Below are 57671 nucleotides of genomic sequence, written 5' to 3' on the forward strand. Positions count from 1 at the left end.
TGCTCGGCCAGCCGGTCCAGCACCACGGGCGTCGGCGCGCCGGTGAGCGCGGGCAGCACGACGTTCTCGGCGACGTCCGCCAGGTCGTCCGCCGCCAGCCGCGGCAGCCAGCAGCGGTCCGCGGTGCCCAGCGCCGCGACGAAGTACGTGCCGTAGAGCTTCGACGGCACGGGCTCGGCCTGGTGCCACGCGGTGCGCAGCACCTCCGACCAGCCGGCCACGTCCGTCGGACCGCCGATGTCCTGCACGGCGTCCGCGACCCGTTCCCAGGCTTGCCGGGGCACGCACCCGCGCATCCGGTCCACGGCCAGCCGCACGGCCGCGAGCAGCAGGTCCTCGGCCGCCGGCGCGGCGGGCAGCCCGAACGCCGCCTCCAGCAGCACCGCGAACGCGTCCAGCTCGGCGGCGGTGAGGCGCGGCTCGGCCCGTGCCGCGAGCTCCAGCGCGGCGGGCGTCGCGTCGCGCTCCCACAGCCGGGCCAGCGCCGCCGCGTACCGGGTGCCCTCGACGCCCGGCGGCCGGTCGTCGGTCAGGTCGAGCACGGTGAAGTCGCCGTAGGTCGGCAGCCGCACGTCCGGCGTCGTGCAGCTCACCAGCGCGCCCGACTCCTCCGGCCGCGCCGTGTACGTGGTGAACGAGACGCGCAGCCCCAGCGGGTGCGGCAGCGACCGGCAGGTGGCGGCGAGCCACCGCGCGGCCGACCGGTCGTCCGGCACCACCAGCACCAGCCGCTCCCGACCCGACACCAGCGCCCGCTGCGTCGCGCCGAGCACCGCTTCCAGCGCGGCGGTCGCGCCCCGGCCGCCCAGGAACCGGCGCGTGCTCGGCAGGTCGGTCTCGTCGCCGGGCGCGAGGGAGGTCACCTCGGGCAGGGTCGTCCCCCCGGACCTGGTGTGCGCCCACGCCCGGCTGCGCCACAGGTCGATCGGCAGCACGGCGCCGAGTTCGACCTCCACGTCGTCGAACACCAGGGCGTGGGCGAAGTAGTTGCCCATCCGGCCGGTGAAGTCCGCACCCGCGTACCTGCTCTGGAACAGCGTCGCCGCGCGCCCGGACGCCAGGTAGCCGAACGTGACGGGGAACCCGCTCAGGTCGGCGTCGCCCAACCGCCCGACCAGGCCGGGGCCCGGTTCGTAGGCGCTGGCGCGGACCGCCAGCTCGACCAGCCGGCGCGGTGTGCCCGGGGTCATCGCGCTGACCTGGAAGCCCTGGATGCCCTCCAGGCCGTCCTCGCAGGAGGTGTAGTGCAGTTGGCGGACGGCCATCACTTCCTCCTCGTCCGGATCGCCCCGAACCGGGCCAGCAACCACAACATCGGGTCCTCCAGGCGGTAGGGGTGCACCCCGGCGGGTGACAGGCGGGTGCCGCTGACCGGGGCCGCGCCGAGCGCGGACAGGCCGAAGTACCGGTAGGTCCGGAACGCGTTGGCGACCGTGCGGTCGAACGCCGGGTCGTACCAGCGGTCGAGCCAGCCGCGGACCTCCTCGTGGACGTCCCGGCCGTCCGCCTCGTCGTAGCCGCCGTCGTGCCGGGACGGTTGGCGCAACGGCGATTCCGGGCCGAACGTGTCGCGCAGCAGGTCGACCTTGGTGAGCGCGACCGCGAGCGGCGTGCGCAGCCGCTCGCCGGCCGTGCCGCGGCGGCGTTCGCGGAGCAGTTCGCCGAGCCGGTTCACGACGTGGAGCTGCTCGGTGAACCCGGTCTTCGCGGTGGCGCCCACCAGCTCGCGAACCTTGGGCATCTGCACCGGGTCGAGCAGGAGGACGATGCCCTCGGCCGCGTCGAGGTAGCCGATGAGCTGGTCCATCGCCCGCGCGTGCGCCACGTCCTCGCCCGCGGTGTCGTAGAAGACCGTGACCACCGGCGCGACGCGCGCGGGTCCGATGAGCCGTTCCCGCCGGAAGCGGAGGCTGAACATCAGCGGCTCCGGGGTGGACCGCTGCGCCGACGGCGTCTGGTGCACCGGGCGGCCCTCCTCGAACAGCGGCGTGGCGAAGTCGCGCGCGTAGCGCACCCGCGACGCCTCGCCGAGCAGGTCGAGCTACATGCCGGGGAACCGGGCGCTGACGTCGCCGCGCTGGAACTCGTGCACCAGCACGCCGACCCACGTGCTCTTGCCCGAGTCCGACGACCCGATCACGGCGATGGTGCGCCCGCCGCTGTCGAGGTACTCGCGCAGCAGGTCGCGGCCGCAGCCGGGGCACGCCCGACGGCCCTGCGGCAGGTTGCCGTGCGGGCAGCGGCCGTTCTTCAGGTCGCGCTCGCGGAACCGGGTCGCCCGGTCCGCGCAGCGCTCGCCGCAGCTCAGGCGGAGGTCGGCGCGGCGGTGCTTCGTCCAGCAGTAGGGGCAGGTCGCGGTCGCCATCAGGCTCCTCGCACGATGAGGTGGTCCGGTCGCAGCGGGACGAGGACGACGTGCTCGTCCAGGGAGAACGCCCGCAGGTGCACCGGGCGGCGCAGGTGGCGCGGCACCTCGAACGGCCGCCCGGCGGTCGACTCGCCGCCGGGCACGCGCAGCAGGACCTCGCCGTCGCCCGCGTCCATCGGCCGGATGCCCGACTTGGCCACCACGACCACGCCGGGCGTCACGTCGTCCTCGACGGCGAGGGCCCGGTGGCGCGACAGGAGCCCGACGCGCCGCACCGAGTAGCGCGCGGTGCGCGTCGCCGTCTCCCGGCGCACGGTGAGCGGGCCGAAGACCGGCGCGCCGTCGGCGGTCCGGGCGGTGCACACGCCGAACCAGTGGGCGCCCGCGGGCACCGTGACCGACACGCCGCGGTTGTCGTAGCCCACCCTGGTGATGTCCATTGTGGACGCTTCCGGGTCGGTCGGCCCGGTGGGCGCGGTGGACGCGCGCCACACCACGCGCGCCGCCGTCGCGCCCGGCGGCCACTCCCAGGTGACGCGCACCGTCGCGCCCAGCCGCTCCAGCCGCAGCGCGGTCACCGGGCCCTGCCGGGGGTCCACCGCGAACGGCGTGCCGATCGCGGCCAGCTCGCCGAGCACGGTCACGGGCACGAGGACGCGCCGCCTGCCCGGTTCGGCGGTCCGGCCGCGCAGCACGCCGCGGCCGGCGAGCACGTCGCCCGCCACCGGTGCGCCGAGCCGGCGCGCCTGCCGCGCCGACACCACCGCGGGCGCGGGCGGGTCCTCGCCGTCGCGCAGCTCCAGCAGCTCCACCTCGCCGCGCGGCGGGGGCGTCCACCGCGCCACCAGCTCGTCGTGGTCGACCTCGGCGACGAGGTCGACCACCCCGACCGGCACCTCCTGGCAGCTCGCGGACGCCACGACGCCCTCGCTGAGCGCGGTGCCGCCGCCGGGCAGGCGGTAGCGCGCCCGTACCCGGTAGCGGTAGGTCTCGCCGGGGCGCACGTCGTGGTCGACGAACGCGGTCGGGCGCGCCTCGCCGACCGGCGCGCCGGACCGGGTGACCACAGCGCCGTCCGCGCCGTCCGGCAACCGCCACCGGCCCGACACCGAGTCCGCCGCGCCGCGCACCGCCAGGTCCAGCACCTCGCCCAGGACGGTCACGGGCGCGGTGCGCGCCGCCCGCGCCGACGGGTTGCCGTCCCGCAGCGCGTGCACCTCGTACACCAGGGGCGTCCCGTTCGGCGGGTCCGGGTCGACCAGCTCGCCGGCCGCCGTGTCCGCCGCCAGCACGGTGCCGTCGCGGCTGACCCGGTACGCGACGCGGCCCGCCGTGGCGGCGCTCGGCGCCCACGTCACGACGACCCGCCCCGCGCGCACCACGGCCGTCGCGGACGGCGGCGCGGGCGGGCGGCACCGCTCCAGCGCGACGTCGACCCGCTCGTCGGCCAGCTCCTCGCGGACCCGGTGGTAACCGGCCACCGCCGCCTCGACGTCGGTCCGCTCCAGCTCGCGGCACCGGTCCAGCTCGGCGTCCAGCTCGGCCAGCCGCCGCGCCAGCCCGTCCCGCCGGCGCGACCACTCGTCGGGCAGCGCGGGCTGCTGGTCGAGCACCGCCAGCGCGGCCCGCAGCCGCAGGTCCAGCACCGCCCGCTGGTAGTTCGCCTGCCAGTCGGGTTCCGGCGCGGCGGTGGTGAACCGGCGGTCGCACCACGCCGCGTACGCCACCGCGTCCGGATCCCCGCCGACGCCCAGGGCGCGCAACCGGTCCGCCGCCGCGCGCGCCGCCGCGACGGTCTCGGCGTACCCGTAGGCCGCGCGGTCCAGCAGGTGGCCCACCACCTCGTGGCGCAGCACGTCGGCCAGCTCGCCGCTCTCCAGCCACCCCTGCACGAGCCGCAGCAGGGTGGTCTCGGCGGCGCTGTCGGACGAGCGCGACACGCGCAGCTCCTCCCGCCGCGCCGCGAGGCGCGGCCCGGTCGTGCCGAGGCCGCCCAGACCGGACAGGTAGTCCCACAGGGAGTCGTGCCGCAGCCGCGCCAGCACGCCCAGCACCTCCGCCCACCGGCCCGGTTCGGCCGGGCGCGGCAGGTCCACCGGCGTGCGCTCGCCGCCGCCGTTGCGCCGCAGGGCGGCCAAGACCGCGCTGCGCGGCACCTTCAGCGCGCGGGCCTGCGCGGCGACCTCGGCCGGCGGCAGGCCCGGCGCGTCGCGCACCCTCTCCCGCAGCGCGTCGGCCAGCTCGCGCGCCCGCCGCTCCACCAGCGCGCGGTGCGCGGCGCGCGAGGCGGGGTCGAGCAGGGTCCGGGCGGCGTCCTCGTGCTGCCCGCGCAGGATCTCCGCGGCCCGGCGGAACGCCCGGTACCGCTGCCGCGTGAACTGCCTGCCGACCTCGGCCAGCGCGGCCTCCACGGTCGCGCGGTCGGCCACGTCGTGGGGTAACAGGTAGACGCGGAACAGGTCCTCGTCCGGGCGCCAGCCGTCCTGCACCGGCTTGAGCACCTCGTCGACGAACCGGGCCGCGTCGAACTCCCAGCCGGTCACCGCCGCAGCGCGGGCAGCGGTGCCCGCTTGACCTCTTCCGGCACCAGGCCGCTGATCTTCGCCGCCAGCTCGATCCGCTCGCCGTTCGCGGCGGCGGCCGTGATGTGCAGGATGCCGTCCGCCCCCAGGTTGAACGAGACCTCCAGCGGCTGCCCGGCCGGACCCGGCGGCAGTTCCGTGAGCGTGCCCTTGACCAGCTCCAGGTTGTCCGCCAACTCGGCGCTCAGCACGTCGGTGGTCGACTCGTACACCGCGATGTCGACCGCGCGCTGCCCGTCGTGGACGGTGCGGAAGGTGTCCCGCGGCCGGGCCGGGATCTCGTCGTTCGGCTTGATCAGCCAGCTCACCACCAGGTCGCTGTCGGGGTCGTCGCTGTCGCGCAGGACGGCGATGCCGTAGCCCTTGGACGTGACGTCGACGATCCTGGGCAGCGCCGCGCCGCCCGGCAGGCCGCGGGCCGCCACCGGTTCGCCGTCGGTCTCCGCGACGCTGTGGGCCGCGAACAGCGCCGCGCCCCTGGCCACGATCTGGTCCGGGTCGGCGAGCTGCGGCGTCGGCAGGTCGGGGAACCCGGCGGCCAGCCGCTCCTTCACCGCGGGCGAGTGCGACATGCCGCCCACCAGCAGGAAGTCGTCGACGCGTTCGACGCCCTTGGCCCGCGCGTGCCCGAGCACGTCCCGCGTGAAGTCGAGGGTCCGGCCGATCAGGTCGGCCGTCGCCTCCTCGTACTCCGCGCGGGTGACCGTGATCTTGGCGCGCCGCCCGTCGGCGATCACCGTGCCGCTGTAGGCGTCCCGGCGGCTGAGCGCCTTCTTGGCCTCCTCGGCCAGCAGCTCGATGGAGCCCGCCGCGTCGAGGTCCGTGCGCGGGTCGGCGTCGGGGTGCTGCTCGGCGAACTTCGCGCACACCAGGTCGACGAGCCGGGCGTCCCAGTCCGCGCCGCCGAGCCGGTGGTCGCCGCCGGTGGCCACGACCCGGATCTCCGCCGACGACACCCTGATGACGGTGACGTCGAACGTGCCGCCGCCGAGGTCGTAGACGAGCACGGACCGCTCGCCGCCCGCCGACACGAGCCCGTACGCGATGGCCGCCGCGGTCGGCTCGTTGATGATGTTCAGGACCGCCAGGCCCGCCATCTCGCCCGCGTCGCGGGTGGCCTGGCGCTCGGCGGCGCCGAAGTACGCGGGCACCGTGATCACGGCGTCGGCGAGCGGGCCGGACGCGGGCACCTCGACGCCGAGCACGGCGAGCGCGTCCTCGACGACCTGGCGCAGGATGATCGCGGACACCTGCTGCGGGTACAGCTCGCGGTCCTCGACGTCGACCGTGTACCCCTCCTCGCCCATGTGGCGCTTGACGAGGGAGACGACCCGGCCGGGCTCGTTGCGCAGCTCGTTCTTGGCGAACTTGCCGACCGTGGCGTTGCCGCTGTGCTCGAAGAACACCACCGACGGGGTGGTGAGGTCGCCCTCCTGGTTGGGCAGCACCGACACCCGGTGGTTCTCGTCGAGCGAGGCGACGCAGGAGTAGGTCGTGCCCAGGTCGATGCCGAGGACGGGGCGACGGGTCATGGGTGGCGGTCCTTCTCGGTGCGCGGCGGGGAGGGGAGCGTGCGGAGGCGGGCGCCGCGGTCCCACCGGTGCGGACCGGGGCGCGCGATGGCTGCGTAATGGTTACCACAACCGGGCGTCGGTCGTTCGTCTTTTCCCGTTCGGATACCGCAAAGGTCCGCAGAAATGCGGGTATGCGACCGGTTGTGCCCATTCACCCGTCATTCCGGCGGTCGTGCTCCGGTCGCGCGGACGGCGCGGCGCCAGTCCGCACCCGGTGTTATGGCGAAGTGGGAGTAGGAGCGGGGGAGCGGGGTCGCTACCGTCCGCCCTGACGACGCGACAGAGCCGCGCCCGGCCCCCTGCCACGGCCCGCGCCGCTCGCGAAAAGAGGTCCCTGTGAGTCGAACACGCACCGCGCGCCTGGTGGTCGCGGCCCTCGTCCTGGTCCTCGGGCCGGGCACCGCCGCCGCCGCGACGCCCGGCCCAGCCCCCGCCGCCGCCGAGCCCTACTGCTACGAGGAGCCGTCGCAGCCACGCGCCGACGTCAGCGACCTCAAGGCGGGCTTCACCTCGGCCAACTGGATGCAGACGCTCCAGGCCATGTACAAGCGGCGGTGGCCCAGTGGGGAGGCGTTGGCCGTCGCCCAGGCCCGCGACCCGTACTGGAACCAGTTCGTGAACAAGAACAGCTTCGAGGCGTTCGCCGAGTCCATGATGGTCGCCATCCACGAGGAGACCCACATGTGGGACCTCGACGGCTCGCGGACGCGCTGGAACGTGCACACCGCCGCCTGGATCGACGCGTCCCGCCAGGTCCTCCAGATCCCGCTGCACGACGGGTTCGCCCGCAAGGAGATCCTGCCGCTGATCAAGGACCGGTACTCCGACTCGATGGACGGCATCTACCTCCGCGACCGCACCCAGGGCGAGTACCACCTCCAGGGCGTCCTGGCGGAGCTGAACGCCGGCCTCACGGGACTCCCGGCCGCGACGGTGGTGCAGGAGTACATCAAGGGCGTGGGCGCGAGCAACGCCCGCGACATCGCCGCCACCAACCTGCGCTACCTGCTGCTGTACCTGCGCGTGGCCAAGGACCGCCACGCCGCCTACTGGGCGAAGATCAAGAACGAGCCCAAGCTGCGCGACCTGGTGCTGACCCAGTTCCTGCGCACGGCGTACTGGCTGGAGAAGTCCGCGCCGTACACGGGCAAGCTCGGCAGCGCCAACGCGGACAAGATCACCGCGACCAACTACGCGCCGGAGAACATCGCCATCCTGGAGGAGTTCACCGGGCGGAAGGTGCGCTTGGACAACCAGAAGAACTGCACCGCCTGACCGCCGGGCGCGGTCGGCTCGGTCCCGGCTCGGGAGGGGCTTTCCCTCCCGAGCCGTCGCGCGCGGGACCTCCCCGTGCCCCCGCGCCCCCGGGGCCTTCACGTGCCCCGCCCGGGGCCTCCACACCTCGTTCACACGTCGTTGACACGTCTTCCGGCGATGGCTTAGCGTCGATTCCACCTGCCGAGGGGGCAGCGGACGAGAGGGCCGGAAATGGTTCTGGTGGGCTGCTCCTCCTGATGCCCCGGTGACCAAGTACCCGTTTCCGGTGGGTTCTCCCGGTCGGCGCGGCGCGGTTCTCCCGGTCGCGTTCGGCGGCTTCTTCCCGGTTCTTCCGAATGACGGGCGCGCGTGGTGGTGCGCGCCGAGGGGCGTGATGGGGTTGCTCGTGGTGGGCCCGGTGGTGCGGCGCGGTGTCGCGGGGGGTGTGGGCGGTGGTTGACCCGAAGGTGTTGGAAGCCCAGCAGTGGGTGAACAAGAACTACGGATCGGTGCCGGGTTACCAGCGGTGCGCGGAGGACGGGCGGACCGGGTGGGGCGTGATGTACTCGCTCACCCGCGCGCTCCAGCACGAACTGGGCATCACCGCCCTGTCCGACTCGTTCGGCCCGACGACGCTGGCCAGGCTCGGCGAGCGCGGTCCGATCGGACCCGGCTACCCCCACCAGAGGATCGTGCAGATCGCCAAGCACGGCTTGTTCTGCAAGGGCTACTGGGCGGGTGACGCGGCGAGCGGCGTGTACGAGGGCATCACCTCCGACGCCGTCCGCGACCTCAAGGCCGACATCGGGTTCGCGTCCGACGGGCGGCTCACGCCGAAGGTGTTCAAGGCGCTGCTGAACATGGACGCCTACACCCTACAGTCCGGCGGCCGGCCGGAGGTCCGCGACATCCAGCGCTGGCTCAACGCCTCCTACCTGGACAAGTCGACGTTCTTCGTCATCCCCTGCGACGGCCACTACTCGCGCGACGTGCAGGTGGCGCTGATGCGCGCGATCCAGTACCAGATCGGCATCCCCGAGGACCAGGCCACCGGCAACTTCGGGCCGGGCACGCAGGACGGCCTGCGCCGCAACACCGCCCGGCCCGGCTCGCCGGCCGGGTGGGTGCGCCTGTTCAGCGCCGCGTGCGTGTTCAACGGCCCCGCCGACGGGGTCTCCGCCGGGTTCACGTCCACCTGGGACGCCGCGCTCGGCGCGTTCGTGGCCGCGTTCCAGGGTTTCTCCCTGCTGGCGCGGACCGGTGTCGGCGACTACGCCACCTGGGCGCAGCTGCTGGTGTCCAGCGGCGACCCGGACCGGCCGGCGGGCGCGTGCGACACCCGGTTCCACATCAGCGTCGCGCGGGCGCGGGCGCTGAAGGCCGCCGGCTACCACGTCGTCGGCCGCTACCTCGACGAGGACCCGTGGGGCACGCTCGACAAGGAGATCCAGCCGGGCGAGCTGGAGGCGATCTTCGCGGGCGGCCTGCGGGTGTTCCCCATCTCGCAGTACGCGTCCGACGCGGTCGGCGACTTCACCTGGTCCAAGGGCTACGACCACGCGCTGCGCGCCCACGACCGCGCCGTCGGCTACGGCTTCAACCGGGGCACGGTCATCTACTTCGCCGTCGACTACGACGCCACGGGCGAGCAGATCACCAGCAACATCGTCCCGTACTTCCAGGGCGTGCAGGCCGGGCTCGCCACGCGCGGCAAGCGGTACGTCGCCGGCGTCTACGCGTCCCGCAACGTGTGCACGCGGGTCAGCGACGAGGCGTTCGCCCGCTTCTCGTTCGTCTCCGGCATGTCGTGGGGCTTCTCCGGCAACCTGGGCTTCCCGCTGCCCGCGAACTGGTCGTTCAACCAGATCAAGGAGTTCTCGTTCGACGCGGGCGGCGGCGACCGGTTCGACCTGGACCGCGACGTGCACCGCGGCAACGACCCCGGCGTGGGGCGGGAGAACGTCGGCGGCGAGGACTCGCCCGTGGACGCCTTCCTGCGCTACATCGACGGCCTGTACGCCACCGCGGTCGCGTACGGCGGCGACGCGAACCTCCGCGTCCTGGAGTACCTGCGCCACCCCACCTACACCGGCGTCTGGTCCGGCTGGGAAATGCTCATCGGCGACGTCGACCAGGCGTGGATCGAGTACGCGCGGGCGCACGCGCCGGCCAAGGTCGAGAGCTACCAGGACCCGACCTACGGCATCACCGTCCACGTCGACCACCTCGCGGCCACCGCGAACGCCGTCTACCTCAAGGGCGACGGCGGGCGCGGGGACTTCGGCGGCTGGGCCGGCGACCTGGCCACGTTCTACGGCGAGTGGCGCTCGCACGGCGAGGAGTACGCCTCCGGGTACGCGTTCTGCGCCGACCGCCTGGCGAAGATCAACCAGCTCTCGTCGTTCCCGCTCAACGACCTCGTCGAGGACGCGGACGGCTACCTGATCGGCCGCGCGGCGCGCGGCGGCGCCCGGATCGACCAGGCCATCCGCGCCCACCTCACCGACGGGCACCGGACCAGGTTCCGGCGGTTCCACGCCGACCGCTACGGCGGCACCGCGCGCGGCGCGCGCGACGCCGCCTGGACCGCGCTGGTCGGGACCACGGGCGACGCGCAGCTCGCGGGGCTCACCGAGGCCGCGATCCGCAAGACCGGCGGCGCCTGCCTGCTGCCCGGCCAACTGCCCGCCGACAAGCTCGAACCCTTCCTACAGGGCTACGCCGAGACCGTCGACCGGATGTCGCGCGGCTGAGGAGCGCCCCCGGCGGCGTGCGCGAGGAAGGGACGGCTTGGGCAGCCCGCGTGCTCGGCGGTGGACCGTCGCGGCGGCGTGCGCGCCGCCGGCGGCGCTCCTGGTCTACGCCTGGGGCGCGATCCACATGTACGCGCCGGACATCCGGGAGGCGTGCGCCCTCGACCACGGCGGGTGGGACCGCGCCTACGGGCAGGTGTCCTACTTCCCGTTGTCCCGCAAGTGCAACGCCTACACCGACATGGTGCCCCCCTACGTCACACCGACCGTCGTCGTGCTGCTGGCGGCGACCGCGCTGTTCACCTGCCTCGCCGTCGCCGCCCGCCACGACCACGCCACCCGACACCGCAAGGAGCGCTGAGCATGAACGAACCCACCGCGGCCGCGGACCGGTTGGGCCGCCGCCGGTTCCTGTCCATCACCGGCGGTCTCGTGGCCGCCGCGTCCGTCGGGCTCGCCGCGCCCGGCGCGGCGTCGGCCGCGCCGGGCGGGCACCCGACCGCGCCGGTGGCGGGCCGTCCCGTGCAGGCGCGCCCGGACCGGGTCGCCACCTACCAGATCGAGGGGTCGGACGCGTCGGTGGCGCTGCCGGCGGGCCCGGCCGCCGCGGTGCTGCTGCACGTCGCGCGCCGCTTCCACTACGAGATCGGCACGCTGAGGGCGGGTGACGTCACCGGGTACGCCACCGGGCCGTCGGCGGGCGACCCGTTCGAGGCGGTCTACCGCGCAGGCACCGCGCTCGCGATCCGGCCGTCGATGTACCCGGCGGGTGCGACCGGCGGCCTGTTCCCGCACGAGGTGGCGATCGTGCGCGACGTGCTCGCCGAGTGCGAGGGCGTCGTGCGGTGGGGCGGCGACCACCCGAAGACGCCGAAGGAGGGCCACTTCCAGCTCGACGTGCCGCCGCGCGACCCGGCGCTGGAGCGGGTGGCGCGGAAGCTCGGCGGGCAGGGGGCGGGCGCGCCGGCCGACCCGTTCACGCCGGACCGTCGGCGGGCGGCGGAACGGCTGGCGGAGCGGCAGGTCGCCGGCCGCTGAGCCACCCGCACCGCTGGGACGTCCCGGTGCACACCCGCCCTGCCGAACCGCCCCGCCGGGATGAGCGACGCCTCGTCGAGCGGTCCGCCCGGTCGGTGGTCGCCGGCCGGGCGGGGCGGTCAGTCGGCGGTCAGGCCCGCCTCGTGGGCGAGGATCGCGGCCTGCACGCGGTTCTCCAGGTCGAGGCGGGTGAGGATGGTGCTCACGTGGCCCTTCACCGTGCCCTCGACCAGGTTCAGGCGGGCGGCGATCCGGGCGTTGGACAGCCCCGCGGCCACCAGCGCCAGCACCTCCCGCTCGCGCGGCGTGAGCAGGTCGGTCCTGGCTCGCGCGGTGGCCGTGCGGGTCAGGTCGCCCGCCCGCAGGCCCGCGATCACGCGCGCCGCCACCTTCGGCGACAGGTAGGCGCCGCCGTCGGCGACCGCGTGCACGCCCGCCAGCAGCTCGCGCGGGTCGCCCGACTTGAGCAGGAAGCCCCGCGCGCCGCCGTCCAGGGCCTTCGCCAGGTACTCGTCGTCGCCGAACGTGGTCAGGATCGCCACCGCCACCGACGGGGCCGCCGCGGTGATGCCCGCCGTCGCGGTCAGGCCGTCCACGCGCGGCATCCGGACGTCCAGCAGCGCCACGTCCGGCCGGTGCGCGATGGCCAGGTCCACCGCCTCCCGCCCGTCGGCGGCCTCGGCCACCACCTCGACCCGCGGGTCGGTCGCGAGGATGGCCCGCACCCCCGCCCGGATCATGGCCTCGTCGTCCGCGAGCAGTACCCGGATCACGCTTCCCCCGTGTGCGGCAGGGTGGCGACGACCTCGAAGCCGTCGGCACCGCGGTGTGCCTCGAACGTGCCGCCCACCAGCCGCACGCGTTCCCTCAGCCCGGCCAGGCCCAGCCGCCCGCCCGCGCCCCGGCGTGCGGTCGGCGGCACGGCGTTGGTCGCGCTGACCGTCACCGTCGTCCCCGTGTTCACCACGCGGATGCGCACCGGCTCGCCGGGCGCGTGCTTGGTGGCGTTGGTCAGCGCCTCCCGCACCACGTGGTGCGCGGTCCGCTCGGTGAGGTGCGGCAGGGCCGTCGGGCCGGTCCACTCCAGCGTGGCGGGCACCCCCGCCCGCACCGCGCCGGCCACCACGTCCGCGACGCCCTCGGTGGCCGGGTGCAGCGGCGAAGACTCGCCGTCCCGCAGGATCGCGACGAGGTCGGCGAGGCGCTCGGTCGCGGACGCGGCGGCGGCGCGCAGGTCCGCCACCGCCGCCCGGTGGTGCTCCGCCAGGTCGGGCGCCAGCTCCAGGGCACCCGCGCGCAGCGCCAGCAGGCTCAGCTCGTGCCCGAGCGTGTCGTGCATGTCGTGCGCGATCCGCGCGCGCTCCCGGAAGTGGACGTGCCCGGCCGCCGCCGCCGCCAGGTCGGCGTGCTGCCGGACCGAGCGGCCGACGAGCCAGGGCAGCGCGACGGCCGTGGTCAGGAGGACCAGGCCGGTGGCCCACTCGTACGCACCGACCAGGCTCAGCGGGACGGTCGCCGCCACGCCCGCCCCGATCGCCGCGAGGGCGGGCGCGGTGCGGGGCGCGCGGCGGCCGGCGAGGAAGGCGGCCACGCCGAGGGCGGCGCCGACGGCCGCGCTCCACGGCGGCAGGACGCCGCCGCCCACGGCAGGCGAGAGCACCTGGGCGGCGACGGCGCACCCGCCCAGGGCCACCTGCGGGAACGGCCCGAGCAGCGCCGTGACCGCCACGGGCGCGAGCACGGCTCCCGCGTAGGCCCAGCCCGTCGGCTCGCCGGACAGGGCGACCAGCGTCACCAGCGCCACCTGGACGGCCGCGGCCCACGGCGGGATGCGCGCCCACGCGGGGATGCGCGCCCACGCGGCGGCCCTGGCACTCGTCACGGCCACGGACGTTACCCCCGCGCCGGGTTCGCCCCGTGCAGCCGGACCAGCGCGAGGGCGCGGACGGCCAGCACGACCAGGTTCACGACGCTCGCCACGGCCAGCCAGACCACCAGCGCGGGCGAGAAGTAGGCCAACTGGTGGCCCGCGATGTCCCGGCCGCCGAACACCGCGGCGGTCAGCTCGGGCAGCGTGAGCAGCACCACCGCCGGGACGAGCCGGCGGACCAGGGACAGCGCCTGCCACCGCCACGGCCGGCGCGGCGCCCACCGCGCGGTGCGCCGCACGGCGCGGATGCCCAGCGCGATGCTCAGCAGCGTCAGCGCGGCGAGGACCGGGTCGACGGGCAGGCGCGAGTGGGTGGTCGGCGTGCCGCCCTCCAGCAGGGTGGCCAGCCCGTCCTCCAGGTTCCCGGTGCCCTCGTTGTCCAGGGCGAACCCGCTGTTGGTCAGGACCGCGACGCCGTAGCCGGACGGCAGCAGCGCCTGGCCCGCCGCGTGGGTGAACCAGATGCCGTTGTGCCGCACCCGCCCGCCGTAGGTGTCCCAACCCATCCCGTACGTCCACCGCGGGTCGGACGAGGTGTGCATGGCCTCGACGCCCTCGGCCGAGACCAGTCGCGTGCCGTCGGCGGTCCGGCCGCCGTTGGCCTGCACGACCAGCCACCGCGCCATGTCCTCGGCCGTGGTGACCACGTCGTCGGACCCGGCCACGAACCGCTCGGGCTCGGCCACCGCGATCGACGCGCCGTAGGCGTGGACGTGGCCCTCGGCCACCTCGCGGGGCAGGTCGCGCGGCGTGAGCGTGATGGCGGTGGTCGACGTCATGCCGGCCGGCTCGAACACGTGCCGCCGCAGGTAGTCGGCGTAGGGCTCGCCGCTGACCACCTCCACCACGCGGGCCGCGAGGTGGAAGTTGGTGTTCGAGTAGCGGTGCCGGGTCCCGGGGTCCGTGGCGAGCGTCGCCCGGTTGGCGCGGGTGACGGCGTCCGCGAGGGAGCGCGGCTGCGGCAGGCTCTTCTCCGGCAGCGTGCCGTCGGTGATGCCGGAGGTCTGGCCGAGCAGGTGGCGGACCGTGATGGCCGCGCCGCGCGGGTCCTCCAGGCGGAAGTCGGGCACGTACCGGTGCACCGGCTCGTCCAGCGCGACCTTGCCCGCCTCCACGAGCTGCATCACGGCCAGCGCGGTGAACGACTTGCTCACCGACGCCACCGGCATCGGCGTCCGCGCCGTCATCTCCGCGCCGGACGAGGTGCGGCCGTAGCCGGCGACGTGCACCACCCGGTCGCCCTTGGTGATCGCGACCGTGACACCGGGGTAGTCGGCGTCCTCGGCGTACTCGGTGACGTACCGGTCGATCGCGGCGCGGTCCGGCTCGTCCGCGCTCGCCGTGCCCGGTGTCGTGACGGCCGCCACCGCCACCGCAGCCGCCACCAACAGCCCCTTGCCCATCCTCACAACGCACTCCCCGGTCGTCTTGGTCCGACGCCGGTGAACGCTAGGAATCCCGCCGGCGCGGCACACGACCCGAAGGGCAGGGCGCCGCCCTGACTTTCGTCAGGGCACGCGGTAGGCGACCGGGCGGTCGCCGGCTCGGTGAGCCGACGACCGCCCGGTCGGTGTCGCGGTGGGTCAGGCGATCAACAGGCGCCCAGGTCCTCCCACACCGCCCAGGAGTTCGGGTGGCCCGGCTCCGCGCCCGTGGAGTACCACTTGGACCGCCACTTGTGGTCGGCGTGCGAGACCTCGTCGTTCGGCACGTAGGCCGTGGACGCGTCCCAGGCGGGCACGCCGCCGCAGCCGCCACCGCCGTCACCGGTCACCGTCAGGGTGTAGGTGGCGGTGTGGTTGGTGTCCGTGCCGGTGCCCGTCACCGTGATGGTGTAGGTGCCCTCGGGCGTGGTGGCCGAGGTGGCGATGGTCAGCGCCGACGACTCGCCGGACTCCACCGACAGCGGGGTGAAGGTGGCCGTCGCGCCCTCCGGCAGACCGGACGCCGCGAAGTGCACCTTGTGCGGCGAACCCGCGGTGGTCCGGGTGTTCACCGTGGTCTTCGCCTCGCTGCCGGCCGTGACGCTGCCGCTCTCCGGGCTCAGCGTGAGCGCGAAGTCGTTCGCCGGCGGCTCGCCGCCGACCCGCAGCGTGTAGGTCGCCGAGCGCGCCACGTCGCCGCCGGTGCCCGTGACGGACACCGAGTAGGTGCCGGCGGGCGTCGTCGCGGACGTGGCGAGGCTCAGCTTGGCCGACTCGCCCGCCGCGATGGTGGCCGGCGTGAACGTGGCCGTCGTGCCCGCGGGCAGGCCCGACGCGCTGAGCACGACCTTCTGCGACTCGCCCGCGGTGACCTTGGTGCCGACGGTCGTGCTGACCGCGCCGCCCGCGTTCGTGTCGCCGTTGTTCGGGTCGAGGGCGATGGCGAAGTCGTTCTGGCCCGCGCCGCTCACCGTGAGGTTGTAGGTCACGGTGTGCGTGGCGGAGCCGACGCCCTGGATGGTGATCGGGTAGGAGCCCGACGCGACGCCGGCGCCGACCGACAGGGTCAGCGTGGCCGACTGGCCCGAGGTCACCGAGGCCGGTGCGAACTGCGCGGTCACCCCGGTCGGCAGGCTGGGCGCGGAGAGCGCCACCGCGTGCGCGTTGCCCGACACCGTGGTGGTGGCGACCGTCGTGGTGACCGTGCTGCCCGGCCGGGCGACGCCCGACGTGGGCCGCAGCTCCAGGCTGAAGTCGTTGGCCGGGGTCGGGGTGCAGGTCGGCTCGGCCGACTGCGCCGGCACGCTGATCGCCTGCCACGCCGCCTTCACCGCGTTGTACTGCGCGCAGGTCGGGTCGAGGTTCTTGGCCGCCGTCAGGGTCGCGACGCGGTACTTGAAGTGCGTCATGCCCGACGTCTTGAGCAGCATCGCGTTGTAGAACACGCGGCCCGCGGCCTGGATGCCGATGCCGCGCACGGTGGAGCCGTCACAGGTCGGGCTGTTCGCCGAGCCCTCCGCGAGCAGGTAGAACCAGTGGTTCAGCGGACCGGCCGCGGCGTGCACCTCGGTGCCGGGGATGGCGCTGGACCAGCAGTTCGGGTGCCCGCCGACCGCCTGCGGGTTGGCCATGTTGCGGATCGGGCCCTGCCCGACCAGGTTGACCTCCTCGCCGACCGTGTAGTCCGGCGTGTCGTGCGGCGCGGGCTCGTTGGCGTACGCCTCGGTCAGCGCGCCCATGATGTCGCCGGTGGCCTCGCCGAGACCGGCTTCGCGGCCCGCGCCACCCGGGGTGTACTGGTCGATGGCGTGGCCGTGCTCGTGGCCGACGACGTCCATCGACGCGATCCACTGGCGTGCGTTGTTGCGGCCGATCTCGATGTGCTGGCCGGTCCAGTAGGCGTTGACCTTGTCCAGGCCGACCTTGACCGTGACGCCGCGGCCGTTGCCGTCGATGCCGTTGCGGCCCAGCCAGTTCTTCAGCATGTCCCACTGCTTCTGGGTCGACCACAGGACGTCGGCGCAGCCGGTCTCCTTGCTGGTGGCCTGACCGTTGCCGAAGGAGTTGGACGGCTTGCTGAACGGCTGGTTGGTCGCGTAGTCGACGCAGCGCAGGCCGGGCCTGGTGTCGTCGACCGTGCTGTTGTTGCTGGTGTCGATCTTGAGCGGGTTCGGGCCGTTCCACTCGCTGGTGCCGGAGCCCGCGCGCACGTCGTCGACGGTGTCCTCGACCGTGCCGTTCTGCGCGTTCACGTAGACGTGCAGGCGGCTGGGCGCGTCGTCGCGCTGCCCGGTGACGACGACCTCGTACACGAGCTTGCCGTGGCCGTCGGCGAGCACGGACAGGGTGCCGCCCTCGACCGCGTCCACCTTGGACAGCTGCGCGCGGGCGATGGACTTCGCCCGGTCCACGCTGATCCGGGCCCTGGTGTCGACCGCGAGGCCGCCCTCGTTGGCCGCGACGGTCTCCAGGACCTTGCCCGCCGCGTCGGTGGCGACGACCGCGTCGCCGCCGATGACCGGCAGGCCCTTGTAGGTTCTGTCGTAGGACACGTAGAACAGGTCCTTGCGACCGGGCACGCCGCCGGTGTAGACGGCCTTGCGCTGGAACTGTTCGTCCGGGCCCTTGGCCAGGGCGTCCAGGCCGGACGCCGCGGCGCGGTCGGCCGCTTCCGCGGCCAGGGTGGCCGGACCGGCCGGCGCGGCCGGTGCCGCTTGCGCGACGCTCGCCGCGGCCTGGACCGACAACGCGGCCAGGCACGCGGCCAGGTAGACGCCGATACTGCGTTTCATGCCAGCTCCTCAGGCACGCAGGGAATACCGAGGACAAGGACTGCAAATGTCCTGGTCACGAAGTGACGACCTCGTTGGAACAGTCCCTGTGTAACGCGCATGGCGTAACCCATCGAGGATTAACCGTTGCCAGAACGGGTATGTTGATCTGATTGGGCCAACGTCATATGACCAGGTGGCGGCCTGGTCATATCATCGGGCCGATGGCCTTGCCCTATGCCCCCGAATGGTCCCACGAGGGATTTTCGGTTCGATTCGTCATGGCCGGCGGTGACCGTTTCCGGTAATTGTCCGGATCGAGTCGTGAGGATAGGCGGAATGTGCCGCCGCGTCGTCGGCCGACCGGTGGCCCGCTGGGGGGCTGTGGTCGCGCGGTCCGGCGCGCGCCGCTCGTTCGGCCGGTGGTCCCAGCGGCGGTCGGGACGTCCGGGAGGTGCGGGGACCGTGAGCGTGGCGGTGATCGGCGATGGTGGCACGCTGGCCGGGTCGGAGGTCGAGCCCGCGCTGCGGCGGCTGGCGGACGCCCTCGCCCGGTCGATCGGGGCGCCGGTGCGCGCCCTGCGGCTCGGACCGGGGTTCGACCTGCCGGACGCGGTGGACGCGGTGGTGCTCGCCCACACCCGGCCGGGGCACGCGTGGCGGTCTCCGGTGGGCGTGCCGGTCGTCGCCGACCGCGACGCCACGGCGGTGGTGCTGGTCGCGAGGCTGCTGGCGACGCTGGCCGCCGAGGGCCGGACGCCCCGGTGCGGCGTGGTCGTGATCGCGGGCGCGTCCGCGTGCCCGGAGCTGGGCCCGCTGCTGCTGGCGGCGGGCGTCCGCGACATCACCCTGTGGAACGAGGCCGACGGGCGCGCGTTCCCGTTGCGCCGCATAGCTTCCCGTGCGCACGCGGTGCTGGACCTGACCGGTGCCGCCGGTGCGCCCGTGCCGCCCCGCGAGGCGGCTCCCGGCGGGTTGTCGGTGATCGGCGCGGGCGGTGAGGCCGACCTGCTGCTCGTCCTGCCCGGCCTGCTGGACGCGCTGCGGCGCGTGCCCGGCGCGGCCGTCGACGCCGACGTGCTGCTGGCGGCGGTGCTCGCCCTGGTGATGGCCACGCCACCGGACCGCAGGCTGCCCGTCGGCCCGTCGCCGGAGCTGTCCGCGCGGGTGGCCGACGCCGTGATCCGGAGCCTCCTGCCGACCGACTGACCCGGCTCGCCCGGCACGGGTCGCGGGTCGGGTGGTCGCCGGTGGGGTGGTCGCCGGTGGGGTGGTCGCGGTCGGCGCGGTGCCCTCCGGTGGGGTGGTCGGCCGCGGACCACCGTCACGCGGAGGTCACGGGTGTAATACGGTCCCGGCAGCGGTGTTGATCAACCCGAGGGGGACCGCATGGGACCGCGCGTTCGCAGGACTTCCATCTTCACGGCGGTGGCGGCCGTGACCGGCGCGCTGGTGCTCGCGCCCGGCACCGCCGCCGCCACCACCGGTGTGTCCGCGCGCCTCGCCGAGCAGGTGCGGCAGGCGGTCGTGGCGCAGGACTTCAAGGACGTGATCGACCTGACGCCGCCGGGCGGCGCGACGGCGGCCAGGTCCGGCGCGCCGGAGAAGTACGACTCGACGCCCGCCGAGCCGGCGGCCAGGGTGGCGCCCGCCGCCGGGAAGCCGCTGCACCAGACGCCGAACCTGGACGTCGCGGTGATCGAGCTGGACGGCGCGGGCCGGCCGACCGCGATGGCGGACGTGCTGCTCAGCCCGCAGCACCCGAAGGGCGTCGTGGTGCCGGTGGACCGGCGGACGCTGTCCACCGACCAGGTCCGCTACCGGTGGTGGGACGACACCGAGTGGGACGTCAACGGCGGCCGGGGCACCCGGGACGTGCTGGCCGGCCGGGAGGGCGCGCCGATCGACTTCTCCTCGCCCTACCCGGCGTCGGTGCTCAAGCTCATGGTCGGGTTCGGCGTGCTGCGCCTGGTCGACCAGGGCCGCGTCGCGCTGGACGGCGAGTACGCCTACGCGCCGGTCACGCAGAACCCGGCCTGCGGCGGCCCGGCCACCAAGACCGTGCGGCGGTACTTCGACGAGATGATCACCAAGTCGCAGAACGAGTCCACCTGCGCGCTGATCAAGATGCTGCACGACCTGTCGGCGATCGACGAGCTGAACCGGTCGTTCGCCGACCTGGGCATGCCGACGCTGATGATCACCGGCACCAATCCGGGCAACGGCGGCCGGTGGATCGGCTCGAACATGAGCGGCATCGACACCGCCAAGCTGCTGCTGCTGGTCAACGGCGGCCCCGGCACGCTGTGGACCACCGACAGCGGCGCGCGCGTCACCCGTGACGCGCTCAGCCAGGCGTCCCGCCGGTTCTTCGCGAAGACGCTGGGCGAGCAGGGGCACAACGAGATGCTGTCCACCACCAACTGGTGCGGGCGGGCCTACCCCGCGCCGGGCATCCCGCAGCTCACGCCCCGGCGCTGGGTGAACCCCGCGGACGGCACCGTCACCGTGGGCGGCGCGGTGTACGGGCAGGACGTGCGGCCGTGCGACGCGGCGGCGGAGGTCACCTACGCGCACAAGAACGGCTGGGTGGACACCACCGGCAGCGACGCGGGCATCGTGCACTCCTTGCGCGGCAAGGCGAAGCGGAACTACATCGTCGTCGTCTTCGGCAACCTGGGCACGGACTACGTCGACGTGCACCGGCCGGCCGACCCGCCCGGCGTGTACCCCGTGCCCTACACCGAGAAGTACGGCAAGCTCGGGCTCGCCATCGACCGGATCGTGACCGGTCTGCGCCGCTGAACCGCGATCGACGCCGATCGAGAGGGCCGTCCACCGCCGGTGGGCGGCCCTTCGCGCGTGCGGCCCCGGTGGCGCGGCGTTCGGGTGGGAGGCCGTGCGCCGGGCGCGCCCCGTAGGGCACGGTGTCGGGAGCCGGTGAACGCACTCAGGGGGAACGCACCCGGGGGGACCGATGACCGTCGAAGTGGTGGCGCTCGACCCGCACCGCGCGGGGCCCGCCGACCTGGCCGAGTACGTCCGGATCCGGCGGACCAGCGCCGATCCCGCGGACGGCGCGCTGGACCACGACAGCGTGGTGACGCGGATGCGCAACCCGTTCCCCGGCCTGGGCGACGCCGGCTACCGGCTGGTGCGCGTCGGCGGCGAGGCCGTCGGCCTGGTCTACCTCCGGTACCCGGAGGACGAGAACCGCCACCTGGTGCTCGCCGAGGTGGTGGTCCAGCCGGACCGGAGGCGGCGGGGCATCGGTACGGCCGCGTTGCGCGCGCTGCTGCCCGAGCTGCGGGCGTGCGGCAGGCGGGTGATCGAGGGCTGGCTCGTGGTCGAGGACAGCGCGGGCGACCGGTGGGCGAAGTCCCTCGGGTTCCGCACGGTGCGGTCGGTGACGCGGATGGGCCTGGACTTCGCGTGCGCCGACCGGTCGCGCTGGGACGTCGCGCCGCCGGCCGGGTACCGGCTGGAGCGCTGGGTCGGCGCGGCGCCGGAGCGGCTGCTGGCCTCGTACGCCGAGGCGCGCAGCGCGATCCACGACGCGCCGACCGGGCAGACGGAGTTCCGGCAGCCGGACTGGACGCCGGAACGGGTCCGGGCGGCAGAGGAGGAGGACCGGGCGAAGGGCGTCGAGCAGCGGGTCGTGGTGGCGCTGCGCGGCGACACCGTGGTCGGGCTGACCGAGGTGGTGCGGGTGCCGCACCGCCGGGACGAGTACTACCAGGGCGACACGGCCGTCCTCGCCGCGCACCGGGGACGGCGGATCGGGTTGTGGCTCAAGGGGGCGATGGCGCGGTGGCTGGTCGCGGAACGGCCCGAGCCGACCCGCGTCACGACCGCGACCGGCAGCGACAACGAGCACATGATCCGCGTGAACCGCGAGCTGGGCTTCCACGTCGTGAACACCCAGCTCGTGATCGCGCACGACGTCGAGGCGCTGTCCCGCTAGCGCGACCGGTCCGGCGGGTGCCGCCCACCCGGGGCTGTGGCCGGTCGCGGGTCCGGTCCGGCGGGTGTCGCCGATGCGGTGTCGCGGGCGGTCCCCGGTCCGGCGGGTGTCGCCCACCCGGCGTCGCGGGAACCCTCACGGGCCGAAGTCCGTGGCCGTCGACGTGGCCCGCCACGCCGCCAGCTCGGCCCGGCGTTCGGCCAGGCGGCCGGTGATCGCGTCGTGCGCGTCGACGCCCAGCGGCAGGCGCAGCGGCGTGTGGTCCGAGTCCAGCGCGGCGGCGATCGCGGCGGCGGCCTTGGCCGGGTCGCCGGGCTGCGCGCCGTGCAGGTCGCGGGCCGTCCGCCGCACCGGGTCCAGCACGCGGCGGTAGTCGGGGATGGGCGTGCCGAACCGCAGCGGCGGTCCGGCGAAACCGGTGCGGAACGCGCCGGGCTCCACGATGAGCACCTTGATCCCGAACGGCGCGACCTCGGCCGCCAGTCCCTCGGAGAAGCCCTCCAGCGCGAACTTGGCCGTGCAGTACGCGGAGAAGCCGGGCCACGAGACCTGCCCGCCCATGCTGGACATCTGCACGATCGCGCCGGCGCGGCGGGCCCGCATGTGCGGCAGCACGGCACGCGTCAGCGCGACCGGGCCGTGCAGGTGCACCTCCACCATCTCGCGCAGCTCGGCGTCGGGCGTCTCCTCGGCCGCGCCGACGAAGCCGTGGCCGGCGTTGTTCACCAGCACGTCGATCCGGCCGTGCCGGGCGAGCGCGTCGCGCACGGCGCGCGTGACCTCGCCGCCGTCGGTGACGTCCAGCCTCAGCGGCGTCACGCGATCGGGCGCGGCGGTGGCGAGGTCGCGGAGGGCTTCCACCGTGCGCGCGGTGGCCACGACCGCGTCGCCGACGGCCAGTGCCCGTTCCGCGATGGCCCGGCCGAACCCGGACGAGCTGCCGGTGATGAACCAGACGCGGGAGGGCGCGGCGCGGTTCGGGGCGGGCGGCCGGTGGGCGTTCATGGCGGACCTCCTGGTGGTGGGCCGGTGCGCGGGGTGCCGGGCGGGTTCGGCGGAACTCGGACCTCGTACCAATACGCCCGGTGCGCCGGCCGCGTGCCGAGGGGTCGGTCGAGGCGGGGGACGGCCCGGTCGCGCTCTGTGCGATGCTCGTCACCGCGTTCCCGGGGGAGGAGCCACGTGGAGGAGAACCACTTGCGGCCGCCGGATGCGGCGGGTGCGGCGGAGTTCGTCGCGGCGATGCGCGAGCTGCGCGCGCGGTCGAACTTCAGCTTCCGGCAGTTGGAGCGGCGCGCGGCGGCGGTCGGCGAGAACCTGCCGTCGTCGACGCTCAGCTCGGCGCTGTCGCGGTCGACCCTGCCGCGGGAGCAGATCGTCACGGCGCTGGTCCGGGCCTGCGGCGGTGACGCGGAGACGGCCGCCGCCTGGGCACGGGTCCGCGCCGACCTCGCCGCCGCGGCGGTGCCGCCGGCCGACCCGCGGCCCTCGCGGCCCGAGCCCGCCGAACCCGAACCCGCGCGCACCGCCTCACCGGGAACAGCGCCCACCGAACCCGAGCCCGCCGAACCCGAGCCCGCTGAACGCGAGGCTGCTGAACGCGAGGCTGCCGAACCCGCGCTCACCGAACACGCGCCCACCGAGCCTGAACCGGAGGCTGCCGCACCCGAGGCCGCCGGACCCGAGCCCGCCGGACCCGAGCCCGCCGGACCCGAGCCCGCCGGACCCGAGGCTGCCGAGCGTGAGCCCGCCGGGCACGAGGTCGCGGCACCCGGTCCCGAGGCCGGCGCACCGCGCGCCACGCGACCCGACCCCACCGGAGGCGGTTCCGCCCGCCCGCACCGGCTCGTCCGCCGCCGGCGCGGGTTGGTGGCGGTGGCGATCGCCGCGGCGGTGGTCGCGGTGGCCGCCGTGGTCGTCGTCGACCGGACCGGCACCGCACCCGGCACCGGCGCGGCGGCCCCCTCGACCGCCACGCCGGCTCGGGTCGTCCGGAGCACGGCGGACGCGGCGACCGCACCGCCCGCGACCACCACCACGTCGACCCCCGCGGCACCCGCGTCGACCCCCGTGGCGCCCCAGCCGCCCGCCGAGGGCGTCCAGCGCATCCGCCTCGCCCACACCGGCCTCTGCGTGGGCGAGGGCCCGGAGCGGTTCTCCGCCGGCCGGCGGGTCGTCCTGGGCCAGCAGGACTGCGCGACCGCCGCACCGCCGACCGCGCTCGAACGCCTGCCCGACGGCACGTACCGGCTCCTGCTGCACCACCCGGTCCACGGCGTGGGCTGCGCGACCGTCGACCACGGCGGCACCGACCCCGGCACGCTGCTCGCGGGCAGCGCCTGCGACGAGCGGCCCGAGCAGCGGTTCACGCTCGAACCCGTCGACGCCGGCTACCGGCTGCGGTCGGTGCCCGGCGCGGCGCACTGCGTCGGCGTCCTCGGCGGCGGCCGCGAGGTGGGCGTCCAACTGGTCCAGGACCCGTGCGACGGCGGCCCGCACCAGCTGTTCACCCTGGAGCGGTAGCTCAGCGCGCTTCCCTGGTGCGCCACAGCACCAGCACGAAGTACGGCGTGCCGACCAGCGCGATCACCAGCCCGGCGGGCACCTGCGCGGGCGCGATCACCGTGCGCCCCACCGTGTCCGCCGCGCTCACCAGGATCGCGCCGATCGCCGCCGCCACCGGGATGACGCGCGAGTGCCGCCCGCCGACCAGCGACCGCGCGAGGTGCGGTGCGACGAGCCCGACGAACGCCACCACGCCGATCGCCGATACCGCCGTGGCCGCGAGAACGCCCGCCGCGGCGAGGATGACCAGCCGGGACCGCTCGACGCGCACGCCCAGCACGCGCGGGGTGTCCTCGTCCAGCCCGTGCAGGTCCAGCTCGCGGTGCCGCGCCCACAGCAGCGGCGTCAGCACGGCGAGCGCCAGCGCGACCGGCAGCACCTGCTCCAGGGTCCGGCCGTAGGTCGAGCCGGACAGCCAGGTGAGCGCCTTCGCGGTGTTCCACGGGTCCGAGGTGACGATCAGCAGCGTGATCAGCGCCATGCCGCCCGACCACATCGCGATGCCGATGACGACCAGCCGGTCCGGCGCGAGGCCCGACCGCCACGCCAGGCCGTAGACGAGCCCGAACGCCGCCATCGCGCCCAGCCCGGCCGCGCCCGCGACCTGCCACGCGCCGGCCAACGGCACGAAGGTGATCAGCGTGATCGCGCCGACGCCCGCGCCGGCGGTGATGCCGAGCAGGCCGGGTTCGGCCAGGGGGTTGCGGCTCACCGACTGGATGCCGCAGCCGGACACGGCCAGCGCCGCGCCCGCCGCCGTCGCGGCCAGCACGCGCGGCAGCCGCTGGTCCAGCACGAAGGTCAGCGCGGTGCCGGTGCGCCCGGCGAACCAGTTCACGAGGTCGCCCAGCAGCACCAGGCGGTCGCCGAGCAGCAGGCCGACGACGGGCGCGGCGACCAGCAGCGCGGACAGCGCCACGCCGACGGCGACGAGCCTGCGCCGCGAGCCGGCCACGCCGACCCGCCCGGCGGGCGCCTGCCGACCGGTGCCGCCGCGCGTGGGCCGGCCGCGCCGCGCCAGCCAGATCAGCACGGCCGCGCCGACGATCGTGGTGGTGACGCCGGTGGGCACGCGCAGCGCCTCCGCCGAGCCGAGCGCCGCGCGCAGCAGCACGTCCGCCCCGAGCACCAGCAGCACGCCGACCAGCCCGGACACCGGCAGCAGCACGCGGTGGCGGCCCAGTCCCGGCGCGAGCGGGACCAGCAGCCGCGTGATCACCGGCGCGCACAGCCCGACGAACCCGACCGGTCCGGCGACGGTCACCGCGGCGCCGGTCAGCGCCACGGTCAGCAGCACCGCGCCGACGCGGGTGCGCCGCACCTTCAGCCCGAGCACGGTCGCGTTGTCGTCGCCCAGGGCGAGGATGTCCAGGGAGCGGCCCATCGCGACCAGCGCCACGACGGCGGCGACCACGACGGGCGTCATCCGCGCGGTGGCGTCCAGGTCGCTGACGGTCAGCGAGCCGCTGCCCCAGGCGAACAGCCCGGTGGTCTCCTGCTCGAACAGCAGCAGCAGGAGGATGGCCAGCGACTGGAGCGCCAGGGCGACCGCCGAGCCGACCAGCACCAGCCGCGGGCTTGCGGAACCACCGCCGGACAGCCCCAGCACCGCCGCCGCCGCGCCCAGCCCGCCGACGAACGCGACACCGCCCGCGGGCAGCGTCGGCAGGCCGACCCCGAACGCCGCGACGGCGACCACGGCGAGGTGCGCGCCCGCGTTGACGGCCAGCGTGTCCGGCGACGCCAGCGGGTTGCGCGCCACGGACTGCATGCCCGCGCCCGCCACGCCCAGCGCGACGCCGAGCAGCAGCGCCGTGAGCAGGCGGGGCACGCGGGAACCGGCCAGCACGGCCAGCGTCCCGTCATCGCCTTGGCCGAGCACGGCGCGCAGCACGTCGAGCACGCCGGTCGCCGAGGTGCCCTGGGTGAGGTGGACGGCGGAGAGCGCGGCGACGAGCACCGCGATCCCCGCCGTCACGGCGGCGGTCCGGAGCACGTCAGGCGGTGACGGCCCGGACCAGCTGGTCGGCGACGTGGCCGACCGACCGGGGCCCGCCGAACGTCCACGTGCCCGTGGCGAGCCGGTGGACCTCGCCGGACGCCACGAACGGCAGCCGCTGCCACACCGGGTTCTGCGCGAGGCCGGTGGTGAACACGTCCTCCTCGGACGCGCTGTAGAACAGGACGGTCTTCGGGTCGGTCAGCGCGGTCAGGCCCTCGACGTCGGTCTGGCCGAGGCCCCACTGCGGGTCGACCTGGCCGGTCCACGCGTTCTTCAGGCCGACCTGCTCGGCGGCGTCGGAGACCAGGGAGCCCTTGCCGAACGGCCGGATGTTGACGGTGCTGCCCTCCAGCCAGCCGTCGGCCACCACGAACGGCGTGCCCGCCGCGCCCTTGGCCTCCACGGCCTTGCGGCCCTCGGCGAACCCGGCGTCCAGGTCGGACAGGAGCTTGTCGCCCTCGGCGGACCTGCCGACGGCCTTGGCGATCATGCGGGTGTCCTCGCGCAGCCGGTCGAGGTTGCGGGCGGCGTCACTGGCCTTCGTCACGACCACCGGCACGTACTTCTCCAGCTGCGCCACGAGGGTGGTGTCGCGGCCGGACGCCATGACGACCACGTCGGGGTCCAGCGCGACGATGGCGTCCACGCTGGGCTCGTTGCGCTTGCCGACGTCCTTGACGGAGTCGTCGAGCGGCGCGACGGAGTTCCACGTCTTGTACCCGGCGGTGTCGGCGGCTCCGACGGGCATGACGCCGAGCGACGCGACGGTCTCGGTCTCGGCCCACTCCAGCGTGACGACGCGCTTGGCGGGCGCCTTCAGCTCGACGGCCTTGCCGCGCGAGTCGGTCACCGTCACCGGGCCGGCGGAGGTGTCGGTCCCGGCGGGGCCGCCACCGTCCTCCGTGGTGCCGCAGGCGGTCAGCAGGATCGCGGCGGCCGCGATCAGGGCAGGGGTGCGCATGGTTCTCCGGTTGTTCTTCAGACGGGGCGGGGCGTGTGCCTGCCCAGCGGGCGGCAGTGGATCGCCCCGGTGACGGGGTCGTCGGCGACGTGGACCGTGACGCCGTAGGCCCGCGTGAGGTGGCCGGTGGTGAGCACGTCGCGGACGTCGCCGCTCGCGACCACCCGGCCCTCGCTCAGCAGCACCACCCGGTCGGCGACGATCGCGGCGTGGTCGAGGTCGTGCAGCACCACGCCGACGGCGACGCCGTGGTCGTCGGCGAGGTCGCGGACGACGTCGAGCACCTCGACCTGGTAGCGCAGGTCGAGGTGGTTGGTGGGCTCGTCCAGCAGCAGCACGGAGGTCTCCTGCGCGAGGCAGGACGCCAGCCAGACGCGCTGGAGCTCGCCGCCGGACAGCTCGTCTACGCCGCGCTCGGCCATCGCCGTCACGCCGGTCAGCGCCATCGCGCGGTCGATCGCGGCGGCGCCGTCGGCGTCGACGCCACGCCACCCGGACCGGTGGGGGAAGCGGCCGTAGGCGACCACGTCCCGCACGGACACGCCGGAGGGCGTGGGGCGGTGCTGGGTGAGCAGCGTGACGTTGCGGGCGAACTCCTTGCCGGACAGGGCCGAGCCGCGCCAGACCTCGCGCTCGCCGAACCGGACGCCGCCGTCGGCGGGCTTGTGCAGCCGGGCGAGGGAGCGCAGCACGGTGGACTTGCCGGAGCCGTTGGGCCCGACCAGCGCGGTGACCGCGCCGGGGCGCAGCTCCAGCGAAACACCGTGCACGACGGTCCGGTCGTGGTGTGCCAGCACCAACCCGTGACCGGCGAGCAGCGCGGCATCACCCTCGGACATGAGGGGAGCCTAACCTAAGCATTGACCCATACGGGCGTGATCTACTGCACTCAACGGGGTAGTTGATCACTGGCCGTGTGTGCGGCACACCCCAGCCGAGCCGGGGTCCGCCGCAAGTCCGGCCACTCGCACCCGTGCCACGCGAGGTGGACACGCAGCGCATGCCCCGGTTGCGCCATCGAGGGGACTCGACTGCCCGAACGTGTGGAACCGTCGCTGGAGGGCTTGGCCGATGCCGGCCACGGCTGGTTGCGTACTGCGGGTCACCACCGAGCGAAGGGCGCCCGCCGATGCAGCCGTTCCAGTTGCCGGAGTTCTACATGCCCTACCCGGCGCGGCTGAACCCCAACCTGGAACGGGCGCGCGCGCACAGCCGGGCGTGGGCGCACCGGATGGGTTTCATCGACGTCCCGCAGCACGGCACGGTGATCTGGAGCGACGAGGACCTCACCTCCCACGACTACGCGTTGTTGTGCGCGTACACCCATCCGGACGCCTCGGCGGACGACCTCGACCTCGTCACCGACTGGTACGTCTGGGTCTTCTACTTCGACGACCACTTCGTGGAGCTGTACAAGCGCAACCCCGGCGACGTCCGGGGCGCGAAGGCGCACCTCGACCGGCTGCCGCTGTTCATGCCCGCCGACGGCGTGATCACCGAGGAGCCGGCCAACCCGGTGGAGGAGGGGCTCCGGGACCTCTGGCTGCGCACCGTCCCCGCGCACTCCGCGGACTGGCGCAGGCGGTTCGCCGACAACACCCGGCACCTGCTGGACGAGTCGATGTGGGAACTGCTCAACATCGGCGAGGGCCGCCTGGCGAACCCGATCGAGTACGTCGAGATGCGCCGCAAGGTCGGTGGCGCGCCGTGGAGCGCGAACCTCGTCGAGCACGTCACGGGCCTGGAGGTGCCCGCGCGCATCGCGTCGAGCCGCCCGCTCGCGGTGCTGCGCGACACCTTCGCCGACGCCGTCCACCTGCGCAACGACCTGTTCTCCTACGAGCGCGAGGTGCTGGACGAGGGCGAGCTGAGCAACGGCGTCCTGGTGCTGGAGAAGTTCCTGGACCTCCCGACGCAGGAGGCCGCCGAGCGGGTGAACGACCTGCTCACCTCCCGCCTGCACCAGTTCGAGCACACCGCCGTGACGGAGGTGCCGCCGCTGCTGGACGAGCACGGCGTCGACCCGGCGGGCCGGCTCGCCGTCCTGGCGTACGTGAAGGGCCTCCAGGACTGGCAGTCCGGCGGCCACGAGTGGCACCTGCGCTCCAGCCGCTACATGAACGACGGCGCGCTCGCCGCCGACCCGGTGCCGGGCGGGCCGACGGGGCTGGGCACGCGGGCGCTGAAGTCGCTGCTGGGCACCGCGCCGCAGCGGCTCCGCGCCTTCACCCACGTGCCGTTCGCCGAGTCGCCGCCGCTGCCGAAGCCGGCGCTGGACATGCCGTTCCCGCTGACGTTGAGCCCGCACTACCCGGACGCGCAGGCGGAGAGCGTGCGGTGGGCGCGGGAGGTGGGGTTCCTCGACGAGGGCGTCTGGACCGAGGAGAAGGCGTGGGACTACGACCTCGCGCTCTGCTCGGCAGGCATCGACCCGGACGCCACACCCGACCAGCTGGTGAACAACGCGCTCTGGCTGACGTGGGGCACCTACGGCGACGACTACTACCCGGTCGTGTTCGGCCGCGCGGGCGACCTGCCGGCGGCGAAGGTGGCCACCGAGCGGCTCAAGCAGCTGACGGCCCTGGACGGCGTCGCGCCGGTCACCCCGGTGACCGCGCTGGAGCGGGGCCTGGCCGACGTGTGGGCCCGCACCGGGGCCGTCCTGCCGCGAGCGCACCGCGAGCAGTTCCGCGCCGCGCTGCACCTGATGCTGGACGGCTGGGTGTGGGAGCTGAAGAACCAGCACGAGCACCGCGTGCCCGACCCGGTGGACTACCTGGAGATGCGCCGCGCCACGTTCGGCTCGGACCTCACGATCAGCCTCACCAGGTTCGGGCACGGCGAGCTGCTGCCCCCGGAGGTGCTCCGGACCCGCGCGATCCGCAACATCGAGAACTCGGCGATCGACTACGCCACGCTGCTCAACGACCTCTACTCGTACCGCAAGGAGGTCCGGTACGAGGGCGAGCTGCACAACATGGTGCTGGTGGCGGGCACCTTCCTCGACCTCGACGTCGAACGGGCCCACGCCGTCGTGGTGGACCTGGCGAACCAGCGGCTGGCGCAGTTCCGGCACTCGGTGGCGCGGGAACTGCCCGCCCTGGCCGAGGAGTTCGCCCTGAACCGGGCGGCGCGGGCCGCGCTCACCCGGTACGCGGCGGAGCTGCAGGACTGGATGGCGGGCATCCTGAACTGGCACGAGAAGGCGCGCCGGTACGACGAGGAGACCCTGACCCGCCACTTCGCGCACCGCGCGGTCGGCGCGCCGCGACCGCTCCGGGGGCCGACCGGGCTGGGCACGTCCGCCGCGCGGGTGCTCGCGTCCAGGGCGTGACGGGGCCCGAGCGGAGCCCCCGCGCGGGCGGCTCCCGGTCGCGCCGGCCCCCGGCCGGGGAATCCGCGCGCGTGGCCGCGCCCGGGGAACGGGTGCGGCACCGGTCGGGCGTCGCCCGGACGGCGGCGGTGGTCCGGCGGGCGCACCGCGTCACGCGGCCGCCGGCCGGGACCGGACCGCCAGCAGCCCGCGCAGCGCCGCGAGGCCCTTGGCCGCCTGGCTCTTCACCGTCCCCTCGGCGCACCCCAGCCGCCGGGCGGTCTCGGCCACGCTCAGGTCCGCGCAGTAGCGCAGCACCACCACCTCGCGCTGCCCCGGCGGCAGCCGCACCAGCGCGGCGCGCACGTCCAGCACGTCCTCCACGCCGGGCGGCGGCGCGGCCACCGGCGGCAGCTCGCCCACCGCGGTCTCGCGCCTGCGGAACGACCGCTGCCCCTCGTCGATCGCCGTGCGCAGCAACACCTTCCGGGCGTAGGCGTCCAGGTTCACCCCGGGCCCCAGGCGCGGCCACGCCGTGAACATCTTCGCCAGCGTCGTCTGCGTCAGGTCGTCGGCGGCGTGCCGGTCACCGCACAGCCGGTACGCGGCGCGGCGGATCGTCGCGGTGCTCGTCGCCGCGTACCGCTGGAACTCGTCGTCGGTCACACGGGTTCTCCGCCGCACCGGCCGCGCGCGTCCCCGTGCGGTCGGTCACACGTCGCCGAACAGGGGCATCAGGGCCATGACGAGGGCGGTCACCGACTTGCCCGCCGCGGCGTACCCGGCCGAGCCGGGTTGCTCGGTCAGCACGACCACCACGTGGCGGTCGTCGACGATCCCGGTGGTGTTCATCGCCCGCAGGCCGTCGTAGCAGCACGCCCAGCCCTGCTTGACCGCCCACCGGTGGTCGCCGACGGCGTCGGGGATGCCGAAGGTCTGGTCGATCCCGTCCGCGCCGAGGGGCGTCGCCGCCGCCAGGGCCGCGAGGATCACCCCCGCGTGCGGCGAGTCGAGGACGTGCCGGTAGATGGCGACGACGTCGTGCGCGGTCAGCAGCGTGTCGCCCCACTTGTCGGGGTCCGGCGACGGGACCAGGCCGGTGAGCCCGATCCTCGTCGACCACTGGCGCGGGATCGCCGTACGCCACAGCCGGTTCGCGGTGTGGTCGTTGCTGGTGGACAGCATGTCCGCCACACCGGACACCGAGGCCGCGCCCCGCTCCAGCGCGTCGAGGGCGATCAGCAGCTTGATCACGGACGCGGCCGGGAACGGCACGTCGGGCCGCTCGGCGAACACCTCGCGCCCGGTCCGCAGGTCGTACACGGCGACACCGCGCCACACGCCCGGCGCGACGCCCGCCAGGTCGACCACCGGCGGCGGCGAGGTCGCGGGGCCGGGGTCGACCGGCGGCGTGGCCGAGACCGTCGGGTCCTGCGGCGGCGGCAGCGGCTCCGGCGACACCTCCACCGGGGGCGGCTCCACCGCCGAGGACACCGCCGTCGTGATCGTCGCCGCGGCCGAGGGCGGTTGCCGCTCGTCCACCCGCCCCACGGCCGTCACCGCGGTCACGGCCATCGCGGCCACCGCGCCCACGCACATCGCCACCAACCCCGTCCGCGTAACCCTCACATGACGGAAAAGGCCGCTGGGGGGTGCTCGTGTTGCATCTGCGCGAGGGCAACTCCGTGGTGGCCTCAGGCGTACGCGCGCGGTTCTTCAGACCCCTGCGGAGCGAGTGTGACGATAGTCACGAAGCGGTGAGCGGGGGGCGGAGGGTCGGGCCGCGCGTGGCCCGACGCGCAGCCGTCACCGCAGCCGTCACCGCAGCGGGCACCGCTGATGGCGCAGGAACGAGGCCCAGGCGTGCTCGGGGAAGGCGAGCCGCGGGCCGGCGGGGTGCTTCGAGTCGCGCACGGCGACCGGGCCGGCCGGTGGGAAGCGGACGGCGACGCAGCTGCCGTTGTCGGCGCTGTGACTGCTGGTACGCCACATGGGGGCTCCTAGGTGATCAATGATTCGATCAGGGCCGCGCTTTCGGCGGGCGGCAACGCGACCCGTGCCAGGTTCTGCGTGCCCAGCGTATAGGTGCGGACCCGCCGCGCCTCGTCCACGAACACCGCCGCGTCCTGGAGTTCGACGTAGACGACCGGCCGGGCGTCCGCGAAGTCCAGCAGCGCGAATTGCCCGGTGCTCGCCGCGTGCGGACCGGCCTCGGGCGGCACCACCTGCAAGGTGACGTTCGGCAGCTCGTGGAGTTCGAGCAGGTGCCGGTACTGCTCATTCCTGATTTCCCGGTCGCCCACGGCCAGGTGCAGCGCCTGGAGGGCGACCACCGCGTGGAATTCGAGCGGGCGGTCCTCGGTCAGCAGGCGGCTCCGCCCCATCCGGAATTCGACCAGCCGGTCCGTCGCGTCCGCGGACACCCGCGGCGAGGCGCTGGTCAGCGCGCGGGCGTACGCCTCGGTCTGGAGGAGGCCGGGCACGACGACCGGCTCGAACACGAATTCGGCCCGCGCCAGGGACTCCAGGCCGACCATCGTGCGCAGCCAGTCCGGCGCCACGTCGGTCCACGGCCCGACCCACGCCGCCTCGTCGGACCGGCCGCTCAACCGGACGAGCCGTTCGACGTCCGCGGCGGGCACCCGGCACGCCGAAAGAACCCTGCGGATGTCGCTGGGATACTGTGCGGACCGGCCGGTTTCCAGGTGGCTGAGCTTGGGTTTGCCGATTCCGCACGCGGTGGCGAGTTGGGATAGCGACAATCCCGCTTCGTTGCGGTAACGCGCGAGTTCGACACCGATCAACCACCGGAGTGCCGAGGGTGCGGCCAAATCGAACATGCCGAAACGCTATCCAAGACGTCTCCGTAAACATATCACCCGATCAGGCAATTCCGCCCGGTAGGGGTCCGGGTTACGTTTTCGGCATGGACCTGGTCACTTACATGGAAGTCGAGCGCGACACCAAAATCACCTACGAGGTCAACGCCGACCGCACACTCGTGTTGTCGGTCGGCCGGGACAGGTACGGGCTCGGGGTGAGCGAAGGGCTCTCGCTCCTGCTCGGCGAGGCCGCGACGTCCCGGCTCATCGACAAGCTCACCGAGGCGCTGGCCGAGATCCGGTCCGGCGTCGGGACCTGACGCACGCCGGCGCGGGCACCGCCGGGCCGGCGACCCCGCGCCACCCCCGGGGCTCGGCGCGCGTCACCCGGCAACCCCCGGCTCGGCCCGCGTCGACCCGTCGTACCCGCCGCGCGAAACCGGCTCACCCGCTCGGGCAGCCGCGCTCCGCACCGCCTCCGCACCGCCTCCGCACCGCCCCCCGCACCGCCTCCGCACCGCTTCCGCCGCGGACCCGCTCGACACCGGTCGGCGGTCCGGGCCCGACTCCGAGAATCCCGGCCGGTGGGGGCACGGGCCGGGATTCTCGACCCCCTTGCGAGGACGGGGATGTGGGGTCCCCGTCCGTGGACCTCATCGGTGTGCGGTCGTGCGCCCACTGTGGCCGGGTGATCGTGCGCGAACCTAGGATGAACCTTGAACCGGCAGGTCAAGGGGGCTGGCATGGAGTTCGGGCTGCTCGGGCCGGTGGAGGCGCGCGAGGGCGGGCGCCGGGTGGACCTCGGGCACGCCAGGCAGCGGGCCGTGCTGGCGGTGCTGCTGCTGGAGGAGGGCCGCCCCGTGCCGGTGGACCGGATCGTCGACCGGGTCTGGGGCGACCGGCCGCCGCTGCGCGCGCGGGAAACCCTCTACGGGTACGTGTCGCGGTTGCGGTCCAGGGTCGGCGTCGGCATCGAGCGCCACCCGGCGGGCTACGTGCTGGAGACCTCGGCGACGGACCTGCGCGGGTTCCGCGACCTGGTCGGGCGGGCCCGCGCCGCGTCGCCCGCCGAGGCCGAGCCGCTGTACGACCGGGCGCTGGCGCTGTGGCGCGGCGAGGCGCTGGAGGGCCTGGACTCGCCCTGGTTCGCCGCGGCCCGCGACTCCCTGCACGCCGAGCGCAAGGCCGCCGAGCTGGACCGCAACGACGTGGTGCTCGGCCTGGGCCACCACGTCGCGCTGCTGCCGGAGCTCCAGGCGCGGGCGCAGGACGAGCCGCTGGACGAGCGCCTCGCCGGCCAGCTCATCAAGGCGCTGCACCGCGCCGGCCGGACGTCGGAAGCCCTCCAGCACTACGAGCACCTGCGCCGGCTGCTGGCCGAGGAGCTGGGCACCGACCCCGGTCCGGCGCTGCGCGACCTGCACCTGGAGCTGCTCGGGCCGTCGCCCTCGGTGCCCCGGCAGCTGCCCGCGCCGCAGCGGTGGTTCACCGGGCGCGACCGCGAGATCAAGGACCTCACCGAGCCGGGCTCGACCGTCGTGATCACGGCCATCGGCGGCGCGGGCGGCGTCGGGAAGACCGCGCTCGCGCTGCACTGGGCGCACCTGCACGCCGCGGACTTCCCGGACGGCCAGCTGTACGTGAACCTGCGCGGGTTCGACCCGGCGAGCGAGCCCGTGCCGCCGTCGACCGCGCTGCGCGGGTTCCTGGCCGCCCTGGGCGTGACGGACCCGCCGCCGGAGGTGGACGCGCAGGCCGCCCTCTACCGCAGCCTGGTGGCGGACAAGCGGTTGCTCGTGGTGCTCGACAACGCCCGCGACACGGCGCACGTCACGCCGCTGCTGCCGGGCGGCCCGCGCTGCGCGGTGCTGGTGACCAGCCGCCGCCAGCTCCTCGGGCTGATCGCCGAGCACGGCGCGAAGTCGATCACGCTGGACGTGCTGGACGACGCCGACGCCCGCGCGCTCCTCACCGCCCGCCTCGGACGGGAGCGGGTCGCGGCCGAACCGGACGTGGTGGACGCGCTGCTCGACCTGTGCGGCGGGCTGCCGCTGGCGCTGGGCATCGTCGCGGCCCGCGCGGTCACGCAGCCGGACCTGCCGCTCGCGGCGCTGGCGGAGGAGCTGGCCGAGCACCGGCTGGACGCGCTGGACGACCTGAGTTCCAGCCTGCGCACGGTGTTCGCGTGCTCGTTACGGGTGCTGTCGCCGTCGGCGGCGGAGCTGTTCGGGCTGCTGGGCCTGACCACGGCGCCGGACCTGAGCCTGCGGTCGGTCGCCGCCCTGGCCGGCCGGTCGACGGCGCGGACCCGGACGTCGCTGCGGGAGCTGGAGCACCTGGTGCAGCAGCCCGTGCCGGGCCGGTACCGGATGCACGACCTGGTGCGGCTCTACGCGGCTGAGGTCGCGCCCGCCGACGAGGAGGCGGTGCGCCGGTTCGTGGGTCACCTCGCGGCGACGGCGCACGCGGGCGACCTGCTGCTCGAACCGCACCGGCCGCCCGTCGCCGCGCCGGCGGGCGAGGCCGCGCCGCTGGCCGACGCCGCCGGTGCGATGGACTGGTTCGACCAGGAGTACGAGTCGGTGCTGGCCGCGCAGCGCCAGGCCGTCGAGCGCGGGTGGCACGACGTGGTGTGGGTCATCGCGTGGGCGTTGACGAACTACCACCTCCGGCGCGGGCACGCGGCGGAGGACCTGGCGGTGTGGCGTGCGGCGCTGGCGGCGGCCGAGGCGCTGGGCGACCGGGCCAAGCAGGTGGCCGCGCACAAGTTCGTCGGCATGGCGCTGACCGACGTCGGGGTGTACGAGGAGGGGCGGCACCACCTGCGGCGGGCGTTGGAGCTGGTGGAGGACGACTACGGCCGGGCGGGCGCGCACCGGGCGATGGCGTGGGCGCTGGAGCGCGGCGGCGACCTGGCGGGCGCGCTCGCCCACGCGGAGGCGCAACTGGAGCTGTTCCGGGCGTTGGCGGTCCCGGTGCGGGTCGCGGAGGCGTTGAACGACGTCGGCTACCGGGCGGCCAAGCTCGGCGACTACGCGCGGGCGGAGGAGTGCTGCGCGGAGGCGCTGGCGCTCAACCGGGAGCTCGGCCACCGCGACGGCGAGGCGGCGACCTCGGACAGCCTCGGCTACATCGCGCACCGCCACGGGCGGTCCGCCGACGCCCTCCGGCACTACCACCACGCCCTGGACGTCTACCGCGAGCTGGACAACTCCTACGAGGAGGCCAGCGTGTTGCGGCACCTCGGCGACGTGCACGCGGCGCTGGGGCACGCCGACCGGGCGCGGACGTGCTGGGGCGACGCGTTGGCGCTGTTCGAGGCGCAGGGGAGGGTGGAGGACGCGGAAGAGGTCACGGCGCTCCTCCTACGGTCGTAGGGCGGACCCGCCGCCGGTTGCGACGACCGGTCGACGCGCGGTGGTGCGGCCGGCGGCGGTGCTGGGCCGGCCGTGTGACGGCGGTTGCCTTCGCCGGGGCGGGAACCGAGACTCTCGGGATGGTCGACGGCTCGGCTCCCGGCACCCGGTAGTCATGGCGCACCCTGGACAGGCTCGCCGCGACGGCACCCGCGAGAGCGTCGAGGCGTTCGCCCGGTACCTCGACCGGTGCCGGGACGCCCACCTCAGGTCCCGCGCCGACACGGTCCGGGACTGGGCGCGTGCCCTGGCCGAGGCCGACCGCCCGGGCGCGGGCGACGAGCGCCACCTGGCCCTGGCGGAGGTCCGCGACCGCGCGCGGGTGCTCGCCTTCGCCCTGACCGCGTCGCGCGGCGACGCCCTCAAGGCCGCCGGCTCGTCCGGCGCGACCCTGGAGCACGTCGTGGACGGGCAGCCGTACCTCGGCGACGACCGGCTCGGCCGGGCGCAGTCGGACTACCACGACGCGCACGTGTCCTACGCGGCGCACTCGGCCGCCGCCCACCACGCGCGGCTGGTCGTGCGCGGGCTGTCGCGCGACCTCGCGCGGGCGGCGGCGGCCGGCCGGGCGGGCGGCGTGTCGCGGGTGTGCGGCCTGGCGCGCCGGCTGGTGGAGTGCGCGCTGCGGCTGTGGCTGGTGCCGCGACCGGCGGCGCGGCGCAGGCGGTGCTGGGCCAGGCTGGACGAGCTGGGCCGGTGCGCGCGCCCGCGCTCGGCGCAGCTCGGTTACGCGCTGCAGGTGCTGGTGCGGGGCACCGACCTGGACGTGGGTGACGGCGACGGGTGACCGCAGCGGGTGACGGCGGCGGGCACGGTCGGCGGTCGGGTGACGGCCGCGGTGCACCGGGGTGGACCCGACAGCGGGGGAGGGGCGGCTCGTGCCGCGACGGACCCGGTGCCACTCGGACCGCTCCGCGACGCCAGGCCCCGGGGAGACCGCACCGCGACGCCACCCCGACGCCGCTACCGCGTCCGCCCCGCGACGAGCGCCGCGCCACCGGCCACGACGACGGCCGCGAGGACGGCGACCCCGACCCGGAACCCGCCGGCGCCGTTGCCGCCCCACCCGGCCGCCAGGGCCGCGACCGCGGGCCCGACCGTCGCGCCGAGCATCCGCGCGGTGGCGCTGATGCCGCCCGCCGCGCCCGCCCGCCCCTCCGGCGTCACCGACATGATCAACGTGCTGATGGCGGCGTTGAACAGCCCCTGCCCCACCCCGACGACCGCGAGCCGCCAGCTCAGGTCGAACAGGCTCCCGACCGGTGGCAGCAGGGCCAGCAGCCCGACCACCGTCACGGCCGTGCCCACCACCGCCACCAGCCACGGCCCGTAGCGGTCGGCCAGGTTCCCGGCCACGGCGGCCAGCGCGCCGACCCCCGCCACGAACACCAGCAGCGCGACCCCGACGTCCTCCGGGCTGCCGCCCAGCACGTCGGACACGAAGTACGGCACCAGCAGGAACGTCAGCCCGCCCAGCCCGGCGACCAGCAGCAGCGCCAGCACCGGCAGGCCGAGCGACCGCTGCCGCACCAGCCCGACCACCGGCCGCGACGCGGGCAGCCGCGCCCACCCCACCGCGAGCGCCACGCCGACCGCGACCAGCCACGGCAGGTCCTCGAACGCCAGCAGCAGCGCGGTGATCGCGCCGCCCAGCAGCGCCGCCTCCAGCCACAGGGCGCGGTCCGGAGCGGGCAGCCCGCGCCCGTCGCCGCGCAGCGATCGGAAGACCAGCCACAGCACCACGACCAGCAGCGGCAGCTTCATCAGGAACACCGACCGCCACCCGAACGCGCCCGCCACGACACCACCCAGCGGCGCGCCCGCCATCCCGCCGATCGTCATGATCGTCATCACGTACCCGACGGCGCGCCCGCGCTGCTCCGGCGCGACCGCCGCCACCACGACCGGCATGTACCCGGCGAGCACCAGTGACGCGGCGACGCCCTGCACCACCCGCCCGACGAGCAGCACCCAGAACGCCGGCGCGACGGCCGTGAGCACGCTCCCCAGCCCGACGCCCGCCATCGCCACGACGAACGCGAGCCGCACGTCCGCCCGGTCCACCCACCGCCCCACCGGGATCGCGATCGCCGCCATCGGCAGCGTGTAGGCGAGCAGCACCCAGGCCGTGGCCGACGGCCCGACGTCCAGCTCCGCGCCCATGCTGGGCAGCGCCACCGCCGCGACGCTCATCTCGGTGGTCACGACCAGCATCGCGACGGCGAGCGCCACCACGGGCGTCCACCTGGTCCTGACCTGCGTGTCCTGTGTCATGGACCGAAGCTATGAGCCGGTCGGGCCCGGTCGAATCCGTCACCTGACCAGTCAGGTGACAGATGCCCGCCGGTGCGCCCCGTTCCTAGCTTGGTGCCATGTCCGAGGGAGAGAACGTGATCAAGCTGGCGATCATCATCGGGAGCACCCGCAAGGGCCGGTTCGGCCCGGTGGTGGCGAACTGGTTCACCGAGCAGGCGAGGCAGCGGGCGGACGTGGCGGTCGACGTGCTCGACCTGGCCGACCTGGGGCTGCCCGACGTGCTGCACGGGTTCGGCGAGGAGCCCGCCGACGAGGTCAAGGCGGTGTCGCCGCGGCTGGCCGGCGCGGACGCGTTCGTCGTCGTCACGCCGGAGTACAACCACAGCTTCCCCGCGCCGCTGAAGAGCGCCATCGACTGGCACTACACCGAGTGGCAGGCCAAGCCGGTCGGGTTCGTGTCCTACGGCGGTGTCGCGGGCGGCCTGCGGGCCGTGGAGCAACTGCGGCAGGTGTTCGCCGAGCTGCACGCCGTCACGGTGCGCGACACGGTGAGCTTCCACGGCGCGTGGTCGCGGTTCGACGAGGAGGGCAGGCCGGTGGACGCCGAGGGCGTGAACGGCGCGGCCAAGACGATGCTGGACCAGCTCGTCTGGTGGGGCACCGCGCTGAGCGAGGCCCGCGCCAAGCGGCCGTACGGGGCCTGAGGTGCGGGCCGTCCGGCTGCACGCGTTCGGGGCGCCCGCCGAGCTGCGGTACGAGCGGGTCGCCGACCCGCGGCCGGGGCCGGGGCAGGTGCGGATCGCCGTGCGGGCCGCCGGGGTGCACCTGGTGGACGCGGTGCTCCGGCGGGGGTGCGCGGAGTGGCCGCCGAGGCCGGAGCTGCCCGTCGTGCCCGGCAGCGAGGTCGCCGGCGTGGTCGACGCGGTGGGGCCCGGCGTGCCCGGCTCGTGGCTGGGCGCGCGGGTCGTGACCCAGCTCGGGCTCGCCAGCGGCGGGTACGCGGAGCTGGCCGTGCGGGAGGTCGGCGCGCTGCACGTGATCCCGGACGGGCTCGCGTTCGACGCCGCCGTCGCCATGATCTGCACCGGCCGCACGGCGGTCGGGGTGCTGGCGGCGGCGGGACCCGCGCCGGACGACGTGGTGCTGGTCACGGCGGCGGCCGGCGGCGTGGGCCACCTGCTGGTGCAGGGCGCGTCCGGTGCGGGCGCGCACGTGGTCGGCCTCGTCGGGTGCGCGGAGAAGCGGAAGGCGGTGCTGCGGGCGGGCGCGGCGGCGGCGGTCGACTACCGGCGGCCGGGGTGGGCCGACGAGGTGCGGTCGGCGCTGGGCGGCCGGGAGGTGAGCGCGGTGCTGGACGGCGTGGGCGGCGAGCACGGGCGCGGCGCGGTGGAGCTGCTCGCGCCCGGCGGCCGGCTCGTCCTGTTCGGCGCGTCGTCGGGCACGCCGACCGAGGTGTCCACGGCGGACCTGTTCGACCGGGCGCTGACGGTGACCGCCGCCGTCGGCCCGCACGTCGCCCACCGGGCGGGCGGGCTGCGCGCGCTGGAGGCGCGGGCGCTGGCCGACGCGGCGGCCGGCCGGTTCACGCCCGTCACGCGGCGCTTCCCGCTGTCGGCGGCCTGCGAGGCGCACGACGCGCTGGAAGGCCGCCGCACGGTCGGCAAGGTCATCCTCGTCCCGGACGCCGGCTAGGGTCGTGGACGTGCTGCACGGACGGTCCTCGGAACTGGCGGTGGTCGATCGGCTCCTCGCCGACGCCCGCGCGGGGCGCAGCGGTGTGCTCGTCGTGCGCGGCGAGGCGGGCATCGGCAAGTCGGCGCTGCTCGACCACGCGGTGGCGGACGGCTTCCGCGTGCTGCGCGGCGTCGCCGTCGAGTCCGAGTCGGTGGTGCCGTTCGCCGGGCTGAACCTGCTGCTCGGCCGGGTCGTCGACCAGGCCGGGTCGCTGCCGCCCAACCAGGCGGCGGCGCTGCGCTCGGCGCTGGGCCTGGCACCGCCCGACGGCGGCCACTGCCACCTGGTCGGCCTCGCGGTGCTGACGCTGCTCGCCGACCTGGCCGAGCGGAGCCCGGTGGTGTGCCTGGTGGACGACGCGCACTGGCTCGACCCCGGCTCGGCCGCCGCGCTGCTGTTCGCGGCGCGGCGGCTGGAGGCGGAGGGCGTCGTGATGATCTTCGCGGCCCGCGACCTGCACGCGCCGCCGTTCCCCGCGCCCGGCCTGCCGGAGCTGCGGCTGACCGGGCTGTCCCCGGAGGACTCGGCGGCGCTGCTGGACGCGCACGCCGCCGACCTGCCCCGGTACGTGCGCGACCAGATCGCGGTCGAGGCGCGCGGCAACCCGCTGGCGCTGCTGGAGCTGCCCGCGGCGCAGCGGGAGGGCCACCTGCCCGCGGCCCACGCGCACCGGGTCGGCGCGCTGCCCACGCACAGCCGCATCCAGCAGACCTTCGCCGACCGCATCGGCGCGCTGCCCGCCGCGACGCGCGAGCTGCTGCTGGTGGCCGCCGCCGACGACACCGGCGACCCCGGCGTGGTCTTCAAGGCCGCCGCGCTGCTCGGCGTCGGGCCTGCCGACCTGGAACCGGCGGAGCGGCGGCAGCTCCTGCGCACCGCCGACGGCAGGCTGGTGTTCCGGCACCCGCTGATCCGCGCGGCGGCGTACCGGGGCGCGCCGCTCGTGCGGCGGCTGGCCGTGCACAGGGCGCTGGCCGAGGTCTCGGAGGACGCCTACCGCGGCGCGCTGCACCTGGCCGCCGCGACCACCGCGCCGGACGAGGACGTCGCGCGGGTGTTGGCGCGGTCCGCCGAGGACGCGCGCGGGCGTGGCGGGTACGCGGCCGTCGCGGCGGCCTACCAGCGCGCGGCGGAGCTGAGCCCGGACGTGGGCAGGCGGGGACGCCGGCTGACCGCCGCCGCCGGCGCGGCCGTGGAGGCGGGGCAGTTCGACCGCGCGGGCGCGCTCGCCGACCGGGCGGCGGACCTGCTCGACGACCCGCTGGAGCTGTCGCGGGTGGCGCACATCCGGGCGACCCTGGCCGGTGAGCAGGGCAGGTACGCCGAGGCCGCGACGCTGCTGTCGCGGGCCGCGCGCTGCGCCGCGCACGAGGACCGCGTGCTGGCAGGCGACCTGCTCTTCGCGGCGGCGCAGAACGCCTGGACCGCGCGGGACCTGGCCGCGGTCCGGGAGATCGACGCGCAGGCCGCCGGGCTGCCGGGCGCGTCCGAGGTGCACGCCCTCGCCCGCGCCGCGCTCGGGCTGGAGGGCGGCGACCTGGCCGACGCGCTCGCGGCGTTGCGCGAACTGGTGGCGGCGCGGCGCGAGGGGTGCCGGAGCAACGCGGTCCTCGCGTGGTGGTTGCTCCTGCTGGGCGACGACGAGGCGGCGTTCGACTGGGCGGCCGGGCTGGAGCGCGAGTCACGCGCCGCCGGCGCGCTGGGCGTGCTGCCGAGGGTGCAGGCGTACCTGGCGAGGGTGCTGCTGCACCTGGGGCGGTTCCGCGACGCCCGCGCGACCGCCGAGGAGGGCCTGCGGATCGCGGCCGACGTCGGCCAGGTGTTCAGCGTCGGCTTCCTGCACAGCGTGCTGGCCGAGCTGGCGGCGATCGAGGGCGACGAGGAGCGGTGCCGCGCGTCGGTGGCGCGGTTGACCGGCGGTCCGCCGCGCTCGATCCGGGCGGCGTGCGCGCTGGCGCTGCTGGACCTGGGGCTGGGCAGGCACGAGGCCGTGCTGGAGCGGCTGGCCGAGGTGGCGGGCGGCGCGTACCGGCTGTACGCGATCGGCAGCCTGCCGGACCTGGTGGAGGCGGCGGCGCGGGTCGGTCGGCCGGCCGTGGCCGAGGACGCGGCGGCCTGGTACGAGCGGTGGGCCGAGCACACCGGGCAGGCGTGGGCGCGGGCGGTGGCCAGGCGGTGCCGCGCCCTGCTCACCGACGAGGAGCGGTGGTTCACCGAGGCGGTGGAGCTGCACCGCGACTCGGGCCACCCGTTCGACCGGGCGCGGACCGGGCTGCTGTACGGCGAGTGGCTGCGCCGGGCCCGCCGCCGCAGCGAGGCGCGCGTCCACCTGCGCGCGGCGCTGGACGAGTTCGACCGGCTGGGCGCCACGCCGTGGGCCGCCCGCGCGCGTGCCGAGCTGCGGGCGACCGGCGAGAGCCGGTCCCGACCCGGTCCCGACCCGCTGAGCACCCTGACGCCGCAGGAGCTCCAGGTGGTGCGCCTGGCGGCGGAGGGGCTGAGCAACCGGGAGATCGGGGCGCAGCTGTTCCTGAGCCCGCGCACGGTCGGCTACCACCTCTACAAGGCGTACCCGAAGCTCGGTGTGGCGTCGCGCGTCGAACTGGGCCGGCTCGACCTGGGCGGCTGACCGCTGCCCCGCCGGCACCGGGCAGCGGATGACGGACGCGGTCGCGCGGCACCGCACCGCGTGGCGGCCTGGTCGCACACCTCGGCACACGGCACCGCACCACGCCAAGCGGCCGGCCTCCCGCACCACGCGGCACCGGGTCGCATCGCGCGGTTTCGCGCTGTGCCGGGCCGCGTCGTGCGCTCTCGTGCCGTGCCGGGGCTCGCGGTCCCGTGCGGTGCCGGGGCCTCGTGCCGGGTCGCACCGCCCGGCCCCGCACCGGGCCGCACCAGACCGCGCCGGGTCGCGCGGCAGCACATGCCGTCGCGCGCCTCGTCCCACTCGTTCACCGCACGCGCCCGATTGGTCTAGACCCATTGACTTGATCTCGCGGAGGTGCGCACGCTGGACGCCGGTCGCCGCCTGCCCAGAGGAGGTACCCCGTGAGACTCCGAGCAAGGGCGGCGCGCGCGCTCGCCGCCCTCGCGCTGCTGTGCGGCGCGACCGTCGTCTGGACCGCCGGCTCCCACCCGCCGCCGGCGACGGCCGCCGAGCCGCTCCGGAGCGTCGTGCCGGTACCGGCGTCCGTGCAGGCCGAGCCCGGCGTCACGCACGCGCTGAGCGCAGGCACCAGGATCTACACCGCGCCCGCCGCCCGCGGCGTCGGCGACTACCTCGCGGGCGTCCTGCGGCCGTCCACCGGCTACCCGTTCCCGGTCGAGGACACCACCGGCGCACCGGCCGACGGGATCGCCCTGCTGCTGGACGGCGCGCCGCCGGAGGTCGGCGACCAGGGCTACCGGCTCACCGCCACCGCGCGTGCGATCACGCTCCGCGCCACCACGGCGGCGGGCCTCTTCGCGGGCGTCCAGACGCTCCGGCAGCTGCTGCCCGGCAAGGTGGAGAGCCCCTCGCCGCAGACCGGTCCGTGGACCGTGCCCGGCGTGACGATCACCGACCACCCCCGGTTCGGGCACCGCGGCGCGATGCTCGACGTGGCGCGGCACTTCCACCCCGTGAGCACCGTCAAGCGCTACCTCGACCACCTGGCGCTCTACAAGGTCAACCACCTGCACCTGCACCTGACCGACGACCAGGGCTGGCGCATCGCCATCGACAGCTGGCCACGGCTGACCACCCACGGCGGCAGCACGCAGGTCGGCGGCGGTCCCGGCGGGTACTACACCAAGGCGCAGTACCAGGAGATCGTCGCGCACGCGGCGGCCCGGCACATCACCGTCATCCCCGAGGTGGACATGCCCGGCCACACGAACGCCGCGCTGTCCTCCTACGCCGAGCTGAACTGCAACGGCGTCGCGCCGGGCCTGCGCACGGACATCGCCGTCGGCTACAGCTCCCTGTGCGTCGGCAAGGACATCACCTACAAGTTCGTCGACGACGTGATCCGCGAGATCGCCGAGCTGACGCCCGGCCCGTACCTCCACATCGGCGGCGACGAGGCCAACGCCACCACCGACCAGGACTACCGGACCTTCATGACCAAGGTGCTGCCGCTCGTCGCCAAGCACGGCAAGAAGGTCATGGGCTGGCACGAGTTCGTGAAGACCACCACGGACACCTCGGCCGTGCCGCAGTATTGGGGCACGACGACGTCCAACGCCACCGTCCAGGCCGCCGCCGCGCGCGGGGCCAAGGTGCTCATGTCACCGGCCAACAAGGCGTACCTGGACATGAAGTACCACTCCGGCACCCCGCTCGGCCTGTCCTGGGCCGGGATGATCGAGGTGCAGGACGCCTACAACTGGAACCCCGGCACGCACCTCGGCGGGGTGCCCGAGACGGCCGTGCGGGGCGTCGAGGCTCCACTGTGGACGGAGACCGTCGTCACGCCCGCGCACATCGACTTCATGGCGTTCCCGCGCCTCGCGGCGATCGCCGAACTCGGCTGGTCGCCGTGGGCCACGCACAACTGGGACGCGTTCAAGGTCCGCCTCGGCGCACAGGCCCCGCGCTGGGCCGCCCTGGGCATCGACTTCTACCGGTCGACCCAGGTGCCCTGGGACAACGGGGGAACGACCAGCGTCACCACCACCACGACGACGTCCGGCGCGCCGTCGGGCAGTTGGGCGCCCTGGATCACCTACCCGCCCGACGTGACGGTGGAGTTCAACGGCGTGCCCTACCGGTGCGTGCAGGCGCACACGTCGCAGCCGGGCTGGGAACCGCCGAACGCACCGGCGCTCTGGAGGCGTGCCTGACCCGACCGCCGGGAAGGCGTGCGCCCGCACGCCTCCCGGCCCGCGACACCGCGCCCCGCCCGGCTCACCCGATCCGGGCGGCGGCCACCGGTCGCCGGTCGAGCGGGTGGGCGCCGCTCGACGACGTGTTCACGCTCCACCGGTACCGGGTGAACTCGCCGGTGGTGTCCGAGGCGTAGAACATCATGTGCCCGAAACCGGCCCCGGTGGTCCAGGCGGTGGCGTCGACGATCCGGCTGTCCGGGAACTCGGGGTACCCGCCGACGCCGTGCACGCCGTGCGGCTCGGCCGTGCAGTCCACGACCTCCACCGCGTACTGCGTCTCCCCGGGGAAGTTCAGCGTCGCCACGGGTGCCACGTACACGCCGCGCACCGAGCGCACCATGACGATGTGGCCGGTGTTGGTGTCCTGGTCGTTGCGGTAGTCGATGGCCACCAGGTCGCCCGGCCGCAGGTCCGCCACCCGGCGCACGCGCCGGAAGTGCGGCACGGCGTCCCGCTCGAACGCGGCCCGGTAGTCGCGGGCGAACGGGCTGGCCGTCCCGAAGTGCCGGGCGAAGAACTTCGCGGTCGCCCAGCGGTAGGTCCGCTTCAGCACGGCCGTCTGGAACGACGCGCACTGGCTCTGGTTGAACCAGGTCGACGCGTCGCCGGGCGAGCCCCACGTCACGACGTTCGGCTGGTCGGGCCTCTTGTAGGTGTTGTTGGCCGGCGGGCAGGTGGGCAGCGAGAGGTGGCGGACGAGCTGCTCGGCCGCCGGCAGGTGCGGTGCGGCGGTCCGGTGTGGACGGGGTGCGCGTGCCTCGTCGAACGCGGTCGTGCCGGGGAACGCGGCGCCGTCCGGCGCGACGGCGGTGCTCCCCGAGCGCGGTCTGCGTGACAGGTCCATCGAGCGCCTCCCCCATCGACACGGGCCCGCACACGGTAATCGACGGGACCCCGCCGCACCGGCCGTCGATCACGACCGGTCGGCCCCGCCGCACCCGCCGGGGGACCGGCGGCGCCCTCTCATGTGGCGGAACGCTCAACCCGCCGCCGGCGGCGGCGATTACGCTCGGCGGGCTGGGTTTCGAGCGAGCGCGGAGGCGGTTGGATGACGAGCACCGATGGTCGGCAGGAGTGGCTGACCGTCGCCGACGAGGTGGCCGCCGCCCTGCGGGCGGACGCCGCCGAGCGGGACCGGGCGGGCGCCGAGCCGGTCGCCGAGGTGGCCGCGCTGCGGCGGTCCGGGCTGCTGGCGATCACCGACTGGGGCACCCAGCAGGCCGTGACGAGGGTCGTCGGCGCGGCGGACGCCAACGTCGGCCACCTGCTCGGGTACCACTACCTCCAGGTGTGGCGGCGGTGGCTGTTCGGCGGCGCACCGCTCGACGAGGGCGACGACCACCTCTTCTGGGCCGGTGTCAGCAACCCGCTGGACGCGGCGCTCGCCCTGACGCCCGTGGCCGGCGGGTTCGAGGTCAGCGGGCGCAAGACGTTCGCGACGGGCGCGTCCGTGGCCGACCGGCTCGTGGTGAGCGCCACCCGCGTCGACACCGACGAGAAGGTCACGTTCACGCTCGACGCCCGCGCCGACGGCATCACCTACGCGGGCGACTGGGACAACATCGGCCAGCGCCTCACCGCCAGCGGCGGCGTGCGGTTCGACAACGTGCGCGTGCCGGCGGAACGGGTGCTGGGCGTGCACGACGCCGCCAGCCCGCGCCAGTCGCTGGCCGCGATCGCGTTCCAGCTCGTCCTGGCCCAGGTGTACGTGGCGCTGGCGGAAGGCGCGCTCGCGGAAGCCGCCCGGTACACGCGCGGCACGACCCGCCCGTGGTTCCTGTCCGGCGTCGACGCGGCCACCGCCGACCCGTACATCCTCGCCGCCTACGGCGAGCTGGTCGCCGACGTGGAGGCCGCCGGCCTGCTCGCCGACCACGCCGCCGCGGCACTGGGCGAGGCGAGCGACCGGGGCGACGACCTGACGGCGGACCAGCGGGCCGCGACCGCCGCGCTGATCTCGTCCGCCAAGGTCGTGTCGACGCGGGTCGCGAACCAGACCACGAGCCGGGTGTTCGAGCTGTGCGGCGCGCGGGCGACCGCCGCCGCCCACGGGTTCGACCGGTTCTGGCGCAACGCCCGCACGCTCACCCTGCACGACCCGGTGGCGTACAAGGCGCGGGAGGTCGGCGCGTACTTCCTCACCGGCGAGCACGCGCCGTTCACCGGGTACAGCTGATGGAACCGGTCCTCGCGCACAGCGTCCGGCTCGCCGACGACGGCGTGCACATCCTGGACCGGCGCACCTTCCCCTTCGAGCGGACGTGGGTGCGCTGCCCGACCGTCGCCGACGTGGCGCGGGCCATCGAGGACATGGTCACGCAGTCGTCGGGCCCGTACTTCGCGGCGCTGTGGGGCATGGTGCTGGCCGCGCGGGAGGCGCGCGGGCTGCCCCGCGCCGAGGGCCGCGCCCACCTGGAGCGGGCCGGCCGGCTGCTGGTGTCCACCCGGCGCACCAACAACCACCTGCGCAAGGCGGTCGCGGCCGTGCTGGCCGGCGTCGACGCGGCCGACGACCTGCTGGAGGGCGCGCTGGCCGGCGCGCGGGCGGGCGACCAGCGCTACCGCGACCGGAGCCGGGCGCTGGGCGGGCACACCGCCGCGCTGCTGCCCGACGACGGCGCGGTGCTGACGCACTGCTGGGCCGACCTGTACCTGGTCGAGGCGGTGCGGGCGGCGACCGGCCTGGGGAAGCGGCTGCGGTTCTTCTGCACGGAGACCCGGCCCTACCTCCAAGGCGCGCGGCTGACCGCGAGCACGCTGGCCGAGATGGGCGTGGACACCACGGTCGTCACCGACGGCATGGGCGCGGCGGCGTTCAGCGCAGGCGAGGTCGACGTGCTGCTGACCGCCGCCGACCGGGTCACGATGGACGGGCACGTCGTCAACAAGGTCGGCACGCTCGGGCTCGCCGTGGCCGCGTCCGCGTTCGACGTGCCGTTCCTGGCGATGGTGCAGGCGCCCGACCGGCTCGCGCCGACGGCCGCCGACGTGCCGATCGAGTTCCGGTCGGGCGACGACGTGCTGCACGCGCTGGGCAGGCGCACCGCCGACGACCGGGTGAAGGGCTGGTACCCGGCGTTCGACGTGACACCGCCCCGGTTCGTGTCCTCGGTGGTCACCGACCGCGGCGCGTACGCTCCCGACCGCCTGTCCGAGTACTACAACGGCGAGGAAGTCCATGACTGAATGGGTCGTGCTCGACATCGAGGGCACGCTGTCCGCCACCGACCAGGTGCTGGTCGTGCTCTACGACTACGCCCGGCCGCGGCTCGGGCCGTGGATCGACGCCCACGGTGACGACCCGGTGGTCGCGGAAGCCGTGCGCCAGGTCCGGGAGCTGTCCGGTGTGGACGGTGGCACGGACGAGCTGGTGCGCGTGCTGCACGGCTGGATGGACGCCGACCGGAAGGTCACGCCGCTGAAGACGTTGCAGGGCTTGATCTGGCAGCGCGGGTACGCCGACGGCGACCTGGTCGCCGAGTTCTTCCCGGACGTCGTGCCCGCGCTGCGGAAGTGGCGCGCGGAGGGCGTGCGGCTGGCCGTGTTCTCGTCCGGGTCGGTGGCCGGGCAGGTGGCGTTCTTCGGCCACACCGCCGAAGGCGACCTGCGCGACCTGTTCGAGCACCACTTCGACACGGTGAACGCGGGACCCAAGCGCGAGGCGGACTCCTACCGCGCCATCGCCGCCGTGCTCGGGTCGGACGACATCACCTTCTACTCGGACGTGCCGGCCGAGCTGGACGCGGCGGCCGAGGCGGGGTGGCGGACGGTCGGCGTGGCGCGGCCCGGCGAGCCCTACGGCGACGCCGACTTCGGCCCGCACCGGACGGTGAGCGCGCTGTGACGCCCGGCGAGGCGCTGGCGGCCGAGTGCGCCCGGTACACCGCGATGGGGTGGATGCGCGGCACGTCCGGCAACCTCTCCGTGGTGGTGGACCGCGACCCGCTGCGGCTGGTCGTCACGGTCAGCGGGCGCGACAAGGGCGAGCTGACCGCCGACGACGTGGTGCTCGTCGACGCCGAGGGCCGCACCGACGACCCGGTGCGGGTGCCGTCGGCCGAGGCGGGGCTGCACGGTCGGATCGCGGCGGTGGCCGGCGCCGGCGCGGTCGTCCACGTCCACGCGCTCGCGCCCGTCGTGGCCGCCGAGCACTGGCCCGGCGGCGTCGAGCTGCGCGACCTGGAGATGCTCAAGGGGTTCGGCCGCCGCGCGGACGACGTCGTGGTGGTGCCGGTCGTGCCGAACGACCAGGACATGCGCGTGCTCGGCGACGCGTTCGAGGCGGGGTACCGCGCGGACGTGCCCGCCTTGATAGTGGCCCGGCACGGGGTGTACGTGTGGGGTGAGGACCTGTACCAGGCGCGCCACCGGCTGGAGTGCCTGGAGTGGCTGTTGCGCTTCAAGGTGGAGACGAGGAGGGACTCGCGATGACCCTGTTGACGGTATGGCCGGACACCGGGCCGGAGACCGTGGTGGTGCGCACCTCCGATCCCGTCGAGATCGCGGACCACCTCAAGCAGCTCGGCGTTCGCTACGAGCAGTGGCCGGTCGTCCCCGGTGTCACCAAGGAGAACGCCTTGGAGGTGTACCGCGAGCGGGTCGCGCGGGTCACCGAGAGCGAGGGCTACGTCATGGTCGACGCGATGGAGATGACCCCGTCCGACGACCCGGAGTGGCTGGAGGCGGCGGCGCGGGCGCGGCTGAAGTTCCTCGCCGAGCACACCCACGACGACGACGAGGACCGCTTCTTCGCGCGCGGCGCGGGCGTGTTCTACCTGCACGTCGAGGACCGCGTCCACGCCGTCCTGTGCGAGGCGGGCGACCTGCTGAGCGTGCCGAGGAACACCACGCACTGGTTCGACATGGGCACCCGGCCCGACTACGTGTCGATCCGGTTCTTCCACGACGACGACGGCTGGGTGGGCGACTTCACCGGCAGCGAGATCGCCCGGTCGTTCCCCACGTTCGACGCCCTCATGGCCGGTCGCTGAGCGTCGCCAGCTCCGCGGCCAGGTTGGCCTTGGCGCGCGACTCCCAGCGGTCGCGCGCTCGCGGCGTGACGTAGAGCGGGTCGCGCTCCAGCAGGCCGCGCAGGACGCGGCCCCGGCCGACCCGCCACGCGTCCTCCGGCACGTGCGCGTACTCCGCCCGCACCGCCAGCCGGTACCGCTCGTAGTCGTCCGGTTCGGCGGCGAGCACCGCCAGGTCCGCGTCCAGCAGCAGGCCGGTCAGCTCGTCCGCCGCCCGGTGGTCGGCGGTGGCCAGCACGAGCGCGGCGACGCGGCGACCGTCGACGCCGGCCGCGGCGAGCCGTTCCCCGACCCACGCGGCGCTGCGGCGCTCGTCCTCGCCCGGCTCGCCGTCGTAGACGACGTCGTGCGCGAGCGCGGCCAGCACGAGCACCGCCCGCTCCTGGTCCGCGCGGTGCGCGGCCAGGTCCGTCACGTGGCGCACGACGGCCAGCACGTGCCGGGCGTCGTGGTAGCGCCGGTGGCCCTCGGCGTACCGGTCGACCAGGTCACCCGCCGTGCCCGGCCGCCCACCCAGCACCCGGACCGCCTCGTCCCACAGCACCGTCAGAGCTGTCGACCCGCGGGGTGCCGCGCTCAACGCCCCGACCGCCCCGACCGCTGCACCCGCGCCGGGTGACCGGGGCCGTCGCGGTGGAGGTCGAGCGCCAACCGCCAACACCGGCCGAACAGCTCCCGCAACTCCAGCCAGTACGACAACCCCTCGACCGGGTACGCCCGCGCCACGGCGTCCCTCGCCAACAGCGGGCCGCGGGCGGCACACGCCACGTCCCACCCGACCGGGCCGAACCAGGCGTCCTCGAAGTCGTTCCAAACAGGACCGCGCGCGGTGAACAGCACGTTGCGCGGGTGCGAGTCGCCGTGCAGCGCCTGACCCGGCAGGTCCGGCCACCGCGCGGCCAACCCGTCCCGAGCGCGGACCAGGTCCGCCGGCCGGCCCGCCAGGGCGAGCACGGCGTCGATGTCGGCCAGCGGTGCGGCGGCGGGCAGCGCGCCGGGGTAGTGGCGCAGCTCGGCGTGCAGCTCGGCGAGCATGGCGGCGAACGACGCGGGGTCCGGCCGCCATTCGGCGTCGTGCTCGACGTACGAGGCGAACGAGACCACCAGGCCGTCCCAGCGAATCGGACCCAGCAGCGGCTCGACCACGGGCACCCCGCGCCCGGCCAGGAACCGCGCCACCGAGTCCGCTCGGTGGAAGTGCTCGTGGACGTCACCGCGAACCATCGAGGTGACCGCACCGACCCGCGCGACCACCGGCGCCGGCCTGAGGTGCACCACCAGGTTGCTGCCATCCTTCAACACCGACGGCCGCCCATCCGGAAACCCGTGCCGACGAGCCAACGCGAGAACCCTGCCCAACACCTCCACCGCTCCAGAGTCCCAGCACACCCCCATTCGCACCACGCAGATCCCCCGGCGCACAGCGACACCCGCCCAGGGCACACCCCTGTCGGGCTGCGTGTCATCCCCGTACGGCCTGCCCGCAGGGCAACCACGCTTGTCAGGCCAGGTCAAGCACGCCCTTCGCTTGACCTGGCCTGACAAGCGTGGTGGTCTTTGACAGGCCGTACGGGGATGACACGCAGCCTTGCAAAGCTTCGAAGAAGCTTTGCCCTCATCCTTGGTGGCCTGCCCAGCGGCGAGCGCCCTTCTTTAAGCTTTGACCCGCTAAAACCGATGAGCTTCCGTGCTGATCTCAGCCGAAAGAAAAAGAAGCGCTCGCCGCTGGGCAGACCTCCGGGGAGGAAAAGCTTTAAAGGCGTCGTGTTCTCCCCGCATGGCCTGTCAAAGACCACCACAGTCGGTCAGGGGGCGCAAGCGGTGAAGCGTGCTTGCGCCCCCTGACCGACTGTGGTCGCCCTGCGGGCAGGCCATACGGGGAGAACACGAGGCCAGAGGTCTGCGCGGCGCGAGCGGGAGGTGGAGGTAGCGCGCGGCGTGAGCGGAGGGTGTTCGTCCTGTCCGTTGTCCCGGTCGGGAGGTCGCCTCGGCACTGTGAGCTGCGCTACCTCTCTTGATCCAGGAACCGGCCCAGGCGCACCACCCCGATCGCGCCCGTCTACGATCCGGTGAGCCGACGTGGCCAGCCACCCGGCCAAGCCAGAACCAGACAGTGCAGGAGGCACCGTGACGGCCGTAGCCCCGCAGCCGATCGCTACGCGGCCCTTCGGGACTCGCAAGGCGGTCAAGGGTTCGTTCCTGCTGCGGATGTTCCGCACCACGGACCACAAGCAGATCGGCGTCCTCTACCTGGTCACGAGCTTCGCCTTCTTCATGGTGGGCGGCGCGATGGCCATGCTGATGAGGACCGAGCTGGCGCGTCCGGGCATGCAGTTCCTGAGCCAGGAGCAGTTCAACCAGCTCTTCACCATGCACGGCACGGTGATGTTGCTGCTGTACGCGACCCCGATCGTGTTCGGGTTCGCCAACTTCATCCTGCCGCTCCAGATCGGCTCCCCGGACGTGGCGTTCCCGCGCCTGAACGCCTTCTCCTACTGGCTGTACCTGTTCGGCGGCCTGATCGTGATGTCGGGCTTCCTCACGCCCGGCGGCGCGGCCGACTTCGGCTGGTTCGCCTACACGCCGCTGTCGAACGCCATCCACTCGCCCGGCGTCGGCGCCGACCTGTGGATCTCCGGCCTGGTGATCGGCGGTCTCGGCACCATCCTCGGCGCGGTCAACATGATCACGACCGTGGTCTGCCTCCGCGCGCCCGGCATGACGATGTTCCGCATGCCGATCTTCACCTGGAACATCCTGGTGACGAGCGTCCTGGTGCTGCTGGCGTTCCCGATCCTGACCGCGGCGCTGCTCGGCCTGCTCGCCGACCGCCACCTGGGCGCGCACGTGTTCGACCCCGCCAACGGCGGCGTGATCCTGTGGCAGCACCTGTTCTGGTTCTTCGGGCACCCCGAGGTCTACATCGTGGCGCTGCCGTTCTTCGGCATCGTCAGCGAGATCTTCCCCGTCTTCAGCCGCAAGCCGATCTTCGGTTACAACGGCCTGGTGTACGCGACGCTGGGCATCGCGGCGCTGAGCGTCGCCGTGTGGGCCCACCACATGTACGCGACGGGCGCGGTGCTGTTGCCGTTCTTCGCGTTCATGACGTTCCTGATCGCCGTGCCGACCGGTATCAAGTTCTTCAACTGGATCGGCACGATGTGGAAGGGGCAGTTGACGTTCGAGACGCCCATGCTGTTCAGCATCGGCTTCATCGTGACGTTCCTCTTCGGCGGTCTGTCCGGCGTGCTGCTCGCGGCCCCGGCCATCGACTTCCACGTGTCCGACACGTACTTCGTGGTCGCGCACTTCCACTACGTGCTGTACGGCACGATCGTGTTCGCCACGTTCGCGGGCATCTACTTCTGGTTCCCGAAGATCACCGGCCGGCTGCTGGACGAGCCGCTGGGCAAGCTCCACTTCTGGACGACGTTCCTGGGCTTCCACGCGACGTTCCTGGTGCAGCACTGGCTGGGCAACGAGGGCATGCCGCGCCGGTACGCCGACTACCTGCCGAGCGACGGGTTCACCACGCTGAACACGATCTCCACGATCGGCGCGTACATCCTGGGCGCGTCCACGCTGCCGTTCATCTGGAACGTCTTCAAGTCCTACCGCTACGGCGAGACCGTGCACGTGGACGACCCGTGGGGCTTCGGCAACTCGCTGGAGTGGGCGACGAGCTGCCCGCCGCCGCGGCACAACTTCACCGAGCTGCCCCGCATCCGGTCCGCGCGGCCGGCGTTCGAGCTGCACTACCCGCACATGATCGAGCGGATGCAGGAAGAGGCGCACGTCACGTTCACCGGCAAGGCGATCCCGCACGACAAGGGCAAGCCGGCGCCGTCCGAGGTCGCCGCGCACGCCGTGCAGTCGGGCACCGCCTCCGAGGGCACCGAGCACGACCACAAGTAACCTTCGACCGCGGTTCGACGACGAGCCCCGACGGCCTCTGCGCAGGCGGTCGGGGCTCGTTGCGGTCCGGCAGAGGAGCCACCAGTGAGCAAGCCCAGCGCCACACCCGTCCTGATCACCGTCACCGGCCCGGACAAGCCGGGCGTGTCCTCGGTCCTGTTCGCGGTGTTGACCAGGCACGGCGTGGACGTGCTCGACGTCGAGCAGGTCGTCATCCGCGGACGCCTGGTGCTCGGCGTGCTGGTCGCCGCGCGGCACGACCCGGAGGGCTTGCAGGAGTCCGTGGAGCAGGCGATGGCCACGGTGTCCATGCACGTCGAGGTGGAGATCGGGGCCGACTCGAAGCGCACCGCGCGGCTGGAGTCCAGCCACGTGATCATCCTGCTGGGACGCCCGGTGACGGCGCGGGCGTTCACGGAGGTCGCCCGGCTGCTGGCGTCGCTGGGCGTGAACATCGACGCGATCCGCGGCGTCGCGGACTACCCGGTCACGGGCCTGGAGCTGCGGGTGTCGGTGGCCCAGGACACCGCGGACGCGGACGCGGCGCTGCGCGAGGCGCTGGCCGGGGTGTCGGTCCGGGTCGACCTGGACATCGCGGTGGAGCGGGCCGGGCTGACGCGGCGCGCCAAGCGGCTGGTGGTGTTCGACGTCGACTCGACCCTCATCCAGGGAGAGGTGATCGAGATGCTGGCCGCGCACGTGGGCGTGGAGCCGCAGGTCCGCGAGATCACCGAGGCGGCCATGCGCGGCGAGCTGGACTTCGCGGAGTCGCTGCGCCGCCGGGTGGCCCTGCTGGAGGGCTTGGACGAGGCCGTGCTGGACGAGGTCGCGGCGTCGCTGGAGCTGACGGCGGGCGCGCGGACCACGGTGCGGACGCTGAAGCGGCTCGGGTTCCGCTGCGGCGTGGTGTCCGGCGGGTTCACGCGGGTCGTCAAGTCGCTGGTGGACGACCTGGGCCTGGACTTCTGCGCGGCGAACGAGCTGGAGGTCGTGGCCGGGAAGCTCACCGGGCGGGTCGTCGGCGACATCGTGGACCGGCCGGGCAAGGCGGTGGCGCTGCGCCGGTTCGCCGAGCAGGAGGGCGTGCCGCTGGCGCAGACCGTGGCGGTGGGCGACGGTGCGAACGACATCGACATGCTGGGCGCGGCGGGGCTCGGCATCGCGTTCAACGCCAAGCCCGCGCTGCGTGAGGTGGCGGACACGGCCCTGTCGCACCCGTTCCTGGACGCGGTGCTGTTCGTGCTCGGGGTGACGCGGGCCGAGGTGGAGGCCGCCGACGCGGCCGACGGGCTGGAACTGGTGCGGCCGTGAACCCGATCCTGCGGATGCTGGTCGACCGGCACTACGCGACCGACGAGGAGGACCCGGCGTCGGTGCGGGCCATGCCCGTGGTGCTGCGGATCGAGCGCGCCGACCCGCCGTGCCGGACCGACGTGCTGGAGGCCGCCGCCGCGGCGGCCGTGGCGGTGTGCCTGGACCCGCGGTCCGAGCCGGGCGGCGAGTGGCACGACGACGTGGTGGCGTGGGTGCGCGGTCGCATCCGGAAGGTGTCGCGCCGGGCCCGCGGCGCGCACTGGGCGGCCGTGCAGGAGCTGCCGGGCGTGACGCTGGCCGTGGGCCGTGCCGAGGTGCGGGCGTTCGTGCCGGGCCGGGTGGCCGACCTGCCCAAGGAGCTGTCCCGGTTGCAGATCTCGGGCAGCGAGCTGCCCGCCGACGAGCCGGGGCCGGTCCCCGAAGGCGCGCGGGTGCTGTGGCTGAACCCGCGCGTGGAGATGACCGCGGGGAAGGCGGCGGCGCAGGTGGGCCACGCGTCGATGCTGCTCGCGCCCACGCTCACCGACGAGGAACTGGAGGAGTGGGCCGCGCTGGACTACCGGTGCGCGGTGCGGACGCCGACGCCGGCCGAGTGGGACGCGATGGTCGCCCGTCCGGACGCGGTCGTGGTTCGGGACGCGGGATACACCGAGGTCGAGCCCGGCACGGCGACCGTGCTGCACGTGCCGTGAAGGGCGTCGGCTGTCTGTATCAGTTGTTGGCCGCGTCCAGGCGCTTCAGGGCGGCGCGGACCACCTCGGGGTCGTAGGTCGTCCAGAACGGTGGCAGTGAGGCGCGCAGGAAGCCGCCGTAGCGGGCCGTCGCCAGGCGCGGGTCCAGGACGGCCACCACGCCCTTGTCCTGCATCGAGCGGAGCAGGCGGCCCGCCCCCTGCGCGAGCAGCAGGGCCGCGTGCGTGGCGGCGACGGTGAGGAAGCCGTTGCCGCCCCTCGACTCCACCGCCTTCTGGCGGGCCGACGCCAGCGGGTCGTCCGGCCGGGGGAACGGGATCCGGTCCATGACCACCAGTTGCAGCGCCGGACCCGGCACGTCCACGCCCTGCCACAGCGACAGCGTGCCGAACAGGCACGTGCGGGGGTCCTCGGCGAACCGCTTCACCAGCTGGCCGGTCGCGTCGTCGCCCTGGCACAGCACCGGGTACTCCAGCCTGCCCCGCAACGCCTCCGTCGCCGCCTTGGCCGCGCGCATCGACGAGAACAGGCCGAGCGTCCGCCCGCCCGCCGCGTTGACCAGGCCCTCCAGCTCGTCCACGTAGGCCGGTGGCAGGCCGTCGCGGCCCGGCGGCGGCAGGTGCCGCGCCACGTACAGGATGCCGCTCGCGCCGTGCTCGAACGGCGAGCCCACGTCCAGCCCGGACCAGCGGGGCGCGCCGGCGTCCGACGGCGGTTCCTTGTCGGTGGCCGTGCCCTCGGCCTTGCGGGCGTTCGACGCCGCCGGCAGCCCCCACTGGCGGGCCAGCGTGTCGAACGTGCCGCCGAGCGTCAGCGTCGCCGACGTGAGGATCGTGGTGCGCTTGCCGAACAGCCGCTCGCGCAGCAGGCCGCCCACGCCCAGCGGCGCGACCCGCAGCGACGCCGCGCGGTTGCGGTCGCCGAAGTCACCGGACACCCACACCACGTCGTGGTCGTCCTCGAACGCGCCCAGGATGCGGGCCGCGCAGTCGTGCACCTCGTCCAGCAGCGAGCGGGCCAGCTTGCGGGCCGTGGCGCCCTCCACGTCCTCCTTGCGCTCCGGGCCGAGCGACGTGATGCAGGCGTGCGCCGCTTCCTTGGTGGCCCGCAGCGCGCCC

Annotated in this window: 46 protein-coding genes (2 of these 46 running past the window's edge); 24 read left to right on the top strand and 22 right to left on the bottom strand. The window is 74.7% G+C overall.

What is annotated here, in order from left to right; all coding sequences use genetic code 11:
* The 5 genes in view from C8E97_RS06850 to C8E97_RS06870 are tightly spaced (at most 27 nt apart) and all read right to left on the bottom strand, a layout consistent with a single transcriptional unit that may run on beyond the window.
* Window positions 1–1265, bottom strand: the 5' portion of a protein-coding gene (locus C8E97_RS06850; protein WP_121002694.1) for a GTPase-associated protein 1-related protein. The gene continues 991 nt to the left of window position 1, outside the view; 1265 of the gene's 2256 nt are visible here — the first part of the coding sequence; the start codon lies at window positions 1263–1265; its stop codon lies off the left edge, out of view.
* Complete coding sequence (locus C8E97_RS06855) at window positions 1265–2014, bottom strand: hypothetical protein (RefSeq protein ID WP_121002697.1); 750 nt, start codon at window positions 2012–2014, stop codon at window positions 1265–1267. The genes C8E97_RS06850 and C8E97_RS06855 overlap by 1 nt, the downstream gene beginning before the upstream one ends.
* Before the next feature lie 27 nt (window positions 2015–2041).
* Entirely contained in the window at window positions 2042–2365 is a 324-nt protein-coding gene (locus C8E97_RS06860; protein ID WP_121002699.1) for a hypothetical protein, read from the bottom strand.
* Window positions 2365–4911 (bottom strand): hypothetical protein, encoded by a 2547-nt coding sequence (locus C8E97_RS06865; RefSeq protein WP_121002701.1) that lies wholly within the window; start codon window positions 4909–4911, stop codon window positions 2365–2367. The genes C8E97_RS06860 and C8E97_RS06865 overlap by 1 nt, the downstream gene beginning before the upstream one ends.
* Window positions 4908–6482 (bottom strand): Hsp70 family protein, encoded by a 1575-nt coding sequence (locus C8E97_RS06870; RefSeq protein ID WP_121002703.1) that lies wholly within the window; start codon window positions 6480–6482, stop codon window positions 4908–4910. The genes C8E97_RS06865 and C8E97_RS06870 overlap by 4 nt, the downstream gene beginning before the upstream one ends.
* Window positions 6483–6860: 378 nt before the next feature.
* Here C8E97_RS06870 and C8E97_RS06875 point away from each other — a divergent pair, with 378 nt between their 5' ends.
* The 4 genes from C8E97_RS06875 to C8E97_RS06890 all read left to right on the top strand — a co-directional run bounded on the left by C8E97_RS06875 (window position 6861) and on the right by C8E97_RS06890 (window position 11572).
* A complete protein-coding gene (locus C8E97_RS06875) occupies window positions 6861–7799 on the top strand; it encodes a hypothetical protein (RefSeq protein ID WP_246018711.1) in 939 nt (312 codons plus the stop codon).
* 434 nt (window positions 7800–8233) lie between these two features.
* Complete coding sequence (locus C8E97_RS06880; RefSeq protein WP_211346929.1) at window positions 8234–10534, top strand: glycoside hydrolase domain-containing protein; 2301 nt, start codon at window positions 8234–8236, stop codon at window positions 10532–10534.
* Between the two features lie 37 nt (window positions 10535–10571).
* A complete protein-coding gene (locus tag C8E97_RS06885) occupies window positions 10572–10895 on the top strand; it encodes a hypothetical protein (RefSeq protein ID WP_121002705.1) in 324 nt (107 codons plus the stop codon).
* Between the two features lie 2 nt (window positions 10896–10897).
* Complete coding sequence (locus tag C8E97_RS06890; protein ID WP_121002707.1) at window positions 10898–11572, top strand: hypothetical protein; 675 nt, start codon at window positions 10898–10900, stop codon at window positions 11570–11572.
* Window positions 11573–11691: 119 nt separating this feature from the next.
* On the opposite strand, the gene C8E97_RS06895 is transcribed toward C8E97_RS06890, so the two are convergent.
* The 4 genes from C8E97_RS06895 to C8E97_RS06910 all read right to left on the bottom strand — a co-directional run bounded on the left by C8E97_RS06895 (window position 11692) and on the right by C8E97_RS06910 (window position 17718).
* Window positions 11692–12345 (bottom strand): response regulator, encoded by a 654-nt coding sequence (locus C8E97_RS06895; RefSeq protein ID WP_121002709.1) that lies wholly within the window; start codon window positions 12343–12345, stop codon window positions 11692–11694.
* Window positions 12342–13454 (bottom strand): sensor histidine kinase, encoded by a 1113-nt coding sequence (locus C8E97_RS06900; protein WP_246018713.1) that lies wholly within the window; start codon window positions 13452–13454, stop codon window positions 12342–12344. Before C8E97_RS06900 ends, C8E97_RS06895 begins: the two co-directional genes overlap by 4 nt.
* An 11-nt stretch (window positions 13455–13465) precedes the next feature.
* Entirely contained in the window at window positions 13466–14905 is a 1440-nt protein-coding gene (locus tag C8E97_RS06905) for a serine hydrolase domain-containing protein (protein WP_121002711.1), read from the bottom strand.
* A 188-nt stretch (window positions 14906–15093) separates the two neighbouring features.
* Window positions 15094–17718: a M4 family metallopeptidase gene (locus C8E97_RS06910; RefSeq protein ID WP_121002713.1), complete on the bottom strand. Its 2625-nt coding sequence runs from the start codon at window positions 17716–17718 to the stop codon at window positions 15094–15096.
* A 444-nt stretch (window positions 17719–18162) separates the two neighbouring features.
* Here C8E97_RS06910 and C8E97_RS06915 point away from each other — a divergent pair, with 444 nt between their 5' ends.
* From C8E97_RS06915 to C8E97_RS06925, 3 genes are all read left to right on the top strand, one after another.
* Window positions 18163–18906, top strand: coding sequence for a hypothetical protein (locus C8E97_RS06915; RefSeq protein WP_147455016.1), 744 nt, complete (start codon window positions 18163–18165; stop codon window positions 18904–18906).
* 180 nt (window positions 18907–19086) lie between these two features.
* Window positions 19087–20502, top strand: a complete 1416-nt coding sequence (locus tag C8E97_RS06920; RefSeq protein ID WP_121002718.1) for a serine hydrolase — start codon at window positions 19087–19089, stop codon at window positions 20500–20502.
* 172 nt (window positions 20503–20674) lie between these two features.
* Window positions 20675–21661, top strand: a complete 987-nt coding sequence (locus tag C8E97_RS06925) for a GNAT family N-acetyltransferase (protein ID WP_121002720.1) — start codon at window positions 20675–20677, stop codon at window positions 21659–21661.
* 135 nt (window positions 21662–21796) lie between these two features.
* Here the strand turns inward: C8E97_RS06925 and C8E97_RS06930 are convergent, their stop codons facing one another.
* Window positions 21797–22666 (bottom strand): oxidoreductase, encoded by an 870-nt coding sequence (locus C8E97_RS06930; RefSeq protein ID WP_121002722.1) that lies wholly within the window; start codon window positions 22664–22666, stop codon window positions 21797–21799.
* 177 nt (window positions 22667–22843) lie between these two features.
* Between C8E97_RS06930 and C8E97_RS06935 the strand changes: the two genes are divergently transcribed.
* Window positions 22844–24184: an RICIN domain-containing protein gene (locus C8E97_RS06935; protein WP_121002724.1), complete on the top strand. Its 1341-nt coding sequence runs from the start codon at window positions 22844–22846 to the stop codon at window positions 24182–24184.
* 1 nt (window position 24185) lies between these two features.
* Here C8E97_RS06935 and C8E97_RS06940 read toward each other — a convergent pair whose 3' ends face one another.
* From C8E97_RS06940 to C8E97_RS06950, 3 genes are read right to left on the bottom strand one after another with little or no spacing between them, the layout of a single operon-like run.
* Window positions 24186–26222: an iron ABC transporter permease gene (locus tag C8E97_RS06940; protein ID WP_121002726.1), complete on the bottom strand. Its 2037-nt coding sequence runs from the start codon at window positions 26220–26222 to the stop codon at window positions 24186–24188.
* A gap of 1 nt (window position 26223) precedes the next feature.
* Window positions 26224–27189: an ABC transporter substrate-binding protein gene (locus C8E97_RS06945; RefSeq protein WP_121002728.1), complete on the bottom strand. Its 966-nt coding sequence runs from the start codon at window positions 27187–27189 to the stop codon at window positions 26224–26226.
* A 17-nt stretch (window positions 27190–27206) separates the two neighbouring features.
* The gene (locus C8E97_RS06950) at window positions 27207–28028 is read right to left on the bottom strand and encodes an ABC transporter ATP-binding protein (protein ID WP_121002730.1); all 822 of its coding nucleotides are present in this window, start codon (window positions 28026–28028) and stop codon (window positions 27207–27209) included.
* Window positions 28029–28318: 290 nt separating this feature from the next.
* On the opposite strand from C8E97_RS06950, the gene C8E97_RS06955 reads away from it, so the two are divergent.
* Window positions 28319–30523: a terpene synthase family protein gene (locus tag C8E97_RS06955; protein WP_121002732.1), complete on the top strand. Its 2205-nt coding sequence runs from the start codon at window positions 28319–28321 to the stop codon at window positions 30521–30523.
* A gap of 150 nt (window positions 30524–30673) precedes the next feature.
* On the opposite strand, the gene C8E97_RS06960 is transcribed toward C8E97_RS06955, so the two are convergent.
* From C8E97_RS06960 to C8E97_RS06975, 4 genes are all read right to left on the bottom strand, one after another.
* On the bottom strand, window positions 30674–31168 hold the full coding sequence (locus tag C8E97_RS06960; RefSeq protein ID WP_121002733.1) for a SigE family RNA polymerase sigma factor: 495 nt from the start codon (window positions 31166–31168) through the stop codon (window positions 30674–30676).
* 45 nt (window positions 31169–31213) lie between these two features.
* Complete coding sequence (locus C8E97_RS06965) at window positions 31214–32101, bottom strand: serine hydrolase (protein WP_342776274.1); 888 nt, start codon at window positions 32099–32101, stop codon at window positions 31214–31216.
* A gap of 219 nt (window positions 32102–32320) precedes the next feature.
* On the bottom strand, window positions 32321–32494 hold the full coding sequence (locus C8E97_RS06970) for a DUF397 domain-containing protein (protein ID WP_121002738.1): 174 nt from the start codon (window positions 32492–32494) through the stop codon (window positions 32321–32323).
* A gap of 8 nt (window positions 32495–32502) precedes the next feature.
* Window positions 32503–33342 carry a helix-turn-helix domain-containing protein gene (locus tag C8E97_RS06975; protein ID WP_121002745.1) on the bottom strand — a complete coding sequence of 280 codons (840 nt, stop codon included), beginning with the start codon at window positions 33340–33342 and terminating at the stop codon, window positions 32503–32505.
* An 86-nt stretch (window positions 33343–33428) separates the two neighbouring features.
* On the opposite strand from C8E97_RS06975, the gene C8E97_RS06980 reads away from it, so the two are divergent.
* The 3 genes from C8E97_RS06980 (at window position 33429) to C8E97_RS06990 (ending at window position 37527) form a co-directional block, all read left to right on the top strand.
* Window positions 33429–33644, top strand: coding sequence for a hypothetical protein (locus C8E97_RS06980; protein WP_121002747.1), 216 nt, complete (start codon window positions 33429–33431; stop codon window positions 33642–33644).
* 423 nt (window positions 33645–34067) lie between these two features.
* The gene (locus C8E97_RS06985) at window positions 34068–36701 is read left to right on the top strand and encodes an AfsR/SARP family transcriptional regulator (protein ID WP_121002749.1); all 2634 of its coding nucleotides are present in this window, start codon (window positions 34068–34070) and stop codon (window positions 36699–36701) included.
* A gap of 154 nt (window positions 36702–36855) precedes the next feature.
* Window positions 36856–37527, top strand: coding sequence for a hypothetical protein (locus tag C8E97_RS06990; protein ID WP_121002751.1), 672 nt, complete (start codon window positions 36856–36858; stop codon window positions 37525–37527).
* Between the two features lie 176 nt (window positions 37528–37703).
* Here the strand turns inward: C8E97_RS06990 and C8E97_RS06995 are convergent, their stop codons facing one another.
* Complete coding sequence (locus C8E97_RS06995; RefSeq protein WP_121002753.1) at window positions 37704–39014, bottom strand: MFS transporter; 1311 nt, start codon at window positions 39012–39014, stop codon at window positions 37704–37706.
* Between the two features lie 98 nt (window positions 39015–39112).
* On the opposite strand from C8E97_RS06995, the gene C8E97_RS07000 reads away from it, so the two are divergent.
* From C8E97_RS07000 to C8E97_RS07015, 4 genes are all read left to right on the top strand, one after another.
* Window positions 39113–39700, top strand: a complete 588-nt coding sequence (locus C8E97_RS07000) for an NADPH-dependent FMN reductase (protein WP_121002755.1) — start codon at window positions 39113–39115, stop codon at window positions 39698–39700.
* A 1-nt stretch (window position 39701) separates the two neighbouring features.
* Window positions 39702–40688 (top strand): zinc-binding dehydrogenase, encoded by a 987-nt coding sequence (locus tag C8E97_RS07005; protein WP_121002757.1) that lies wholly within the window; start codon window positions 39702–39704, stop codon window positions 40686–40688.
* Window positions 40689–40698: 10 nt separating this feature from the next.
* The gene (locus tag C8E97_RS07010) at window positions 40699–43359 is read left to right on the top strand and encodes a helix-turn-helix transcriptional regulator (protein WP_121010946.1); all 2661 of its coding nucleotides are present in this window, start codon (window positions 40699–40701) and stop codon (window positions 43357–43359) included.
* A 422-nt stretch (window positions 43360–43781) separates the two neighbouring features.
* Complete coding sequence (locus C8E97_RS07015; protein WP_121002759.1) at window positions 43782–45557, top strand: family 20 glycosylhydrolase; 1776 nt, start codon at window positions 43782–43784, stop codon at window positions 45555–45557.
* A gap of 64 nt (window positions 45558–45621) precedes the next feature.
* Here C8E97_RS07015 and C8E97_RS07020 read toward each other — a convergent pair whose 3' ends face one another.
* Window positions 45622–46446 carry a hypothetical protein gene (locus C8E97_RS07020; protein WP_121002761.1) on the bottom strand — a complete coding sequence of 275 codons (825 nt, stop codon included), beginning with the start codon at window positions 46444–46446 and terminating at the stop codon, window positions 45622–45624.
* Window positions 46447–46650: 204 nt separating this feature from the next.
* Between C8E97_RS07020 and C8E97_RS07025 the strand changes: the two genes are divergently transcribed.
* From C8E97_RS07025 to C8E97_RS07045, 5 genes are read left to right on the top strand one after another with little or no spacing between them, the layout of a single operon-like run.
* Window positions 46651–47778 (top strand): acyl-CoA dehydrogenase family protein, encoded by a 1128-nt coding sequence (locus C8E97_RS07025; RefSeq protein WP_121002763.1) that lies wholly within the window; start codon window positions 46651–46653, stop codon window positions 47776–47778.
* On the top strand, window positions 47778–48788 hold the full coding sequence (locus C8E97_RS07030; RefSeq protein ID WP_121002765.1) for a s-methyl-5-thioribose-1-phosphate isomerase: 1011 nt from the start codon (window positions 47778–47780) through the stop codon (window positions 48786–48788). The genes C8E97_RS07025 and C8E97_RS07030 overlap by 1 nt, the downstream gene beginning before the upstream one ends.
* Window positions 48781–49446, top strand: a complete 666-nt coding sequence (gene mtnC, locus C8E97_RS07035; protein WP_121002766.1) for an acireductone synthase — start codon at window positions 48781–48783, stop codon at window positions 49444–49446. The genes C8E97_RS07030 and mtnC overlap by 8 nt, the downstream gene beginning before the upstream one ends.
* On the top strand, window positions 49443–50033 hold the full coding sequence (gene mtnB / locus C8E97_RS07040; RefSeq protein ID WP_121002768.1) for a methylthioribulose 1-phosphate dehydratase: 591 nt from the start codon (window positions 49443–49445) through the stop codon (window positions 50031–50033). Before mtnC ends, mtnB begins: the two co-directional genes overlap by 4 nt.
* The gene (locus C8E97_RS07045) at window positions 50030–50593 is read left to right on the top strand and encodes a 1,2-dihydroxy-3-keto-5-methylthiopentene dioxygenase (RefSeq protein WP_121002771.1); all 564 of its coding nucleotides are present in this window, start codon (window positions 50030–50032) and stop codon (window positions 50591–50593) included. Before mtnB ends, C8E97_RS07045 begins: the two co-directional genes overlap by 4 nt.
* Here C8E97_RS07045 and C8E97_RS07050 read toward each other — a convergent pair.
* Together C8E97_RS07050 and C8E97_RS07055 are read right to left on the bottom strand one after the other, a co-directional pair.
* A complete protein-coding gene (locus C8E97_RS07050; protein WP_246018715.1) occupies window positions 50577–51212 on the bottom strand; it encodes an HD domain-containing protein in 636 nt (211 codons plus the stop codon). The two genes, C8E97_RS07045 and C8E97_RS07050, sit on opposite strands and share 17 nt — an antisense overlap.
* Entirely contained in the window at window positions 51209–51910 is a 702-nt protein-coding gene (locus C8E97_RS07055) for a phosphotransferase (RefSeq protein WP_211346930.1), read from the bottom strand. The genes C8E97_RS07050 and C8E97_RS07055 overlap by 4 nt, the downstream gene beginning before the upstream one ends.
* A gap of 849 nt (window positions 51911–52759) precedes the next feature.
* Between C8E97_RS07055 and ctaD the strand changes: the two genes are divergently transcribed.
* The 3 genes from ctaD to C8E97_RS07070 all read left to right on the top strand — a co-directional run bounded on the left by ctaD (window position 52760) and on the right by C8E97_RS07070 (window position 56553).
* Complete coding sequence (ctaD, locus tag C8E97_RS07060) at window positions 52760–54547, top strand: aa3-type cytochrome oxidase subunit I (RefSeq protein ID WP_121002775.1); 1788 nt, start codon at window positions 52760–52762, stop codon at window positions 54545–54547.
* Window positions 54548–54631: 84 nt separating this feature from the next.
* Window positions 54632–55858, top strand: coding sequence for a phosphoserine phosphatase SerB (serB, locus tag C8E97_RS07065; RefSeq protein ID WP_121002777.1), 1227 nt, complete (start codon window positions 54632–54634; stop codon window positions 55856–55858).
* Window positions 55859–55872: 14 nt separating this feature from the next.
* Complete coding sequence (locus tag C8E97_RS07070; RefSeq protein WP_246019341.1) at window positions 55873–56553, top strand: peptidyl-tRNA hydrolase; 681 nt, start codon at window positions 55873–55875, stop codon at window positions 56551–56553.
* A 19-nt stretch (window positions 56554–56572) separates the two neighbouring features.
* On the opposite strand, the gene C8E97_RS07075 is transcribed toward C8E97_RS07070, so the two are convergent.
* Window positions 56573–57671, bottom strand: the 3' portion of a protein-coding gene (locus C8E97_RS07075) for an ATP-dependent DNA helicase (protein ID WP_121010952.1). It continues 929 nt past the right edge of the window; 1099 of the gene's 2028 nt are visible here — the last part of the coding sequence; the start codon falls outside the window, past its right edge; the stop codon is at window positions 56573–56575.

This window comes from Saccharothrix australiensis (assembly GCF_003634935.1).
GTDB classification, from domain to species: domain Bacteria; phylum Actinomycetota; class Actinomycetes; order Mycobacteriales; family Pseudonocardiaceae; genus Actinosynnema; species Actinosynnema australiense.

Bases quoted from the DNA above. Each gene is read 5' to 3' on its own strand.
- C8E97_RS06980 (WP_121002747.1), top strand. From the start codon at position 33,429: ATGGACCTGGTCACTTACATGGAAGTCGAGCGCGACACCAAAATCACC.
- C8E97_RS06860 (WP_121002699.1), bottom strand. From the start codon at position 2,365: ATGGCGACCGCGACCTGCCCCTACTGCTGGACGAAGCACCGCCGCGCC.
- C8E97_RS07030 (WP_121002765.1), top strand. From the start codon at position 47,778: ATGGAACCGGTCCTCGCGCACAGCGTCCGGCTCGCCGACGACGGCGTG.
- C8E97_RS06890 (WP_121002707.1), top strand. From the start codon at position 10,898: ATGAACGAACCCACCGCGGCCGCGGACCGGTTGGGCCGCCGCCGGTTC.
- C8E97_RS07070 (WP_246019341.1), top strand. From the start codon at position 55,873: ATGCTGGTCGACCGGCACTACGCGACCGACGAGGAGGACCCGGCGTCG.
- C8E97_RS06945 (WP_121002728.1), bottom strand. From the start codon at position 27,189: ATGCGCACCCCTGCCCTGATCGCGGCCGCCGCGATCCTGCTGACCGCC.
- C8E97_RS06950 (WP_121002730.1), bottom strand. From the start codon at position 28,028: ATGTCCGAGGGTGATGCCGCGCTGCTCGCCGGTCACGGGTTGGTGCTG.
- mtnC (WP_121002766.1), top strand. From the start codon at position 48,781: ATGACTGAATGGGTCGTGCTCGACATCGAGGGCACGCTGTCCGCCACC.
- C8E97_RS06995 (WP_121002753.1), bottom strand. From the start codon at position 39,014: ATGACACAGGACACGCAGGTCAGGACCAGGTGGACGCCCGTGGTGGCG.
- C8E97_RS06985 (WP_121002749.1), top strand. From the start codon at position 34,068: ATGGAGTTCGGGCTGCTCGGGCCGGTGGAGGCGCGCGAGGGCGGGCGC.
- C8E97_RS06970 (WP_121002738.1), bottom strand. From the start codon at position 32,494: ATGTGGCGTACCAGCAGTCACAGCGCCGACAACGGCAGCTGCGTCGCC.
- C8E97_RS06905 (WP_121002711.1), bottom strand. From the start codon at position 14,905: ATGGGCAAGGGGCTGTTGGTGGCGGCTGCGGTGGCGGTGGCGGCCGTC.
- C8E97_RS07020 (WP_121002761.1), bottom strand. From the start codon at position 46,446: ATGGACCTGTCACGCAGACCGCGCTCGGGGAGCACCGCCGTCGCGCCG.
- C8E97_RS07045 (WP_121002771.1), top strand. From the start codon at position 50,030: ATGACCCTGTTGACGGTATGGCCGGACACCGGGCCGGAGACCGTGGTG.
- C8E97_RS06910 (WP_121002713.1), bottom strand. From the start codon at position 17,718: ATGAAACGCAGTATCGGCGTCTACCTGGCCGCGTGCCTGGCCGCGTTG.
- C8E97_RS06920 (WP_121002718.1), top strand. From the start codon at position 19,087: ATGGGACCGCGCGTTCGCAGGACTTCCATCTTCACGGCGGTGGCGGCC.
- C8E97_RS06975 (WP_121002745.1), bottom strand. From the start codon at position 33,342: ATGTTCGATTTGGCCGCACCCTCGGCACTCCGGTGGTTGATCGGTGTC.
- C8E97_RS06955 (WP_121002732.1), top strand. From the start codon at position 28,319: ATGCAGCCGTTCCAGTTGCCGGAGTTCTACATGCCCTACCCGGCGCGG.
- C8E97_RS06925 (WP_121002720.1), top strand. From the start codon at position 20,675: ATGACCGTCGAAGTGGTGGCGCTCGACCCGCACCGCGCGGGGCCCGCC.
- C8E97_RS06870 (WP_121002703.1), bottom strand. From the start codon at position 6,482: ATGACCCGTCGCCCCGTCCTCGGCATCGACCTGGGCACGACCTACTCC.
- C8E97_RS06930 (WP_121002722.1), bottom strand. From the start codon at position 22,666: ATGAACGCCCACCGGCCGCCCGCCCCGAACCGCGCCGCGCCCTCCCGC.
- C8E97_RS06990 (WP_121002751.1), top strand. From the start codon at position 36,856: ATGGCGCACCCTGGACAGGCTCGCCGCGACGGCACCCGCGAGAGCGTC.
- C8E97_RS06965 (WP_342776274.1), bottom strand. From the start codon at position 32,101: ATGTGCGTGGGCGCGGTGGCCGCGATGGCCGTGACCGCGGTGACGGCC.
- C8E97_RS07000 (WP_121002755.1), top strand. From the start codon at position 39,113: ATGTCCGAGGGAGAGAACGTGATCAAGCTGGCGATCATCATCGGGAGC.
- C8E97_RS07025 (WP_121002763.1), top strand. From the start codon at position 46,651: ATGACGAGCACCGATGGTCGGCAGGAGTGGCTGACCGTCGCCGACGAG.